Source organism: Bifidobacterium samirii (genome assembly GCF_003952945.1).
Taxonomy (GTDB): Bacteria; Actinomycetota; Actinomycetes; order Actinomycetales; family Bifidobacteriaceae; genus Bifidobacterium; species Bifidobacterium samirii.
Map to the genome: position 1 here is coordinate 1 of NZ_QXGK01000011.1, position 57103 is coordinate 57103.

The following is a 57103-nucleotide window of genomic DNA, read 5'->3' on the forward strand; positions in this document are numbered from 1 at the left end:
CTGCCGCTTCGTCGCCATGCTGATCCTGTCTTCCATAAGACAAGCCAAACAGGACCGATACCGTTCGCGCTCATTCCCGATGAGGCACCACCACACCCTACGCGCTCAAAAAACGTGAGGCACGTCGCTGCACGACTCGACGCGGAACATGGACTAGACTGAATCTGAGTTTCGACCTTTCGAAAGGAGGCCTCGTGTCCGACGTGTTCGAATCGTCCGCGCAAAAGATGCGCGACAACGGCATGAGCGAGCTGTCCATCTCCCAGTTCCGGCATCTGTACGACGTGTGGCGCACCGAACAGGCCAGCAGCTGGATCCGCGAAGACGCAGTGGAGCCGCTGACCGGCGTGCCGAGCTTCCACGACGTCTACGAGACGATCGACCACGACGAGGCCGTGGACGCGTTCGCCAAGACCGCGTTCCTGAAGCTCAACGGCGGTCTCGGCACGTCGATGGGCCTCGAATGCGCCAAGTCGCTGCTGCCGGTTCGCCGTCACAAGGCCAAGCAGATGCGCTTCATCGACATCATCGTCGGCCAGGTGCTCACCGCGCGCACACGACTGGGCGTGCCGCTGCCGCTGACGCTGATGAATTCGTTCCGCACGTCGGCCGATACGATGCGCGTGCTGGAACGCAACCGCAAGTTCCATCAGGAGGGCATCCCGGTGGAGATCGTGCAGCATCAGGAGCCCAAGATCGACGCGGCGACGGGGGAGCCGGTCTCCTGGCCGGCCGATCCGAGTCTCGAATGGTGTCCTCCGGGCCACGGCGACCTGTACTCCACGATTTGGGAGTCCGGCCTGCTGGACCGGCTGCAGGAGCGCGGCTTCGAATACCTGTTCATCTCCAACTCGGACAATCTGGGCGCGCGCCCGTCGCGCACCCTCGCCCAGCATTTCGAGAACACGGGCGCGCCGTTCATGATCGAGGTGGCCACGCGCACCGAGGCCGACCGTAAGGGCGGTCATATCGTGCGAGACAAGGCCACGGGCCGTCTGATGCTGCGCGAGATGAGCCAGGTGCACCCCGACGACAAGTCGGCCGCGCAGGACATCGCCAAGCACCCGTACTTCAACACGAACAGCATCTGGATCCGCATCGACGCGCTCAAGGAGAAACTGGTCGAATACGACGGCGTGCTGCCGCTGCCGGTCATCCGCAACCACAAGACCGTCGATCCGACCGACCCGGATTCGACGCCGGTGATCCAGCTGGAGACGGCGATGGGCGCCGCGATCGGCCTGTTCGAGGGCGCGATCTGCGTGCAGGTCGACCGCATGCGGTTCCTGCCGGTCAAGACCACCGACGACCTGTTCATCATGCGATCCGACCGTTTCCACCTGACGGATTCGTACGAGATGGAGGACGGCAACTACATCTTCCCGAACGTGTCGCTCGACCCGCGCTACTACAAGAACATCGCCGACTTCGACGAGCGCTTCCCGTACAACGTGCCGTCGCTGGCGGCCGCCAACTCGGTGACCATCGAAGGCGACTGGACGTTCGGCCGCGACGTGATCATGTTCGCCGACGCGCATCTGGAGGACCACGACGAACCGAGCTACGTGCCCAACGGCGAATACGTGGGGCCGCAGGGCATCGAACCCGACGACTGGGTGTGATCATGGGGGAGCGGGGCCTGCGGGCGCATCACGCGAAACGCGAAAAAATGGACGTTTTTCGCAAAATGCGCCCCAACCCCGCAAAATGCCTTTAATATAGAATGAGGTGTCCGACGGATACCGACACTTATAACGAAACCTTAACGATACGTGAGGACTAATGGCAGAGGGAACCAACGGAAGGCGGCGTTTTTCCGACAAGTGGGGCAAGCACGAGCTCGATGTACTGGCCGTGCTGTCGTCCGCGTTCCCGCAATGGCTCACCTCCCGGCAGATCGCGCAGCGCGTCAAGGCGTATGCGGATTCCTACGGGGAGCTCGCCGATCAGGCGGCCAAGGCGGCGTTCGCCAAGCAGTTCCAGCGGGACCGCGCCAAACTGGCGGCGATGGGGATCGCCATCGAGTCGCGGCAGCCTGAATACTCGTCCAAATCCGAAGGTCAGGACTTCGCCTCGTACCGCCTGCAACTGGGCGACGAGCCGAGGGTGAGGCTGCACTTCGAGCCCGAGGACCTTCCGGTGCTGGCCGCCGCGAACTATCTGGCGCGCTCCATCTCGATGTCGTCCACGTCGAACCAGCCGCAGCCGCAGCATACGTCGCGCACCACGCCGCGCGTGCCGCAGACCCCGATTCCGGGACTCGGCCTCGATTCGATCGCACCGGGGCTCGGCACGCAGACGATTCCCGAGACGCTGGTCAAGGTGATCGACTCGCGCCGCTTCGCCGCCACCGTGGACGTGGACGGCGAACACATCAACGTCGCGTACACCGACTCCGACGATCTGGCCATGTTCGTGCTCGAGCATCCCGGCGCCTACGTGGTCAGTCCGCAGGAGGCCGTCGACGCGTACAACCGTCGCCTCAACGCGGCCGCCGCGTTCACGCTCGCCGACGAATCCTCCGGCGACAACGGCGCGACCGTCGTGACGTCGGCGATCAGCAGCCACCACGCCCACGACGGCGAGGACGATCCGGAACAGGTCAAGACGCCGCAGAAGAAGGGCGCGTCGTTCCAGACCGGCAGCGAAGTGGACCGCCGTCTGCGCCTCATGCTGTTCCTGTCGGCGCATCTGGGCGAGGAGTATTCGCTCGCCGAACTGGCCGAACGCTTCATCGGGCGCGCCAAGAGTGAGGACGAGCTCAAGAAGTTCGTGAACGTGATCCACAAGGACATCAACACGCTCACCACCGTCTCCGACGACGGTGAGATGGCCGGCAGCCAGTTCTTCGACATCGACTGGTCCCTGCTGGACGCCGAAGGCATCGTCTCGGCGACCAACTCGCTCGGCCTCGAACGTCTCGCCGGCATCTCGCCCCAGTACCTGAGCCTGCTGACCGCGTCCGTGAGCTATCTGGCGCACTCGCCGCTGCTGCCCGAGGAGAGCCGCGATCAGGCGCGCTCCCTGTACTCCCGGCTCCGCGCCCATGTGACGCCGGGGGAGACCCCCTGGCTGAGCCTGACCGGCTACGAGCTCGAACCGCGCAGCTTCTCCGTGGTCAAGCGCGCCATCTCCAAGGACATGCTCCTCGACATGGAGTACACGGACGGTGCCGGCCGCACCCGCCGACGCCTCGTCGCGCCCTCGAAGATCTTCGTGGACGAAGGCGTGTACTACGCGGCCGTGTGGACCGACGTCGCCGACGTCGCCCCCGCCGACAAGGCGCATCTCGTGCACAAGGACACGCGACCCAACAAGGCCAACGGGCAGCCGCGCATCTGGCAGGTGCTGCGCCTCGCCCGCATCGAGAAGGCGGAGCTGGTCGAACCGGTCGGCAAGGTCGACATCCCGGACGTGCCGGTCAACGAGCTGCGCAAGTGGAGCTTCGACAACGGCACCGCGGCGGTGTTCATCACCGACGAGAACGACCTGTCGTTCCCCAAGACGCTCTCCGGCGCCACCGTCGAACCGTACGGCGACGGCCAGAAGGTGCATCTGACCGTCTCGTCCGACTCGTGGTTCGTCGCCTTCTGCATCGCCCACGCCCGCCACATCACCGCGGTCGCGCCCGAGACGCTGCGCACGATGATCGTCGCGCGCGCCCAGCGCGAGCTCAGCGTCGGCCAGCCCGATGCGGCCGCCCACGAGGACTGACGGACCGGGAGGAACACGATGCCCTGGTGGATATGGCTCTGTCTGGCGCTGTTCATGATCGTCATGATCGTTGCGGGAGCGGCGTACGCCGTCCTGCACGGCATCCGCGGCGTGCGTCGGGTCGGTGAGACCGGCGCACGCATCAGCGGCATCCTCGCGACGATGTCCGACGCCGATGCGGCGCCCGCGCCAACGCCGGGATTCACCCGTCCCCTTACGAGCGTCGCCGACGCCTATACGGACACGCAACAGGTGAAGGCCTCCCGCGATCAGGAGAAGCGTGAACGGCACGCACGCGTCTGGTCCCGCTGGAACAGGGTCTGACGGCGCGGCACGACGCGAATCATCGACGAAACACCCCAGAATACGGAAAGCAAGGCATGCCCCGCCATCGTAAGACCAACCACGACCGATCCACGGCGCTCTCGCCGGCGCAACGCTACGCATCGTTCCGCAAGTCGCAGGAACGCGCCAGGTCGATCGCATCCCGATTCGCCGCGTCGCTGCCGTTCGACATCGACGACTTCCAGAGCGAGGCGAACGAAGCGCTCGAATCGGGCCGCAACGTGCTCGTCGCCGCGCCCACCGGCGCCGGCAAGACCGTCGTAGCCGACTTCGCCATGTACCTCGCTCAGGAGCGCAACGTCAAGGCGTTCTACACCACGCCGATCAAGGCGCTGAGCAACCAGAAGTACCACGATCTCGTCGCCCGCTACGGCGTCGACCGGGTCGGACTGCTCACCGGCGACACGTCGATCAACTCCGAGGCCGACATCGTCGTGATGACCACCGAAGTGCTGCGCAACATGCTCTACGAGCGGTCGACCACGCTCAATGCGCTCGGCTACGTGATCCTCGACGAAGTGCACTATCTCGCCGACCGGTTCCGCGGCCCCGTGTGGGAGGAGGTCATCATCCACCTGCCGCGCACCGTGCGCATCATCGGCCTGTCTGCCACGGTGTCGAACGTCGAGGACTTCTCCCGCTGGATCACGTCGGTGCGCGGCGAGACGACGCTGATCGTATCCGAACACCGGCCGGTGCCGCTCGAACAGCATGTGCTCGTACAGGCCGACGAACGCACCGAACCCGAACTGCTCGACCTGTACCGCCATGATGCGGAAGGGGAGCAGACCACGTCGCTCAACGCCGAACTCGTGTCGCGACTCGACCAGCTCGACCGCAGGGCGGCACGACGTCAGGGCGAGGAACGCCCATACAAGCGCGGTGGCAGAGGCGGATCGCCGAGGGGCCGCAAACCGGAACGGCATACGCCGCGCCGATGGGCCGTCGTCGACGAACTCGACTATCTGCGCATGCTGCCCGGCATCTACTTCATCTTCTCGCGCAACGGCTGCGACCAGGCCGTCGAACAGTGTCTCAACGCCGGACTGGAGCTCACCACCGAGGCCGAGATGCTCCGGATCCGCCGCATCGTCGACGAGATGGTCGACGGTCAGCTCAGCCGCGACGACCTCAAGGCGTTGGGCTTCGCCAAGTTCCGCTTCGCGCTCGAAGAGGGATTCGCCTCGCATCACGCCGGCATGATCGCCCTGTTCCGAGAGATCGTCGAACGCCTCTTCGAGGAGGGGCTGATCAAGGTCGTGTTCGCGACCGAGACGCTCGCCCTGGGCATCAACATGCCGGCCCGATGCGTCGTCGTCGAGAAGCTCGAGAAGTTCGACGGCACCGGACACGTCCAGTTGACGCCGGGGGAGTTCACCCAGCTGACCGGGCGCGCCGGCCGACGCGGCATCGACCCGATCGGACACGCGGTCGTCGTCGACCATCACGGCTTCCTGCCCGCCACCGCCGCCGCGCTGTCCAGCAAGCGCGTCTACCCGCTGCATTCGAGCTTCCGCCCCACGTTCAACATGGCGGTCAACCTGCTCAACTCCAGCGACTACAGGACGGCCCGCACCACGCTCGACCATTCGTTCGCCCAATGGGAGGCCAACGCGTCCGCATGGCAGCTCGAGGCGCAGATGGGCACGCTCGAGCAGGCCATCGCCGGATACGAGGACGCGTTCACCTGCGACCACGGCGACTTCCGCGACTTCATGACGATCCGCATGCGGTTGGCCGACCTGGAGAAGAACGAACGCCGCAGGCTCAAGCAGACATCGTTCCGTTCCGACAAGGACCGCTCGCGCGCGTTCCGCGACCTCGACCGTCACATCGCGGAGCTGCGCGAAGCGGAACGCGACCATGCATGCCGCTCCTGCCCGGACCTGCAGCGGCACCTCAAATGGGGGCACCGCTGGGTTCGTGAAGTGCGTGAGCTGGAACGGGTGCGTCACCGCTACGATTCGCGCACCGGCTCCGTGGCACGCCAGTTCGACCGCATCTGCACGATCCTGTCGACGCTCGGATACCTCGACGACATGGACGGGGGAGACGGCTACACGCTGACCGACAAGGGACAGCTGCTGCGCCGCCTATACAGCGAACAGGATCTGGTGCTCGCCCAGGCCATCTGTGCCGGCACGTTCGACATGCTGCCCGCCCAGTGCCTCGCGTCCGTGATCTCGTCACTCGTCTACGAGGCCCGACGCGGCAGCGGGGGAGAACCGCGCTACTATCCCGGAGGCATTCAGGGGCCGGTCGCATGGGCCGCCCAGGAACTCAAGGGCATCCACGGCGAAGTCCGCATGCGATGCGAGGACGAGGGTCTCGACGCACCGTCCCAGCCGGACTTCGGCATCGTCGACATCATGTACGAATGGGCCGCCGGCGCCGACCTCGCCAAGGTGCTGCGCGGCACCGACATGACCGGCGGCGACTTCGTGCGCAACGCCAAGCGTCTGGCCGACGTGCTCCAGCAGATCGCCACCGCGGCGCCGCTGATGGGCGAATCGGGAGAACGCCTGGCGCAGACGGCGCGTGAGGCGGCCGACCTGGTCAGCCGCGGCGTCGTCGCCTACACCGGCGTCGACTGACGCCGGGAACGACGATGCCGCCGACTTGCGTGGGAATGCGCGGGAATAACGGTGTCGTCGCAACTGTTCGATAGCGTAGTAGGAAACGACCAAGGAGGAGAACCATGGCGGAACGCAGCCTCAGAGGCATGAGCATCGGCGCGAAGTCGCTGGAATCCGACGACAACGTCGATTTCGCGGCCCGTTCGGAGATCGCCTACGTGTGCCCGAAGGGACACCGGACGATCCTTCCGTTCGCCGACGGCGCGGAGATCCCCAACGAATGGGAGTGCCGTTGCGGCTCGCCGGCACATCGCGAAGGCGACGAGGACCATAACGGCGACGAGATCGCCAAGCCCACCCGTACGCACTGGGATATGCTGCTCGAACGCCGCAGCATCGAGGAGCTGTCCACGCTGCTCGACAAGCGTCTGCAGATGCATCGCGAAGGCTGGATCCCGGACTACGAGTGATCGGGATCGCCCGTCGACGATGATGGCGAATGCCCGGCTGGGAATGGTCTCGGCCGGGCATTCGCATGTCGGCGCCGGCGGAACAGTCATACACGATTCATCACCCAGAAGAAGAACCATAGGAAGACAGGGGAGAGCCATGTCCGAACACCAGCCCAAGCGCGTCGTCCTGCTCGATCTGGACGGCACGCTTACCCAATCCCATTTCGGCATCATCGCATGCGTGACGAAGGTCTTCGAAGCGCTCGGCCGACCGGTTCCCGACGACGCCGAACTGCATCGTTTCATCGGACCAGCCATCAGCGAATCGCTGCGCCGCAACGGCGTCCCGGACGACCAGATCGACCGCGCCGTGGAGATCTACCGCGACTACTACGGCAGCCAGGCCATCTTCGACGACCCGAACCATGACGGAGCCAAGGTGCCCGGCTGTCTGTACAACCGCGTGTACGACGGCATCCCGGAGCAGCTCGCCGCACTACGCGACGCCGGTTATATCCTGGCCGTCGCCACCTGCAAGCCGGAATACCAGGCGGTGCCGGTATGCGATCACTTCGGCCTGACCGGGATGGTCGACGCGGTGTACGGCGCCAGTCGCGACAACTCGCGCATCGACAAGGACCAGGTCATCCGATACGCGTTCGACGGGCTTGGATTCGACGCCGCCGCCGGCGACCGTGCGCTGATGGTCGGCGACCGCTGGACCGACGCCGACGGCGCCGCCGCCTGCGGCATCGATTGCCTCGGCTGCGGCTGGGGTTACGCCGAGGACGGCGAACTCGCCGCGCACGGATGCTACCGTACGATCGACACGACCGATGAACTCGCCGATGCGGTCGAGGCGTACTTCGCCTGACGTCATACTGAACATACGGAATCTCGGTCGGTTCGTCGGCACGGACATGCGCGTGACGGGCCGACCGTGATTGCATCATTACGACGGACAATCACAATGTCATTAAGTTAGTGGTTGGGCCGGCGTGCTCGCGCGTGGATTGCGGGATAATCGTGTCGTCGGGCCCGTGGTGAGCCCCGGCCGGACCGACCGTCCGCGACGGGGCGCGACGTGCCGCGGGCGCGGGAACGGGAGGTCGTGATACCCCGCACGGAGACGTTGGTGGAACGGGACCTCGCCCTGATCGGTGCCCCCGAGTTCGCGTCCGGTTGCGCGCTGGAGCGCAGGTGGGTTCACCCGCGGGCGCACGTTGACGTGCGACAGGCTGGTGCGGGAGCTGTTGTGCAGGAGGGGGTTGTTCATGGACTTGACATGAGGCTGTTCGCCGCTCAGGCCGGGGCCGTTCGCGTGAGCGCATCTGCCATGTGCCAGGCGCGCATGAAGCTCGACCCGCGCGCCGTGGCCGCGCTCAACGACCACCACGTCGCATGGCTTCTACTCCATGCCGGACCGGGAGCCCGGCATCCGGCTACTCGCGGGGCCGGGTCGTGCTGGGCGTGGATGGGTCGAGCGTGATCGTGCCGTCCACACCCAGCCACGCTCGACGCGTTCGGCACCTGCTCGTCGCACGGCAGGGCGACCGCCGAGGCGGGGGATCTCGTGCATGTACGACCTGCTCAACGACTACGTGGTCGACCTGAGCGTGCACCGGTGCAAGTTCAACGAGCAGAACGCCGCGATCGCGCATCTGGAACGGCTCGACCTGCTCGCGGGACGTCCCTGCGTGCTCGTCATGGACCGCGGCTACGGCGGGCTGCCCCTGATGATCTCGCTCGAGCGGGCCGGCGTCGGGTTCGCGATTCGCATGAGGAGCACCAATTTCAAGGCCGAGCGGGCCCTGATCGGCGGACCCGACGGATGGGCGGACGTGCGCTGCGACCTCAAGGCGCGTCTCGCCCCGTGGAGGGGCGCGCCAGAACACGGGCTCATGGAGTCCGCGGGGTCGATGCGCCTGCGGTCAACCGGGCCTACGCAATCGGCGTCATGAAGCAGAAGCTCGTCCGGCTGCTGACCGAACCGAATCTTGGACGGCGCATACGTCTGTTCGAGGGCATATGCGAGGAGATACGTTCCCATGTGTGTCCCGTCCGTCCGGACCGCAGCTACGTCAGGAACCGCGATCCCAGAGCAGGGCGCTATCACAACACCCATAAGCGTTGCTACTGAGCCCGGAAACGGCTGGAGCAGCCGGGCTATCCGTTAACTTAATGACATTGTGGAACGCCGGACTATCCGCCCCGCACAAGCGGGGATGTACCCAACCTTCCTCCGTAACCGCAAAACGTTGAAACATCCGCCCCGCGCATGCGGGGATATGTTGCCGATGGCAGGCTGATCACAGGCGTAAACGACTGCGATCAGGATTGGCTTCCCCGGATTGTCGGACAGCGTGTTACCAGCATTCATGCAGTGAATGGTCGGCTTGTTCGGCCACCGAATACTCCATATGGCAGTTTGGGCAGCATTCGGTTTCCCGTTCGGGGGCGGAACATGCGCACCATCCGCATTCCGGACATCGAGGCCGTTCGCATCGGGGGCATGAACCATATTCCCGATCCGGGTTGAACTCGTAGCGGCACGACTCGCAGATGTAATTGTATCTGGACCATTCCCTCATATGGGGCGAATGCAAGTCCCTGACGAGCACGAAAAACCGGTCATGCCGACCATCCTGCACTTCATGGACTTCTGCTTCCAAGCTACGGCGCCTTGTCCTCGACTCATATTCCACGCCGTCCTTCAAGTGAACACGCGTGGTGTTGCCGCCCGTGACGGGAAGGTGGGTCAGGGACGATTGGCGTGTCCGTTTGTTCGGGGGGAGGATCGAAGATGTTTTCGGCGCGCCGCAGGCCAATACGGTTCCGCAATCGTCGATCAGCATGATCGCGTAGTCCCCGGGCAAATCTTCGCAGATCCTTCGGATGATTGTCGTGGGCGAGGACACCGAATCGGAGAGTAGTCCGGCGGCAAGACCCGTTATGTCATTCCGTCCGGAGCTTATCCGCTGTTCGGGAATCAGCAGCATCGATGCGAAAAGATCCGCCGTACGTTCCGCAAAGCGCTCTGGCCCGTTTTCTCCGGGTGCCAGGTGAATCGCATCCTGCCAGACATCGGATCCCGCCTGGAGATGATGCGCTATTTCATGGGCGAACGTGAAATTGTCCCTCGAGGAATTGCCGCTTCGGAACACGTGAATGGTTTCGGTCCGCTCGTCGTACCGTCCGAAATCGTCGCCCGCATCATGTTCTTGCCGGGGATTGGCGCAATAGTCAAGACGAACGCCAAGCTGGTCCGCCATCGCCTTCCAATCCGGCTGATTCGCAAAATCCAGGCTGGTGAGGCCGTATTCCCGACGTGCCAGATCCACCAGCCAGAGCGCCGCTTCTTTCTCCCTGTCATATTTGATCAGCTCGTTAATCGATGCCATGTTCCATCTCCAGCAGAATGTTCCTCAACTGATTGCCGATGTTCCCCTCCGCTCGGTGAGCGGACAGCTGGCGTTCAACGGCATCATGACGCACCGATTCCTCATCCTCGTTCCGTGAACCCAACACGGCCTTCACGTTTATCTTGAGATCGGGCAGGCACAGGCGGGAAACCGCCCTTGGCGGCTGATCCGGCAATACGTCATTGGCGTCGTTCAGTTGAAAATAGTTCAGGACGGTTTGAATCTGGTTCCGGTCCGGAAGCAGACGCCCGTTGTACAATGCGCCCGACTGATGGGGTCTCATGTCGGGGAATGCGGAGCGGAAATCGGAGACGTGAATGTTTCTCCTCGACAGTTTTTCCGGGTCGAAGGGGAGGAAGCCGATCCCTCCGGCGCAGGCGGTGTTATGGCTGTTATGCTCCCATGATTCCGCCAGAATCATTTCCCGCCGGTCGTCCCGATCCAGTTTCGAAATCTCGAAGCCGTCCAAAGATCCCTCTTTGATCTGGTTTCTGACACAACGCACCCAGCGGGGTGATGCTTTCTGCCCGGCGTCACCGTCCACGAGATGCTTGCCCATAGGCATCTCATAGGACGGCCAAACCCACAGTTTCTCCGCGAACGGGAGTCTGACCGCGCCGAACCAGTTGCAGTCGCCGGAGGTCACCGGGCACATGAAGACCATGTCGCCGTTGAATCCCGAGACCAGTCCCCATCCGACGGTTTCCCCGTCCCATGTCAGACGGCACAGGTCTCCCACGGTCATGAGATTGTCCCGTCCGAATGGTGTGACCGCTTCCTCCGGCAGTCGGAGCAGTGAATCATTAGTCATATTCGCTCTTCTTCTCCTGTTCCTGTCGCTCGTCGGGTTGATGATACTTCCACATGCGTTGCACCTGATCGTATTCGGTCTTGGCCAGTTTGCCGCAATCCCTGAAGCTGTCCGCGGTCTGCGGCGAGTCGATCCAATGGATGCTGGCGGCGTATTTAACGATCCAATAACCGTCCTTGCTGAATTCTCGAAGAGAACTCCTGCTGCTGGGCACGTAATAGCAGCCGCCGGGCAGGATGTATTCGTCTTTCCAGGATGCCGTTCGGGGGATGCCCGTCCAATGGCGAAACGCGTCTGGATGGCTGACGCAGACGTAAAAGCGATTGTCCGTGTGGTCCGTGTGTTCAGGGTTGGCGATCGGGTATTGGTCCCTTGCTGTCCTGCGTACCGTGTACACGTTTCCCTCCAGTGCTTCGGGAGGATTCTCTCGCTCGCTCATGGGACTCATCGTCGCACAGGTCGGGGACCGGATTCGCGGATTCGACACGCGGGAAGCCTTTTCGTTTGCCGGGGATTTCCCGAGGATCCGCAGCAGTGGGTTTTCCATGCTTTACCGTCGATGCCGCTCGCGCATGAATCCTCCGTTTCTTCTGAATGATTCAACCGGACATTTTTGCTTATGCGTCCGACGGATTGTTTTTTTCTTCTTGCGTTTGTTTGCGCATAGTGCGCGCGTGGAATCAGTTTCGGATTCCGCTCTTGCAAGGAGTTAAATTATGGGAAAAACAGGATCAGCGCCACGCCTTTGGCGCCGGGTGACCGCCGCGGCCGCGGCGGGAGCCTGCGTTTTGGGCCTGTTCGCCGTGTCCGCCTCACCCGCCTTGGCGAAAGCGAGAGCCAAAACGGAGTCGAAGTACGACGTGAGCGAGCAGCCGGGCATCAAGTGGCCGAAGGACGGTTGGAGCCCGTGGAAGAAGACATACACGAACAGCAGCGGTTCCCGTGTCGAATCGAAGCGTCCAAGCGCAAGGGCAATAAGGCGCAGGGCAAGGAAACGCTGATGGCGTTCGACCCAGCGCAATAGGCCCCACAGGAGGAGGGTCAGGGCGGGGAGGGTGAGCGTGTCGTTGTTGACGCCGACGCTGGTTTGGATGAGCGTGGGTACGCCGGTGAGGAGGATCGGCACACCACAGGTGGGTGAGCCATTCGACCTGTTTGGGCGCGTATTCGGCGAGGGTGGGCGTTTGCGGTTGCGTTTGCCGAGTTTGGTTCTGGCCTGGTTCAGGGCTTCGGTTTTGGTTCATCCGGTGGCGGAGACGCGTTTGCCGTCGTCGGACTGGAGGTAGGCACGGTAGCGTCCGTTGTCTAGCCGGGTGATGGATCCGGTGCCGTAAAACACGCGAATCTGCCAAGCCGATAATGTACGTTATGTCAGATAATCTAGAAAACCCACTCCCCAAGCAATCCCGAACCTCACTACCTAATCCACTCGGGACACCCCAGCACCAATCATCCCACATTCGGCTATCCCGCCGATCGCACATCCGTGCCGACGTGCCGCAGGTTCCGACCATCGTCCATGACGCCCGGATGCAGCGCACATGATATACGACACGAATGCATGCATATGCACGACATATAATGCGATGATTACCGTATATACAAACCATCACTGAATATATAAACCAAAATATGCCGATATGCCATGCATATGTCATGCATATGCACCATCGTCGCCGCATATGCATGGCGATCGTTCAGATTGTCCCGCCGTTGGCGTCGAACGTCCCATGACGGCGTTTCAGCACCTGGTCGGCCTGGGTGCGTTCGGCACGCTTGGCCTGGAGGAACATCATCACCCATGCGAGAACGGCCAGCACCAGGACGATGCCGACGCCGATCCACAGATACCGTTCGTAGAACGCCCGCATCGGCGCGGACACCTTTTCCTGAATCAGGACGAAGACCATGAACGGCAGTGCGATGAACAGCGTCGACAGCGCCTGCGCAGCGACGACGTTCCACGAGACGGTCGGCACCTCGGGGCGGTGCTCCCCCGTCAGCAATCTGCCGCGCGCCGCGCAGATCGCGCCGACGGCAACCGTCCATGCCACGGCGAACAGCCATAGGATCATGGGAAGATAATCAGCCAACCGTTCGCTCCTTCTCCTGTCAGTCCGACTGACGGTCGAACCTGTCGACATCATCGGCATCATACGCCAGATCCACATGGTCCTCGGCCTCCAGCGCATGCTCGATCTGATGCCAGAGCGATCCGACCGACACGGCGAACATGGCCTTGCCGCTTTCCAGCAGTTCGAGCAGCTGATCGCTGGTCGTGCATTCGTGCACGTGCGCCCCGTCGCACATGATCGTCACGTGCTCGAGCTGCGCCGTGCTGCGATGGGACAGGAACATGACCGCGGCAGTCACGTTCTGCAGGTTCACGCCGGCGTCGAGCAGTCGTTTCGACACGGCGAGCATGACGACGTCCTTGAACGAGTAGAGCCGTCGTGAGCCGGATCCGCGCGATGGCGTGATCGACGGCTCCAGGATCTTCCGTCGGGCCCAATAGTCGAGCTGCCGGTAGGTGATGCCGGCGACCTTCGAGGCGACGCTCCCCCGGTATCCGCGCCGTGGCGCATGCATGTCGTCGGAGACGAACAGTTCGCCCTGAACGGCGTATGGGACGTCGACGAATCCGCCGGCGTCCTGCGCGTCTCCGCTCATATGCTTCGCTTTCCGTCGATGACGGCGGTGCCGCTTAGGCGATGACCGCCGACTTGGTGAAGAACACCAGACGGAACTTGCCTACCATGATCTCGTCGCCGTTGCGCAGCACGGCACGGTCGACCCTGCGTCGGTTGACGTACGTGCCGTTGAGGCTGCCGGCGTCGATGACCTCGAACGATCCGGCGGTACGGCGGAACACCGCGTGCGAGCGGGAGACGGTCGAGTCGTCGAGCAGGATGTCGGCGCGCGGGTCGCGGCCCACGGTCGTCTCGTCCTCGTCGAGCAGGTAGCGGGAGCCGGACACCGCGCCTCGGGTGGAGATCAGCAGCGCCGTGCCTTCGGACAGGCGCGTGATGGTGTCGAGGTCCTCCTGGGTGAGCGGACGGTCGCCCGTGGTGGTGATCGGAATGGTGATGGCGGGCAGACCGATGATGGTCGTTTCGCCCGCGCTTGGAATCGGTTCAGTCATAATATCCTCATTGTACAGCGTTATTCCACGGTCTTGGCGTAATCGTACCGCTGTGCCTCGCGCACCTCGTCGATACGCACCTCGTCCTTGGTCGACACCGCGACGTCGGCGCCGAACTTGACCTTGAGACGGGAGCCGACTCCCCCGGCGATGTTGACCGCGTTCGACAGCGTCTGCGGGTCCCCGATCGCCTTGACCGTGTAGGGCGGGTCGAGATTCACGCCGTCGCATACGAGACCGTCCTTCGTGTCGGCGATGTACGTGGAGGTGATCACGCGCACGGTGTTGACGGCGATGACCTCGGCGCCGGCGTTGCGGAGCTCCTCGAGGAGCGTGAACATCGTCGAGGCGTCCACGTCGGCCTTGGCGCCGCCGCTGATCGTGATGACCACGCCTTCGCCCTTGGCCGGCAGGCGTCCCGACAGGATGCCGTTGGTCTCCTCGTTCTGCCGCGCGATCTCCTCGGCGGCGGCCTGCTTGTCGGCGGTCGCCTTGAGCGAGTCGATCTGGTCGGCCAGTTCGTTGCGTCGCTCCTCGAGGTTCTGCACCTGCGTGCCGGTCTCGTTGATGAGACGCACCAGTTCGTCCTCGCTCATCGTCTCGTAGGTCGACGTCGTGTTGTTGATCTGGATCATGTAGCCGAAGGCGAGCAGCGCGCACATGACGACGATGAGCAGGCTGCTGACGAGGCGCATGCGCGTCGCGTTCGCGTTGAGCGAACGCAGCTTCGTCTTGCGTCGCACGACCGGGAACGATCCGGTCTCGGTATGGTCGTTGGCCTTGTCCTGTATACGCTGGTCGTGCATTCTGCTGAGCACGTCGCGCGGGATCCTGTTCCGTCCGGCCATGTCAGCCCCGGAAGATGAAGCGCCGGATGGACGACACGTTGGAGAAGATGCGGATGCCCAGCACGACGATGACGGCGGTCTGCAGCTGGGAGCCGACGCCCAGCTGGTTGCCGAGGAACACGAGCAGCGTGGCCGTGATGACGTTGGTGATGAACGACACGACGAACACGCGGTCGGAGAAGCTGCGTTCGAAGTACGCGCGTGCGGCGCCCAGTAGCGAGTCGAGCGCGGCGACCACCATGATCGGCAGGTACGGCTGGAGTACGACCGGAATGTCCGGTTTGACGAAAAGACCGACGACGACGCCGATGATCAGGCCGAGGATAGCGGCCATGGCTAGTCTCCCTTCCTTGCATACGTCAGTGAGCCCGATGCCGCCGCGTCGAGCGTGAGCGACTTCGACTTCGAGACCTGCGGATAGATGCCGGCCTCCTGGAACGCCTCGTACAGCAGCGGCTGGGCGTCGGAGCCGACCGCCCTCGCCAGACGGTCGCGGTCGCCGATCGCCTCGATGCGGTACGGGCTCTGCACCGGGTTGACGCCCACCATGATCGTCTGCCCGGCGGTGCGGATCGACGTGCGCACGCCGATCCGGTATCCGTTGACGGCGATGGCTTCGGCGCCTGATTGCCATAACAGCATGACGAACGACTGCAGGTCGGCATCGGTGACGACGCGGATCGTCGTGCCGGCGTTCTCCCTGGGCAGCGAGCCGTCCGTCGAATCGGTTCCCGCGGACAGCGGGTCGGCGATCGTCAGCGTGATGCCCTCCCCCGTGACGGCCAGCATGCCGTTGGTCATCTCGTCGTCGAGCGTGGTCGTGTCGTCGCCGTCCGCATTCAGGTCCTTGGCTCGTTTGGATACCTCGGCCTGCAGGCCGGAGACCTCCTTGGCCAGGGTGTCGGCCTTGGCGTTGAGGTCACGCAGTTCGCTCGCCCAGTTCTGCCGCACGGATTTGCGCGGGTCGGTGTGCAGCTGCTGGATGAACAGCGACCCGAAGAATCCGACCGCCACGCAGATGACGAACACGATGATGCGGGTCGACCACAATCCGAACGCCGTCGTGGGACGCTGCGTGAGCCGGGCGTCGGAGAACAGCGGGTCCATCGGACGGTTGGTGAGGTCGTCGATGAGACGCAGCGAATCGTCATGGGCGCGTCGCCGACGCACGCGGGAGGAACCGCCGGCCGAGGCCGGCGTCGCGTGATGGGATTCCAACCCGGACGCCTCCCGGGAGAAGACCGAGCGTCGGCGCACCGACGCGGTCTCCTCGGGAACCGGGAACGACGGCGTATCGGAAGACGTGCCGGACGACGTGCTCACCTGAGGATCACCTGACCTCGCGGATCAGGGCGAAGCCCTGACGCAGGTAGATGTATCCGGCGACCCAGTACAGGCCGATGCCCCAGATGCCGGCGGCCAGCGCCGCCAGATGCAGCAGGTCGACCATCGGGTTGGTCCAGATGTCGCAGAAGATCAGCGCGGTGATCGACATCATGAGCATGGCGGTGGCCGACTTGCCGACGAAGTTGACCGGCAGCGGGCCGTAGTCGTACTGGGCGAGCACGAGCACCTCGATGGCCATGAGCAGGTCGCGCAGTCCGACGATGAACAGCATCCACCACGGGATGATGCCGGCGACGCCCAGCGCGACGATGCTGCAGAAGATGAGCAGCCGGTCGGCGATCGGGTCGAGGATCTGCCCGATCTTGCTGACCTGGTTGAGCATGCGCGCCAGGATGCCGTCCACCCCGTCCGACACCGCGGAGATGGCGAGCACGATGAGCGCCTCGACCATCTGATGGCGCGACACCAGATACGAGATGAACGGGATCGACGCGATGCGCAGCAGGCTGATCAGGTTCGGCACGGTGAGGAAGACGTCCCTCGCCTCCGGGCTGTACGCCTTGCTGAATTTCTCCTTGATGATGTTGGTCATATACGCGGCTACATTCTGGAGGCCTGCAGCGCGGTGACGATGATGCCGCGCGCGCCGACCTCGTAGAGTTCGTCCATCAGCTGGTTGACCTTCGCCTTGGGCACCATGACACGCACGGCCGCCCACTGCTTGTCGTGCAGCGGCGAGATGGTGGGGCTTTCGAAGCCGGGGGTGACGGCCACGGCGGCCGACACCTTGTCGACGGGGATGTCGAAGTCCATGAGCACGTAGCGCTGCGCGGTGAGCACGCCCTGCAGGCGGCGTGACAGGCGCACCAGACGCTCGTCGTGCTCGTCGAGGCGCGGCGAGCGGATCAGCACGGCCTGGGAGCGCACGATCGGGTCTCCGAACACGCGCAGTCCGGCGTTGCGCAGCGTGGTGCCGGTGGACACGACGTCGGCGATCAGGTCGGCGACGCCCAGCTGGACGGACGATTCGACGGCGCCGTCGAGGTGGATGGTCTCGGCGTCGATGCCGTGCTCGACCAGATAGTCGTGCACGAGCTTGTCGAACGACGTGGCGACGCGCTTGCCGTCGATGTCGGCCAGCGACGAGATCGGGGAGTCGTTCGGCGCGGCGAAGCGGAACGTGGATTCGCCGAAGCCGAGCTCCATGTGCTCGACCGCCTCGGTGCCCGAGTTGAGCAGCAGGTCGTGCCCGGTGATGCCCACGTCGATGGTGCCGCGGCCCACGTACACCGCGATGTCGAGCGGCCGCAGGTAGAACAGTTCCACGTCGTTGTCGGGGTCCTCGACCACGAGTTGGCGCAGGTTCGAGCGCAGACGGTAGCCGGCCTCGGCCAGCAGCGTCCACGCGGGTTCGGAGAGCATGCCCTTGTTGGGCACAGCGATTCTCAGCATGTCGTGTCCTTCCGGATTCCTGTCACAGGTGCTTGTAGACGTCCTCGAGGGTGATGCCGCGGTTGATCATCATCACCTGCAGATGGTAGATCAGCTGGCTCATCTCCTCGGCGGTGCGGTCCGCGCCCTCGTATTCAGCTGCGATCCACGTCTCGGAGGCCTCCTCGACGATCTTCTTGCCGATGAAATGGGCGCCCTTGTCCAGCTCCTCCACCGTCAGGGATCCGGCCGGACGGGTGGCGGCCTTCTCGCTGAGCTCCGCGAACAGGGATTCGAATGTCTTCATGCTGGGTACCGTCCTTGCATTGTGTCGGTTACGCCGCGGCCGGGGCGCGAGGCCCCGGCCGCGGTCGGGAAAATCATTGGTTAGGCGCGGAAGGCGACCTGCGCCTTGTCGCGGATGTCGTCGATGGCCTGGGCCGGGCTCTCGGCGCCGTACACGGCGGAGCCGGCCACGAGCACGTCGGCGCCGGCCTCGGCCACGATGTGCGCGGTGGACGGGCTGACGCCGCCGTCGACCTGGATCTTGACGTCGAGGCCGCGGCGGGTGATCTCGTCGCGCAGGCGACGGACCTTGGCCATCTGGTTGCCGAGGAACTTCTGGCCGCCGAAGCCGGGCTCGACGGTCATGATGAGGATCATGTCGAACTCGTCGAGGATGTCGAAGATCGGCTCGACCGGTTCGGCCGGGCGCACGGCGAAGCAGGCCTTGACGCCCATCTCGCGCAGCTGGCGGGCCAGACGCACCGGGGCGTGGGTGGCGCCCATGTGGAAGGTGACGGAGTAGGCGCCGCACTTGGCGAACTCGGGGGCCCAGCGGTCCGGGTCCTCGATCATCAGGTGCACGTCGACCTTGAGGTCGGTGACCTCGCAGATGCGCTTGACGATCGGCTCGCCGAGGGTCAGGTTCGGGACGAAGTGGTGGTCCATCACGTCCACGTGGACGAGATCGGCGTTGGAGATGGCCTTGAGGTCGCGCTCGAGATTGCAGAAGTCGGCGGACAGGATGCTGGGGGCGATTTCGATAGTGCTCATGAGGTTCCATTCTAGGCAGTCTGAACGACGAGACGCGCACGATGCGGGAATCCCGCCGTCCATACCGCCTGTCGTCTTCCGGTTATGTGCGGTGCGTCGGTCAGCGCGCGGCCTTGGCGGCCTTCGCCGCCGCGGCGCGCTCCTCCTCGGCCTTGGCCCGTTCGAGCTCGTCGGCGGTCACGTCGGTGAGCCGGTCGACGAGCGGTCCGCGGTCGGAGCCGTAGCGCCACAGGGCGGCGAACAGCGCGCATCCGAGCGCGAAGCACAGGATCGCGGTCCACACGTTGATCCGCAGGCCCAGCACGATCGTGGAGTAGTTGATGCGGATCGACTCGATCCACGTGCGGCCCAGTCCGTACCACATGAGGTACATGGCGAACTGCTGGCCGGCCTTGAGCGTGGACGCGAGCCGGTGGCCGATCCATACGATCAGCGCGGCGCCGATCAGGTTCCAGATCATCTCGTACAGGAACGTCGGGTGGAACAGCGTGTCGGTGGGGCACGCCTGTCCGTCGTAGCACACCTCGGTCTTGCCGATCGCGTCCGCGTCGTTGAGCTTGAGACCCCACGGCAGGGTCGTCGGGCTGCCGTACAGCTCCTGGTTGAACCAGTTGCCGAGCCGGCCGATCGCCTGGGCGACCATGAGGGCCGGAGCGATCGCGTCGGCGAGTAGCGCGAACGGGTAGCGGCGGTGCCGGCACCACAGGAACGCGGCCAGCGTGCCCACGGAGATGCCTCCGAAGATCGCCATGCCGCCCTCCCACACCTTGAGGATGTTGGTCAGGTCGCCGCTGGGCGGGAAGTACTGGCCGGGTGTGGTGATGCAGTGGTACAGGCGGGCGCCGACCAGGCCGCAGGGCACGGCGACGAGCGTCGTGTCGAGGACCTGGTCGAATGTGCCGCCGCAGCGCTTCCACCGTTTGGTGAGGATCGCCACGGCGACGCAGATGCCGATGAGGATGCAGATCGCGTACATGCGGATGGTCAGCGGGCCAACCTTGAAGTACGAGAACGTGGGCGAGGGGATGTAAGCCAGATTCATACCGTCAGATTAACGCGCGTTGTGGATGCCGTCGGCCAGCGCCTCGGCCTTGGCGGCCAGGTCGCGCAGTCCGTCGGCCCTGTCTCGCACTCCCCTGCCGTCGTCCGACAGCAGCGTGTGCACGAGCGCCGATCCGACGATCACGCCGTCCGCGTAGCGGCCGACTTGCGCGCCCTGCTCCGGCGTCGACACGCCGATGCCGACGCACACATTGGCCGCGCCGGCCGCACGGGTGCGTGCGACGAGCGTCTCCGGGGACGTGCCGAGCGTGTCGCGTTCGCCGGTGACGCCCATGCGGGACGCCGCGTACACGAAGCCGCGCGCGTTGTCCGCCACGACGGCGAGACGCTTGTCGGACGAGTCGGGCGAGACGAGGAACACACGGTCGAGGCCGTGCCGGTCGGACGCCTCGATCCACTCCCCCGCCTCGTCGGGAATCAGGTCGGGGGTGATCAGTCCGGCGCCGCCGGCGTTCTCGAAGTCGCGGGCGAAGCGCTCGACGCCGTAGTGGTAGATGAGGTTCCAGTAGCTCATGACCAGCGGCACGCCGCCGGCTTCGGCGACCGTCTCGACCGCGTGAAACACGCCGGCGATGCGTTCGCCGTTGTCGAGCGCGATCTGGCTGGCGGCCTGGATGACCGGGCCGTCCATCACCGGATCGGAGTACGGCAGGCCGATCTCGACCGCGTCGACGCCGTGTTCGACCATCGTGCGCAGCGCGTCGAGCGACGTGTCGGGATCGGGGAATCCGTACGGCAGGTAGCCGATGAACGCCGGCTGGTTGCGCGCCTTGAACCGGGCGAACATCGCCTCGGTGGGGCTTTCGCGGTGGCTGATGCCCAGCGGCTGGCCGGAGGGCGTGATGGTTGCGTTGTCCGTCATGTCCGTGTCTCCTCTTCCTCTCACGCGTTGTCGCCGTGCGCGCCGGTCACGTCGAGCGCCTTGGCCTGGTCCTCGGTCAGGTAGCCGAACCACTTGCCTGCGGTGGCCATGTCCTTGTCGCCGCGGCCGGAGATGTTGACGATCATCACGGCCTTGTCGTAGCCCTTCGCCTTGAGGTCGGCGGCGGCCTTGTAGGCGCCGGCGACCGCGTGCGAGCTTTCGATGGCGGGGATGATGCCTTCGGTGCGGCTCAGGTCGCGGAACGCGTCCATCGCCTCGGCGTCGGTGGCCCACGAGTAGTTGACGCGGCCGAGCTCCTTGAGCCATGCGTGCTCGGGGCCGACGGACGCGTAGTCGAGTCCGGCGGAGATGGAGTACGTGTCGAGGGTCTGGCCCTCCTCGTTCTCCAGCAGGTAGCTCATCGCGCCCTGGAACATGCCGAGCTGTCCGGTGCCGGGGGCGAATCGGATGGCGTGGCGGCCCGATTCGGGGCCGTTGCCGCCGGCCTCGTAGCCGTACAGGTTGACGCGGTCGTCGTCGAGGAACGCGTTCATCACGCCGATCGCGTTGGAGCCGCCGCCCACGCATGCGCACACCGCATCCGGATGGTCGATGCCGTACCAGTCGCGCAGCTGCTCCTTGGCCTCCTCGCCGATGATCTTCTGGAAGTCGCGCACCATCGCCGGGAACGGGTGCGGTCCGGCGACCGTGCCGAGCAGGTAGTGCGTGTCGGCCACGTTGGTGACCCAGTCGCGCAGCGCCTCGTTGATCGCGTCCTTGAGGATGCGGTCGCCCAGCGTCACCTCCACGACCTCGGCGCCGAGCATGCGCATGCGGGCCACGTTGAGCGCCTGGCGGCGCGCGTCAATCTGGCCCATGTACACGCGACACTTGAGGCCCAGCATCGCGCACACCGTGGCGGTGGCCACGCCGTGCTGGCCGGCTCCGGTCTCGGCGATCACGCGCGTCTTGCCCATGCGCTTGACGAGCAGCGCCTGGCCGAGCGCGTTGTTGATCTTGTGCGCGCCCGTATGGTTGAGGTCCTCGCGCTTGAGGAAGATGCGCGCGTCCAGTCCGGTGCGTTCCCTGACGAGGGAGGCGAAGCGCGGCGCCTCGGTCAGCGGGCTCTGGCGTCCCACGTAACGCTGCTGCAGTTCCATGAACTCGCGGTGGAACTCCGGGTCGGCCTTCGCCTCGGCGTAGACGCGTTCCAGTTCATCCAATGCGGTGATCAGCGCCTCCGGCACGTACCGGCCGCCGAATCGTCCGAAATACGGTCCCTCATGCTCGCTCAGAGGGGTGCTTTCCGATGCCTTCACTCTCGTTCCTGCCTTTACCAGTCGTTCCACCGCAAGTCGGTGGTCGTCGGCGGTGGCCACGCCCTCGCCGACCAGCACCGCGTCGGCTCCGGCGCGGGCGTAGTCCTCCAGTTCCACGGCGCCGAACACGCCCGATTCCGCCACGCGGATCACGTCGTCCGGCAGGTCGGCCGCCAGTTCGGCGTACCGGGTCACGTCCACGCGCAGGTCCTTGAGATTGCGCGCGTTGATGCCGATGATGCGCGCACCGGCCGCGACCGCCCGAGCGATCTCCTCGCGCGTGTGCGTCTCGACCAACACGCGCATGCCCAGTTCGTGAGCCAGATCCAGCAGCGACTTCAGCCGCGCGTCGTCCAATGCGGTGACGATGAGCAGGATGAGGTCGGCGCCGTGGGCGCGCGCCTCGTACACCTGGTAGTCGGTGACGATGAAGTCCTTGCGCAGCACCGGGACGTCGACGGCGGCACGCACCGCGTCCAGATCGGTCAGACTGCCGAGGAAGCGGCGGCCTTCGGTGAGCACCGATATCGCGGCGGCACCGCCCTGCGCGTATTCGCGGGCCAGTGCGCCCGGATCGTCGATGTCGGTCAGATGGCCTTTGGACGGGGACGCGCGCTTGATCTCGGCGATCACGGGGATGCCGTCTGCGCGCCTGAGCCATCGCGTCGCGTCGATCGGGGCCGGGGCCGCCAGCGCGGCCTTCCTGACGTCATCGAGTGACACGGTGCGTTCGCGGGCCTGCTGGTCCTCCAGCGCGCCCGCGACCAGTTCGTCCAATACCGACATGATCCTCCCTTTCGTTGGTCGATCATGCGACACTGTAGGCCATTTCGTCACATTCCGACCAGGGCCGTCCTACATTCCGGGCACTCCGCGGATATGAGCCAGTTGCGTCGGATCGAAATGCCGGTCGGATTTCCGCACATAGAAGCGCACGGAGTTGTAGCATCGACGTTCGAACGAGTATTCCGACCGATCGGAGATGCGATGAGCGAAACCATCGAGACTGAGCGTCTGCTGCTGCGCCCGTGGAGGGCCGACGACCGGGCCGAGGCAGAGTCGCTGTTCGGGTATGCTTCGGATCAGCGGATCGGGCCGTTGTGCGGCTGGCCGCCGCATGGGGATGTGGAGGAGAGCATGGGGGTCATCCGGAACGTGTTCTCGGTCGAGAACAATTGGGCCGTCACCATCCGGGACGCCGCGTCGGCGGGTGTCGGCGTCAGCGAGCCGGTTGGGTGCATCGATCTGAAGCCGATGCGTCACTTTGACGGGAATGGCGAACCGGGTTCCATGATCGATGAACGGTATGTCCGCTATGCCGATGGGAATGTGCTGGAGGTCGGCTACTGGGTCGGCTGCCCGTTCTGGGGCAAGGGATACATGCCCGAGGCGCTGCGTGCCGTGTTCGGCTACGCGTTCGACGTGCTGCATGTGGACGCCGTGTGGGGCGCCCACTACGTCGAGAACACGCAGTCCGGCCGTGTGATGGAGAAGTGCGGCATGACGGTCGCCGGCCAGTTGAAGCATCATCGGTTCCCGTTGATCGGCGAATACCATGACGAGACGCTCCGCATCATCACCGCCGACGAATGGAAGGCGACGCGATCGGCCGCATCGGCCGTCCGATGATCGTGGCGACCGTGCCGGCGGACCGGATATGCGAATGAGCCCGGTGCGACTCTCCAGAGGAGGGCTGCACCGGGCTCATTCATACGGCGTATGCCGGCGAGACGCTACAGTGCGCGCAGCTGGGCGGCGATCTTCACCGCCTCGACGCTGGCCGCGGCCTTGTTGCGGGTCTCGGTCCATTCGGTCTCGGGCACGGAGTCGAGCACGATGCCGGCGCCGGCCTGCACGCTCGCCTCATGGTCGCGGATGAATGCGGTGCGGATCGCGATGGCCATGTCGAGGTTGCCGGACAGGTCGAAGTAGCCGACGGTGCCGCCGTAGATGCCGCGGTCGGCCGGTTCCAGCTCGTCGATGATCTCGACCGCGCGCGGTTTGGGCGCGCCGGACAGCGTGCCGGCCGGGAACGCGGACGTGAACACGTCGAACGCGCTCATATCCGCGTTCACGCGTCCGGTGACGGTCGAGCAGATGTGCATGATGTGGCTGAACCGTTTGATGTCCATGAGCGAGACGACCTCCACGCTGGTCGGGTCGCACACGCGGCTCAGGTCGTTGCGGGCGAGGTCGACGAGCATGATGTGCTCGCTGCGCTCCTTGGGATCGGCGAGCAGCTCCTTCGCGAGGCGCGCGTCCTCCTCCGGCGTGGCGCCGCGAGGGCGGGAGCCGGCGATCGGGAACGTCATCGCATGCCCGCGGTCGACCTTGATGAGCGTCTCGGGGCTGGAGCCGATCACGGTGAAGTCACGGCCCTCGGCGTCGGTGAGCGCCATGAAGTACATGTACGGGCTGGGGTTGAGCGTGCGCAGCACGCGGTACACGTCGAACGGGTCGGCCGGCGAGTTGATGTCGAGCCGCTGGGAGATGACGACCTGGAAGACGTCGCCGTCGACGATATGCCGTTTCGCCGATTCAACGGCCTGCTCGTAACGGTCCTTCTCGGTGCGGAAGCGCAGTTCGGGCTGGGCGACGGACTGGTCGAGCACGTTGACGCGCGCCTCGCCGTCGGTCGGCGTGGCCGCGTCGCGCTGCATGCGGTCGAGCCGGGCGACGGCCTCGTCGTAGGCGGCGTCGGCGCGGGTGGGACGGTCGTCGACGTTGACCGCGTTCGCGATGAGCCACACCGAGCCGGACACGTGGTCGACGACGGCGATGTCGGTCGCCAGGGCGAGCACGGTCTCCGGCTGTCCGGTCTCGTCGGGCGCTTCGGCGCGCAGCGTCGGCTCCCAATGCCGGATCGCGTCCCAGCCGACCGTGCCGACCAGTCCGCTGGTCAGGTTCGGCAGGCCGTCGACATGCGGCGCCTTGAGGATGTCGAGCGTCGCGCGTGCGACGTCGATCACGTCGCCGTGCTCGGGCACGCCGGCCGGCACGGCGCCCAGCCAGTCGGCCCGGCCGCCGTTGGAGCGCAGCTGCGCCATCGCGTGCACGCCGATGAAGCTGTAGCGGCTCCACGTGCCGCCGTATTCGGCCGATTCGAGGATGAACGTGCCGCTCCGGCCGCCGGCCAGCCGCTCGTAGAAGCCGACCGGGGTGAGCGAGTCGGCGAGCAGCCGGCGCACGATCGGGATGACCCGGTAGCCTTCGTCGGCCAGTTCGTGGAACAGTTCACGGCTCGGCCAGGTCGCTCCCCAGGTCAGTCGTTCGACGCTGCATTCGCTCATGCCCGATCCTCCTTGCCCGAATCGTCCGAGACATCCGATGCATCCGCTGTCGCCCCTTGCCCGTCGGGGCGGCGGCCTTCGGCGCACGGCAGCGATCCGCCTTCCAGGAAGCAGGTGCGTTTGCCGGTGTGGCAGGCGGCGCCGACCTGGTCGACCTCGACGAGCAGCGCGTCGCCGTCGCAGTCGAGCGACACGGACTTCACGTACTGGGCGTGGCCGGACGTGTCGCCCTTGCGCCAGTATTCGCGGCGGGACCGCGACCAGAACACGACGCGTCCGCCGGTCAGGGTGCGTCGCAGCGCCTCATCGTCCATGTAGCCGACCATGAGCACCTCGCGCGTGTCGTGCTGCTGGACGACGGCCGCGACCAGTCCGCTCGCGTCGCGCTTGAGCCGCGCCGCGATGCGCGGGTCGAGCGTCGTCGCATTGTCGTATCCGTCGGCCGTCGCGCCGATGCCGTTCACCGTAGTCATGTCGTTCACTTCGTTCCTGTAGTCCGTTTGTGTCGTATCGTCCGTATTCCGTGCCGTCGCGCCGGTCAGCGCACCGTGTATCCGGCCGCGCGCAGCTCGTCCTTGACTTCGCCGATGGTCACCTTGCCGTAGTGGAAGATCGACGCGGCGAGCACCGCGTCGGCGCCGGCGTCGATGGCCGGCGGGAAGTCGGAGGCCTTGCCGGCGCCGCCCGATGCGATGATCGGGATCTTCACCTCGCGGCGTACGGCGCGGATCATCTCCAGGTCGAATCCCTGCTGCGTGCCGTCGGCGTCCATCGAGTTGAGGAGGATCTCGCCGGCGCCCAGCTCCTCGGCGCGGCGCGCCCACCATACGGCGTCGATGCCGGTCGACTTGCGGCCGCCCATCGTCGTGACCTCGAATCCGGATTCGGTGTGCCGTTCGCCGCGTTCGCGCCGCGCGTCGACCGACAGGACCAGCACCTGGTTGCCGAAACGTTCGGCGACGCGGCTGATGAGCGTCGGGTCGTTGATCGCGGCCGTGTTCACGCCGACCTTGTCGGCGCCGCAGCGCAGCAGCGAATCCACGTTCTCCGGCGTGCGCACGCCGCCGCCGACGGTCAGCGGGATGAACACCTGCTCGGCGGTCCTGGCCACGACGTCCACCATCGTGGCGCGATGCGAACTGGATGCGGTCACGTCGAGGAAGGTGAGCTCGTCGGCTCCCTGACGGTAGTATTCGGCGGCGAGCTCGACCGGATCGCCGGCGTCGCGCAGGTTCTCGAAATGCACGCCCTTGACCACGCGTCCGGCGTCGACGTCCAGACACGGAATGACTCGCACTGCCAGCGACATATCCACTCCCCTGTTCGGGCGGCCTGCCCGCATTCCGGGGCGGCCGGTTCGGTCGTTACCGTTGTACAGGGTAACGGCGTCGGGCCCGGCTGCGCGGCGGCCGTTCCGTTTGGTGGAACGGCCGCCACGCAGCCGGGCCCGATCGCACGCCGGCGCCGATGGACGTACGACGCATATCCGTCAGCGACTCGCGTGCCGTCGCATCGTCGCGACGGTCAGCGCGGATCCACCGCCGGCCTGTCCAGCAGCCGGCTCTCGATCCACTGCGCGACGCCGTCCTCGTCGTTCGACGGGCAGACCTCGTCGGCGGCGGCCAGCGCGTCCGGATTCGCGTTGGCGACGGCGACGCCGATGCCGGCGGCGCGCAGCATCGCCACGTCGATGACGTCGTCGCCGAACGCGACGGTCTGCTCGGGGCGCACGCCCAGCCGCTCGCACACGATGGACAGCGCGTGCTCCTTGTTGGATTCGGGGCTCATCAGCATCCACATGACGCCTTCGGAGACGTGCACGTCGAAGTCGTCGGGGACGAGCGCGGCGAGCCGGTCGGTCTGCTCGGGGCGCGGGAAGACGATGAGCTTGTCGGCGATGCCGTCGGGGACGTCGGTGAAGTCCGTGTAGCGCCAGGTCTGCGTCTTCCAGTAGACGCTCACGTCGAAGTTCGTGTACCGCACGTCGTCCATGACGATGCCCAGCTGCAGGTCGGGCATCTCGGCGAGCATCATGCGGCACACGTCGCACGCGCGGCCCGACGGGAAGCCGATCTTCACCAGATGGCCGGGTTCGGCCGGACGCGCGCCGGTGAGCAGCGCGTAGTCGGAGCGTTCCGGTTTGAAGTCGATGAGCGCGCCGTTGAGGTAGACGACCGCGTCGGCCGGCAGGCGTTCGGCGAACGCGAGCCCGGTGCTCACCGGGCGCGCGGTGGCGATGGCGAACAGGTAGCCGGCGTCGTGCAGCCGTTCGATCGCGTCGACGGACCGCTGCGTGATGAAGCGGCCTTCGAACGTGTCGGCCCCGTGCAGGAGCGTGCCGTCGAGGTCGGCGACGACGAGCCTCACCGAATCGTGTGCGGCGCCGCTCACAGCAGCCCCTCGCAGTGCGAGCGGACGAGGTCGGCGGAACGGTGGAGGCGCGCCATCTCCTCGTCGGTCAGGTCGAGTTCGACGATCTCGTTGGCGCCGTTGGCACGCAGCTCGGTCGGCACGCCGAGGAACACGTCGTGTTCGCCGTATTCGCCGTCGAGCAGCGTGGACACCGGCACGATGCGGCGTTCATCCCACAGGATCGTCTGCACGATGCCGGCGACCGTCGAGGCGATGCCGTAGTTGGTGCCGCCCTTGGCCTTGACGATGTCGTCGCCGCGGCGGCGGGTCTTGGCCTCGACCTCGGCCGGCGACACGGACGCGAAGCGGTCCCGGTTGTCGGCGAGGAAGCGGTCGAACGGCTTGCCGCCGAGCGACACGGTCGACCATGCGGCGAACTGGGAGTCGCCGTGCTCGCCCATCACGAAGCCGCCCACGTTGCGCGGGTCGAGTCCGGTCTCCTCGCCGATGATCGTCTTGAGACGGGACGTGTCGAGCGCGGTGCCGGTGCCGATCACCTGCGTGCGGGGCAGGCCGCTGCGCTTCCACGCATACCAGGCCATCACGTCGACCGGGTTGGAGACCATGATGATCACGCCGTCGAATCCGGACGCCATGACCCTGTCGACCACGTCGCCGACGAGGCCGACGGTGAAGCCGAGTTCGGCGAGACGGTTCGAGTCGGCCGGCGGCTTGCGGCCGACGGTGATGACGACGATGTCGGCGTCGGCGCAGTCGTCGTAGTCGCCGACGCGCACGCGCACGTGACGGTCCTGGAATTCGCTGCCGTCGTCGAGGTCGCGGGCCTCGCCGAGCGCCTTGGCGCCGATGTGGTCGATGAGGACGAGCTCGTTGCACAGGCCGTGCGTGACGATGGAGAAGGCGGCCGTCGCGCCCACCTGGCCGGTGCCGACGATGACGACCTTGTTGCGGCTTACGCTGCTCATGATTGGCTCCTTACATGGAAAATGAGCCATGATCGTCGTCGGTCATGGCTCATTGACGGTGTTTGTGCGGTATGCTGCGGTGCGGCCGCGGGTGCGTCAGATCAGGCTGAACTTGGCCATCAGGCCCAGGGCGATGATGATCGCGGCCCACAGCAGCGCGATGATCACGGTCCAGCGGTTCAGGTTCTTCTCCGCGACGCCCGACGAACCGGCGTTCTGGGTCAGGCCGCCGCCGAACATGTCGGACAGGCCGCCGCCCTTGCCCTTGTGCATGAGGATGAGCAGGGTGAGCAGCAGGCTGAAGACGACGAGAATGATCTGCAGCACAAGCTTGACAATGGCCATAGCGGACACGGGCGAACCTCCAATTCGTGAATACTGCGTCCGATGATAGCGCAGGGCGTTGAAAAAATCGTGCGGGACTCGGCTAGCGGACCGTTTTCGCCGTCAGCCGGGCGATCAGGGACAGTTCGTCCGGGTCGAGCGCGGCGCCGCCGATGAGGAATCCGTCCACGTCCGGCTCGCCGATCAGCTCGACGGCGTTCTTCGACGTGACGGAGCCGCCGTAGAGGATGCGCACGCGTTCGGCGACGTCCTCATCGAACGTGGCGGCCAGGTCGGCGCGGATCGCCTGGGCGGCCTCCTGGGCGGACTGCGGGGTGGCGACCATGCCGGTGCCGATGGCCCACACGGGTTCGTAGGCGATGACGAGTTCGGCGGCCTGGTCGCTCGACAGGTCGCGGGTGACGTCGTGGACCTGGCCGACGGCGAAGTCGAGCTCGATGCCCTGACGGCGCTCCTCGAAGCTCTCCCCCACGCACAGGATCGGCTTCATGCCGGCGGCGAGCACGGCGCGCACCTGGTCGACGATGTTGGCGTCGTCCTCGGGATGGTATTTGCGGCGTTCGGAATGGCCGACGATCACGTACGTGCATCCGAGCGCGGCGAGCATGTCGGCGGACACGTCGCCGGTGAACGCGCCCTGGGTGGTGACGGACACGGCCTGCGCGCCGTAGCGGATCTTCAGCCGGTCGGCCTCGACGAGCACCTGCACGCTGCGCAGCGAGGTGAAGGACGGCATCAGGGCCACCTCGCAGGCGTGGTAGTCGAAGCGCGCGTCGCGCAGGAGCCATGCGAGCTTCTGCACGAAGTACGTGGCCTCGCGGTGGTCGAAGTTCATCTTCCAGTTGCCGGCCACCAGCGGAATGCGTGATGCCAAGGGCGTGTCCTTTCGTCATCGGTGTCGTCCGGCGTTCCGGATGGTTTTCGGAACGGATGCGACCATGGCGCCCCTCCGAGGAGGGGCGCCATGGTCGCTATCGCGTCAGCGATAGCCGGGGACGCATCAGTCGAGCACGGTCAGGCCCGGGAGCTGCTTGCCCTCGAGGAATTCGAGGGAGGCGCCGCCACCGGTGGAGATGTGCGAGAAGCCGTCCTCCGGGAAGCCGAGGTTGCGCACCGCGGAGGCGGAGTCGCCGCCGCCGACGATGGTGAACGCACCGGCCGCGGTCGCGTCGACGAGGCCCTGGGCCACGGCGCGGGTGCCGTCGGCGAAGGCGTCGATCTCGAACACGCCCATCGGGCCGTTCCACACCACGGTCTTGGAGTCCACGATCTTGTCGTGGAACAGCTTCTGGGAGTCCGGACCGATGTCCAGGCCCATCTTGTCGGCCGGGATGGCGTCGGCGGCCACGACCTCCGGGGCGACCGGGGTCTCGCCGGCCGGGAAGCCCGGGTTCACGACGATGTCGGTCGGCAGGACCAGCTCGACGCCGTTCTTCTCGGCGGTGGCGATGTAGCCCTGGACCTTCTCGATCTGGTCCTCTTCGAGCAGGGAGGTGCCGACCTCGAGGCCCTTGGCCTTGAGGAAGGTGAACACCATGCCGCCGCCGATGACCAGACGGTCGGCCTTGTCGAGCAGGTTCTCGATGACGCCGAGCTTGTCGGAGACCTTGGAGCCGCCGAGGACGACGGTCAGCGGACGCTCCGCGTCGACGGTCGCCTTGGACAGGGCGGTGACTTCCTTCTCGACGAGCAGGCCGGCTGCGGCCGGCAGGTCGGCGGCGACGTCGTAGTTGGAGCCCTGGGCGCGGTGGACCACGCCGAAGCCGTCGGACACGAAGGCCTCGCCGAGGGCGGCGATCTTCTTGGCGTAGGCGGCGCGCTCGTCGGCGTCCTTGGAGGTCTCCTCCGGGTTGAAGCGCACGTTCTCGAGCAGGACGACGTCGCCGTCGTTCATCGCGGCGACCTTGGCCTGGGCGTCCTCGCCGTAGGTGTCGGCGGCCAGCGGAACCTCGATGCCGAGCAGCTCGCTGAGGCGGGCGGCGACCGGGGCGAGGGAGTAGTCGGCGATGACCTGGCCCTTCGGGCGGCCCAGGTGGGCCATCAGGATGACCTTGGCGCCTTCCTCGCGCAGGGCGGTGATGGTCGGCAGGGCGGCGCGGATGCGGCCGTCGTCGGTGATCACGCCGTCCTTGAGCGGGACGTTGAAATCGGCGCGGACGAGGACGCGCTTGCCCTTGAGGTCTCCGAGATCCTTGAGTGTCTTCATGAATATCCTTTCCTGTAACGACGCGGATATACGCCATAAGCGATGATACAGGGTTTGACGAACAAAAACCGCCTTTCGCGGTGCGAAAAGGCGGTTTTTGCGGATGGGCACTGCCGTGCCCGGACCTGTCCGGCTCCGGGCGCCGGGCACCGGGGCCGGACGGCGTCAGAATTCGATGCCGCGGGCCTTGGCTGTCTTGGACGCGAGCTGCAGCAGGCGGCGGATGCGGCCGGCGATCGCGTCCTTGGTGATCGGCGGCTCGGCGAGACGGCCCAGCTCCTCGAGGCTGGCGTCGCCGTGGTCGAGGCGCAGCTGGCCGGCGGCCTTGAGGTTGTCGGGGATGTCGTCGCCCAGAATCTCGAACGCCTGACGGACCTTCTCGCTGGCCTCGGCGGCGGCCTTGGCGCTGCGGCGCATGTTCGCGTCGTCGAAGTTGGCCAGTCGGTTCGCCTTGCCGCGGGCCTCGCCATCGGAGCGCTTGCCGGTCCATTCGCGGGCGGAGCGGGGCGCGCCGATCAGGTTGAGCATGCGCTCGATCGCGTCCGGGTCCTTGAGGGTGACGCGCTCGGAGCTGCGCAGCTGGCGCGGCTTGGCGCTGATGCCCAGACGGCGGGCGGCGCCCACCAGCGCGAGGGCGGCCTCGTTGCACGGGCAGGTGATCTCCAGATAGCTGGCCTTGCCCGGGTCAGACAGGCCGCCGTGCGCGAGGAACGCGCCTCGCCATGCGGCCTTCACCTGGGCGATGTTGCCGTTGACGATCTCGGCGGGCAGGCCGCGCACCAGCTGCTTGCGCCGGTCGAGCAGACCGGTCTGCAGGGCGAGTGCGGCGCCGCCGCGGTCGACGTGGATGAGGTAGCGCTGCACCACGCCGTTGGGGGTCTGGCGGGACACCTGGGTGAGGGCCGCCTCGTGACCGTACAGCTCCTTGATGTTCTCCTGCAGCCACTTCGCCGCGTCGAGGGAGTCGAACTGGGCCTGCACGATGATCTGGCGCTGGACGAGCCGCAGTCCGCCGCCGAAGCGGATCATCGCGGTGGCCTGCGCCTTCCGGGCGGCGGGAAGCTCATTGTCGATCGCAGCGAGTTCGCTTTTGACGTCATCCAGAAGAGCCAAGAGCCAACCTCCTCAATTTCCTGTTCTTCTCAATGCTTTCGGCCGTATGGCGGGCGGTCGCTCCACGCCGCCGACGGCTTACTGTGATACCGAATCACTTGGACAACTCAACCGCATCCGCCCACTTCGCGGGCCTGTGTTTCTCGCCATGTGGGCAGGTGCGGTCAGTGGCGTTGGTGTCGCCGCTGCAGCTCGCGCGCGGAGACGCTCACCTCGAGCCCGTGGGCGCGCAGCCGGGCGGCCAGTGCCTCGCTCATCGCGACCGACCGGTGCTGTCCGCCGGTGCATCCGACGGCGATGGTCACGAAGTGCTTGTCCTCCTGGGCGTAGCCGCGGATGGCGGTGAGCATGGCCTTCTCGTACGCGTCGAGGAAGTCGGACGCCCCCTCGCTCGACAGCACGTAGTCCGAGACCGGGGCGTCCAGTCCGGTCAGATCGCGCAGGCCGGGCACCCAGAACGGGTTGGGCAGGAACCGCACGTCGGCCACGAAGTCGGCGTCGAGCGGCACCCCGTATTTGAATCCGAAGCTGAAGATGTGCACGGCGACGGTCTGCGGCCCGGAGCCGAGCATCGCCTCGTACAGCTTGGTCGACAGTTGGTGGATGCTCAGCGCCGACGTGTCGATGACCATGTCGGCCCGCCCCTTGAGATGCGCCAGCAGGGCGCGCTCGTCGTGGATGCCGTCGATCAGACGGCCGCCCGACTGCAGCGGGTGCGGACGGCGCACCGATTCGTAGCGGCGGATGAGCACGTCGTCGCTGGCGTCGAGGAACAGGATGCGCGTGCGTACGCCAAGGTCGTCCAGATGGCCGATGACGGCCGACAGGTCGTCGAAGTAGTCGCGGGAGCGCACGTCGATGACGGCGGCCAGCCGGTGCACGCCCGCCGACGCGCCGCCGGCGTTGGTCATCATGTCGACCAGCGGCACGAGCAGCTTCGGCGGCATGTTGTCGACGACGTACCAGCCCATGTCCTCCACGCTGTCGGCCGCATGCGAGCGGCCCGCGCCGGACATGCCGGTGATGAGCAGCACCTCGAACCCGTCCGCCGGCGAGGTGATTCGCGTATCGGTCACAGCGCCTCCTCCAATGCGCGGCGCATCGCGGTCTCGAGCATGCTCCATCGCGGTTCGGCCTGCATGTCGTCGCAGTCGGGGTCGGTCATGAGCACCACCTGGGCGATGGCCTGGTACAGCAGCATCTCCTCGCCGCCGATCGCCAGCCCTCCCCTGCCGCGCCACGCCTTGATGAGCGCGCTGGGGCGCGGGTCGTACACGACGTCGAGCAGGACGCCGTGCGGACGGAACCCGTCGTCGGCGAGGATCGCGGCGGCGACGGCGTCCGCGGCATGGCCGGGGATCGTGCTGACGGCCAGGTCGGCGTCGCGCAGCGCGTCGACGGAGTCGGCGATGGTCGTCTCGTCGTAGCGCGCGCATCCGCCGAGCGCGGCGACGCGCGCCGGGTCGGGGTTCCTGCCGGGACGACGCGCGACTACGGTCATGCGCGCATCGTCGTGGCCGGCGATCATCGAGACGAGCGCGGCGACCGCGGACGATGCGGTGTTGCCGTTGCCGATGACGACGGCCGACGAGGCCGCGTCGAGGTCGCCGGAGCGGCCGGCGCACGCCATCGCATGGCCGATGGCCATGACGATGCCCGGCACGTCGGTGTTGTGCAGGCGCACCGCGGGCAGACCGTCCACGTGGCGGTGCTCCCAGTCGAAGACGGCGGTGTTGGCGACGCCGAGCCGTTCTGCCCACACGTCGGAGGGCGTGCCGTACGGCTGAATGGTCTTCTTGAGCGGCATCGTCAGGCTCAGGCCCCGCCATGTGGGGTCGAGCCCGCGCAGGAACGCGTCGAGGTCCTCCTCCCCCACATCGTGTCTGTCGTACGCCCAGTCGTCGAGTCCGAGCGCACGGTAGGCGGCCCGGTGCAGCACCGGCGACAGGGAGTGGGCGATCGGCCGTCCGAGCACGGCGCAACGGTGGTTGACCTCGGTCATGTCCTCTGCTCCTTCGTTCACGTCACATATGGTAGCGCACCGCATTCCGCTGCGAGGCCCCTGCCGACCCTACGGGCCGCATCGGGCTATCGGTCCGCGGGGGCCGCGTTGCCCGGACGGTTCGGATGATCCGGATGATCCGGATGATCCGCATTGCCAGCGTCGCCCGCGTCGGCCGGCGACGGATGCAGCGCGGCGTGGATCGCATCGGCCTTCGCCCGTCCAACGCCCTGAACGGCCATCAGGTCCTCGACGCCCGCCTCGCGCATCGCACGCACCGATCCGAAATGCGCGAGCAGACGCTTGCGATAGGCGGGACCGACTCCGGGGATGTCGTCGAGCGCGGAGTGCAGCGCGCCCTTGCGGCGCATGCGCCGATGGTAGTCGATGGCGAACCGGTGCGATTCGTCGCGCACCCGCTGCAGCAGGTACATGCCTTCGGACTGGCGTTTGAGGATGATCGGATAGTCGTCGTCCGGCACCCACACCTCCTCGAGCCGTTTGGCCAGGCCGCACAGCGCCACGTCGTCGACGCCGCAGTCGGCCAGCGCGCGTGCGGCGGCCATGACCTGCGGGCGGCCGCCGTCCACGACGATGAGATTCGGCTTGTAGGCGAACCGTCGGCGCTCGGCGGTCCGGACGGCCGCCGCCGTCCCGCCGGACTCCGCCTGTCCGTCGGCGACGCCCGGAGGAGTCTTCGCGTCAGCGTCCATCGTCTCGCCGGAGTCGCCGGCGATGTTGCCGTGGCGGAACCGCCTCGTCAGCGTCTCGTACAGGGCGCTCAGGTCGTCGACTGCGCCGGCGCCGTTCTCGCCGCGGATGGCGAAGCGCCGGTATTCGGACTTGCGTGCGATCGCGTCCTCGAACACGACCATGGAGGCGACCTGATAGGCGCCGCCGACCGTGTTGGAGATGTCGTAGCATTCGATGCGCAGCGGCGCCTGTGGCAGGCCGAGCGCCTCGGCGACCTCGTTCATCGCCTCGGAGCGCGCCCCCATGTCGCTGATGCGGCTCGCCTTGCTGCGTTGGAGCGCCTGGTCGGCGTTCTGCGACGCCCGGTCCATCAGCGCCTTCTTGTCGCCGCGCATGGCGGTGCGGATCGACACCGCCGATCCGCGCAGTCCGGTGAGCCACGTTTCGAGCCCGTCGCGCCGCGCCGGTTCGACGGGCACGATGATCTCGCGCGGCACGGGCGCGATGGGGGCGAGCAGGTCGACGCGGCCGGTGTGGTCCTGCCGGTCGCGCCGCTCCCTGGATGCCTGCGCGCGCGAGGCGGCGTCGGCGGCCGTCATCGACTGCGTCGCGCCGATCGCGTCGCGGGTCGTGGAGACGCGGGTGCCGGACGCGGCCGCCGCATCGGCTTCGCCGTACACCTGTTCGATCAGGTCGGCGATGAGTTCGGCGTCGGTCACGTCCTCGACGCGTTCGACGCTCCAGTTGCGTTCGCCGCGGATCGCGCCGTCGCGCACGTAGAACGCGTGGACGGACGCTTCGAGCTCGTCGGAGGCGAGGCCGAACACGTCGGCGTCGGTATGTCCGTCGAGCGCGACCGCGTTGCGCTGCGCCACGGCCTCCAGCGCCTTGATCTCGTCGCGCAGGCGTGCGGCCTTCTCGAATTCGAGCGCGGCGCTGGCCTCCTTCATCTCACGCGTCAGCCTGGCGATATGCGTGCGCCCGTGCCGGCCGGTGACGGTGGCGATGAGTTGTTCGCAGAGTCGTCGGTGCTGGGCCGGGGTGATGTGTCCGGTGCAGGGGGCGGAGCATTTGCCGATGGAGGCGAGGAGGCAGGGGCGGTTGTTGTTGTGGGCTTTGTTGAAGGTGGTGGTGGTGCAGGTGCGTATGGGGTAGGTGTGTTGGAGCTGGTCGAGGGTTTGTTTGAGTTGCCAGGGTTTGGCGTATGGACCGTAGTAGCGCGCGTGGGGGTGGTTGCGGGTGCGGGTGATCCATATGCGTGGGTAGGTTTCGTCGGTGGTGATGGCGAGGTATGGGTAGGTTTTGTCGTCGCGGAACTGGATGTTGAATCGTGGGTTGAATTCTTTGATCCAGAGGTATTCGAGGGTGAGCGCCTCGAGTTCGGTGGTGACGGTGGTCCATTCGAGGCTGTGCGCGGTGAGGACCATGGTTTGGGTGCGCGGGTGGAGTTGGTCGAGGGGTTGGAAGTAGGTGGCGAGTCGGTTGCGTAGGTTTTTGGCTTTGCCTACGTAGATGACTTGTCCTTGGCCGTCGCGCCATTTGTAGACGCCGGGTGAGGTGGGGATGTCGGTGGTTTTGGGGCGGAATCGGTCGCGGCTGTCGCCGAGGAGTGGTGCGCCGTTGGGGTTGGTGTGGGTGGTGTCGGTCGGTGTGGCGTGGGTTTGGGTGTAGGTGTGGCGGAGTTGGTTGGCGGTGGTGCGCCAGGTGTCGGGTGCGTGGCGTTCGATGTCGGCGGTCATGCGTGGTGCTCCAGGAGGGGTTTGAGGTATTGGCCGGTCCATGATTGGGGTTGCGCGGCGATGTGTTCGGGGGTTCCCTGGGCGATGATGGTGCCGCCGTTGTCGCCGCCTTCGGGGCCGAGGTCGATGATCCAGTCGGCGGTTTTGATGACGTCGAGGTTGTGTTCGATGACGATGACGGTGTTGCCTTTGTCGACGAGTCCGTGGAGGACTTGGAGGAGTTTGCGCACGTCTTCGAAGTGGAGGCCGGTGGTGGGTTCGTCGAGGATGTAGACGGTGCGGCCGGTGGAGCGGCGTTGGAGTTCGGTGGCGAGTTTGACTCGTTGCGATTCGCCGCCGGAGAGGGTGGGTGCGCTTTGTCCGAGTCTGATGTACCCGAGGCCGACTTGGGTGAGGGTGTCGAGGTAGCGGGAGATGGCGGGGTGGGGTTTGAAGAAGCGGGCGGCTTCTTCGATGGGCATGTCGAGGATGTCGGCGACGTTTTTGCCGTTGTAGGTGACTTCGAGGGTTTCGCGGTTGTAGCGTTTGCCGTGGCAGGTTTCGCATTCGACGTAGACGTCGGGGAGGAAGTTCATTTCGATTTTGAGGGTGCCGTCGCCGTGGCATGCTTCGCAGCGGCCGCCTTTGACGTTGAAGGAGAATCGTCCGGGGCCGTAGCCGCGTACCTGGGCTTCGGGGGTTTTGGCGAGGAGGGTGCGGATCTTGTCCCAGACGCCGGTGTAGGTGGCGGGGTTGGATCGGGGGGTGCGGCCGATGGGGTTCTGGTCGACGTGGATGACCTTGTCGCATTGGTCGATGCCTTCGACGCGGGTGTGTTTGCCGGGTACGATGCGCGCGCCGTTGAGTCTGTTGGCGAGGGCCGGGTAGAGGATCTGGTTGATGAGGGTGGATTTGCCGGATCCGGAGACGCCGGTGATGCAGGTGAGGATGCCGAGGGGGATGTCGGCGGTGATGTTGCGGAGGTTGTTCTCGCGTGCTCCGATGATGCGCAGGCTGCCGTTGCGGGGTTGGCGTCGGGTGGAGGGGGTGTCGATGGTGCGGCGGCCGGCGATGTAGTCGGCGGTGATGGACCGGGTGGCCTGGGTGAGTTTGGCGGCGGGGCCGGAGTAGGTGATGTGGCCGCCGTGTTCGCCGGCGCCGGGGCCGATGTCGACGAGCCAGTCGGCCTGTTCGATGGTGTCCTGGTCGTGTTCGACGACGATGAGGGTGTTGCCGAGGTCGCGCAGGTGGTGGAGGGTGCGGATGAGGCGGTCGTTGTCGCGCTGGTGGAGGCCGATGGAGGGTTCGTCGAGGACGTACATGACGCCGACGAGTCCGGAGCCGATCTGGGTGGCGAGGCGGATGCGCTGGGCTTCGCCGCCGGAGAGGGTCTTGGCGGCTCGCGAGAGGGTCAGGTAGTTGAGGCCGACGTCGTTGAGGAAGCCGAGCCGGGCGCGGATCTCCTTGAGGATCTCGCCGGCGATGTGGGCCTTGGCGCCTTCGAGGTCGAGGGTGTTGGCCCAGGTGAGGGCGTGTGCGGCGCTCATGTCGCAGACGTCGGCGATGGACCGGCCGTCGATGGTGACGGCGAGCACTTCGGGGCGCAGGCGCCGCCCGTGGCAGGCCTGGCAGGGGACTTCGCGCATGTACGACTCGTAGTACTGCTTCATCTGGTCGGAGTCGGTCTCGTCGTGGCGGCGCATGAGGGTGCGCACGACGCCTTCGAATCCGGTGGAGTATTCGCGCATGCGCCCCCACCGGTTGCGGTAGGAGACGTTGACCTTGAAGTCCTTGCCGTACATGATGCTGTGGCGCACGTCGGCGCTCAGGTCCTGCCAGGGGGTGTCGAGGTCGAAGCCCATGTCGTGGCCGAGGCCTTCGAGGACGTGCCGGTAGTAGTCGCCGGTGCCCTTGGTCAGACCCCAGGGTTCGATGGCGCCCTCGTTGAGGGTCTTGGACGGGTCGGGGATGACGAGTTCGGGGTCGATCTCCAGCGAGTAGCCGATGCCGGTGCAGTCGGGGCAGGCGCCGTAGGGGGCATTGAACGAGAAGGTGCGCGGCTCGATCTCGTCGAGTTCGAGCTGGTGGCCTTCGGGGCAGGCGCGGTGTTCGCTGAACGGTCGGCGACGGTCGGGGTCGTCGGGGTCAAGGTCGACGTAGTCGGCGACCATGACGCCTTTGGCGAGCCGCAGCGCGGTCTCGACGGAGTCGGTGAGGCGCTGGCGGATGCCGTCCTTGACGACGAGACGGTCGATGACGACCTCGATGGTGTGCTTCTTCTGCTTGGCGAGCGTGATGTCGTCGCTCAATTGGACCATGCTCCCGTCGATGAGGGCGCGCGCGTACCCGTCGGAGCGCAGCAGGTCGATGAGGTCCGCGAACTCGCCCTTGCGACCGCGCACGACGGGCGCGAGGATCTGGAAGCGGGTGCGCTCCGGCGCGTCCAGGAGCGCGTCGACCATCTGCTGCGGGGTCTGGGCGGCGACGGGTCGTCCGCATTCGGGGCAGTGGGGTTCGCCGATGCGCGCGTACAGGAGACGCAGATAGTCGTAGATCTCGGTGATGGTGCCGACGGTGGAGCGCGGATTGCGGTTCGTGGTCTTCTGGTCGATCGACACGGCCGGGCTCAGGCCCTCGATGAAGTCGACGTCGGGCTTGTCCATCTGGCCGAGGAACTGGCGCGCGTACGCGGACAGGGATTCGACGTAGCGGCGCTGGCCCTCGGCGAACAGCGTGTCGAACGCGAGCGACGACTTGCCCGATCCGGACAGGCCGGTGAACACGACCATCCGGTTGCGCGGGATCTGCAGGTCCACGTTCTGCAGATTGTGTTCGCGCGCACCCTGGACGGTGATCTTCAGGTCGTTGGGGATGCGTGAGATGTCGGCGACGAGCGCGCCGTCGGGCGTGTGGCGCAGGGGCGCTCTGCGGATCTCGCGTTCGAGGTAGGCGTCGCCGCCCATGATGCGTTCGACGACGGGCGCGCCCGCGTCGTGCCCCGTGCCGGTCCGTCCCGTCCGCTTCGTCGTGCCCATGCCGTGTCCGTCCTTCCGGGGCGTGCGCCCTGTCGTCGTCGTGATGGGTTCCACGGTAGCGCGTCCCGTCGTCATCGGTTCGAACGTTTGTTCGATGCCGGAGCGCGGTGCGGCATGCGGCCGGCGCGACACGCGCACGGCGTGTTCGCGGCGCGCGTCTACACTGTCCGGTGACCTTTTTGCCTTCAGAGAAGTTGGGAGTCATATGTCGTTTGCAGGTAGGAGCCGCGCGCAGGCCGAGGACATGCGCCATTACGCGGGGCTGGCGGTGTTCTCGTCGGCCGTGGGGCACGCGCTGGACGGATTGGACCTGATGATCCTCGGGTTCGCGATGTCGGGCATCATGGCGAGCTTCGGCGTGGACCGCACGACCGCGGGCACGCTGACCACGGTCACGCTGGCCGGCGCGTTCCTGGGCGGTCTGGCGTTCGGCCGCATGGCCGACCGGTACGGCCGCATCCGCGTGCTGACGTATTCGGTCGTGTTCTTCGGCGTGTTCACGCTGCTGTCGGCGTTCGCACCGAACTTCGCGACGATGGCCCTGTTCCGCTTCCTCGCGGGCGTGGGCATCGGCGCCGAGTTCGGTATCGGCATGGCGATCGCGTCGGAGGCGTCCAGTCCGGAGAACCGTGCGAAGGCGACCAGCGGCGTAGGCCTGGGCTTCCAGGTGGGCGTGCTGGCCGCGTCGCTGATGAGCGCGCCGATCATCACCGCGTTCGGCTGGAGAGGCCTGTTCGCCGTGGGCATCGTGCCCGCGGTCGTGGCGATCGCGATCCGCGCGTTCGTGCCCGAACCGCCCTTGTACGTGCGGTCGCGCGAATCGCAGGAGGAGCGCGGTTCGCTGCGCGGCCTGTTCGCGACGCCGGAGCGCACGCGCCATTCGATCGCGATCATCATCCTGTGCGCGGTGCAGAACTGCGGCTACTTCGGCATCATGACGTGGCTGCCGAGCTATCTGAACACCGAACTGGACCTGTCGCTCACGTCGACTGGCCTGTGGACCGCGGTCACGGTGCTGGGCATGATGCTGGGCATCTCCGTGTTCGGCTTCCTCGCGGACCATCTGGGTCGCCGTCCCGCGTTCTGGATCTTCCAGGTCGGCGCCGCCGTCATGGTCGTCGCCTACAGTCTGCTGTCCGATCCGACGATGCTGCTCGTGGGCGGTTTCTTCATGGGCATGTTCGCCAACGGCATGATCGGCGGCTACGGCGCGCTTATCTCGGAACTGTATCCGACGAGCCTGCGCGCCACCGCGCAGACCGCCCTGTACAACACGGGCCGGTTCATCGGCGGCGGCCTGGGTCCGGTCGCGATCGCCGCGATCGCCGACGGGCACGGGTTCGCGACCGCGATCGGCGCGATCTCGCTGATCTACGCGGTCGCGTTCGTCACGATGTTCCTCGTGCCCGAACGCAAGGGCGCCGCCCTCGAATAAGGCTCCGCTCCCCCCATGGGACGCCTCTGATGCCGGCCCGGCGGAACACCGTTTCCGCCGGGCCGGCATCGTCGTTTCCGGAGGATGCGCGCCGACGGCGGACGAGCGCGTATCATGGCGTGCATGAGCAACACCTTCATTCTGCGCACGCTCGCCAACGACGCCGGCACGGCCATGGTGAGCGACCACGGCGCGCATCTGACACTCTGGAAGCCCGCATCCCAGTCCACGCCCGTCGTCTGGCAGCCCAAGTCGATCTATCTGGGCGAGGAGACGGCGATCCGCGGCGGCATCCCCGTGATCTTCCCCTGGTTCAACGGCGGCTACGCGCACGGCGAGCCTACCGCCAAGAAGCCCAAGCACGGGTTCGCGCGCGTCTCTGCATGGACGCTCGACGAGGACACCCTCACCGACGCGCACGCCCGGTACACGCTCGACTCCTCGACCATCGCGCAGGAGCTGCTCGACCGGTTCATCTCCGGCCCCGACCCACATTTCTACGCCGAACTCGACATCCACGCCGCGGACACGCTCGGCGTGACCCTGCGCGTGGAGAACACCGGTGACACGCCGATCGAATACGAGGCCGCGCTGCACACCTACTTCCAGGTCAGCGACGTGACCCGCACGCGCGTCGCCGGACTCGAGCACGCCACCTACCTGGACGGCACCAAGCCGGACTTCCCCGTCTGCCAGCAGGGCGACGATCCGGTCGCGTTCGACGGGACCGTGCTCGACCGCATCTACTACTCCGAGGACGAGCTGCGCATCGAGGACGAGGCGCTCGGCCGCACCATCGTCGTCGGCAAGACCGGCTCCCCGCAGACCGTGGTCTGGAACCCCGGCCAGGAGGGCGGCGACAGGATGGCCGACATGCGCGCGGGCGAATGGCGCGACTTCGTGTGCGTCGAGGCCGCCGCCAACCGCGACCGTCCGATCGTGCTCGCCCCGGGCGAATCGCACACGATCGGCCAGAGCGTGCGCGTCGCATGAGCGGGTTCGTCTCCCGCTGGCTCGTGCTGACCATCGCCGCGGGCGTCATGGTCGCGATCCTGCCCGGCATGCACGCGGTCGGCGACCCGCCCATCCTGGGCGTCGCCGCGTTCGCCCTGTTCATGGCGTTGATCAACGCGTCGATCAAACCCGTCGTCCACCTGCTCGCCCTGCCGTTGTCGATCATGTCGCTGGGGCTGTTCGCGCTGGTCGTCAACTGGATGTTCATGGAACTGGCGTCATGGCTCGCCCTGACCCTGTTCGACGTGGGCGTCGTCATCCACGGGTTCTGGTGGTCCGTGATCGGCTCGCTCGTCATGGCCGTCGTCTCCGGCATCGTCGGCTCCGTCATCGGCGAATAGCCGGTTTCGCCGCCACCGGAGCAGTCGGCGGCACCGAAGAAGGCCGTCGTTATGCTGATGGGCCGCTTTCGGGATCATTCCCCGAAAGCGGCCCATCAGCATATCCACGACCGTGATTCCGACCGCATGCCGGAGGACCGCACATCCGGTCAGGCCTGCATGGCCTTGGCGGCCTCGCCGATGCAGCGGATCGCGTTGAGCGTGCGCGGATAGCCGAGGTACGGCATGCACTGGGAGACGACCGCGATCAGGAACGCGCGGTCGTTGCCGACGCGCATGTTGCCCATCGCATGGCTGGTCAGCTGCGGCTCGCACCCGCCCTGCGCGGCCAGGAAGCACAGGGTGATCATCTCGCGCCGGCGATGGTCGAGGCCGGTGCGCGTGTAGTAGTCGCCGAAGCAGTTGCCTGACAGCCACCGGTTGATATGACGCGTCTCCTCCGGTCCGGACTGCGCGAACCCGCGCATATGGTCGCCGAAGATCGCGACCTGCGCGTCCTCGCCGGCCTGCACGCGCGTGGCCGGCGAGGTCGTCGCCTGACCGGCCAGCGGCAGTGCGACGCCGCGTTCCTTGAGGATTTCGTTCGTGCGAGTCACGAACGGCAGCACGCGGCCCACGCCCAGGTACGCGGTCGCCTGGTAGACGATCTCCTTGGCCTCGACCGGCGTGACGCCCGCGTCCAGCGCCTCGCCCAGCTCATGCGCGTACGCGTCGAGGCCCTGGCATCCGATCAGCGCGGACAGCACCGCCATCGCGCGCGTGCGCTCATCCAGGTCCGGATGGTTCGCACCGGGTTCATTGCGCACCTCGCCGCGCATGAACGCGGCCAGGAACCCCGCATACTCCGGGTCCGAGGCCGCCAGACCGTACAGGCCGCCGTCCTCGACGGGCATGCTCTCATCGCACATCGTGAATCCTCGATTCTCCACGCGCCGCCCCATGCGGCGCACCCGGCTCCCACTGTAGGAACCTCAAGCGCTCGAAGTACAATCCCGGCACGCTCCGTGAGTCGCCTGTCTTCCATGTGGCAGACAGGCGACACCGTCATACTCAGCCCGCACCTAAATCGGACTCGTAGGACCGGATTGGGCGTCACTCGTCGGCGGGCCACCAGATGCGCGTGAGCGGCAAAAGTGCCCTCGTGCCCGGCTCCATCCTGTCATATGCTTCGGTATACAGACGTGCGAAATCGTCTAGGTTCACCAGACGGACGGGAATATTCGCTCGATCCGCTTCATAGCGGGCCTCTCGACTGAATCCTCCGGTGCTCACGTACAATCCACGGTCACCGTCACGGAGTCCGGCCACAAATGCGCGCACCTCCTGAGCACCCATCGAATGCTGCCGATGTTTGACCTCAACGATGATACGGGGAGGTTCCATTCCCAGCGGGTCGGGGCCGGCGATGATGTCACGGCCGCCATCAGCTCCCTTTGGAGTGACGGACGCATGATAGCCGAGCGCCCTGAGAAGTCCCGCGGTCAATAGCTCCATATCGGCCCATCCGAGCTCGCGTATCCGGTCCTTGATACGTTCAATGCCGTCATCGTATGACGCAAATATGGCGTCCGTCATCGCTTCGTCCGAGTCATCTCCGTCTCGGGATTCGGAATCCGCGACCGGTTGCTCCGATTCGAGCTCCTTGAGCACTTCGTCTTTGACTTTGAATATCGTGGTAATGGACCCTAAGGAGTTCTTCGCACTGCCGGACAAATCGTCCCGGTTTTTGTCCGATGTCCACTTGACGGTTCTGACATAGCTTGCGGAGTCGTCGTCCTCGACGGGAACGCAGTCACCCGTTACTTCGCCGATGTGGTATTTACGTTCGGCTGGATCGTACAGCACGATAGTGCTGCCTTCCTTCATATCCTGGGCGAAATGCCAAGACTGGCCAACGGCCGCCCCCACTTGGTTCGAGCTCGCCGACGGCTGCATCTCACGATACGTGTCCTTGAGCTCGTCCCGGGTCATACGGGTTATGTCCTGCCCCTTGTAATCCCATCCGATGCCGATCAGTCCACGGTCCACCCAGTCGGCGGCGTACACGCCGCCCCTTCCGGCCCGAATCATCCAAGCAGTCATCGTCTTGTCCTTTCGTCCTCATCGACCATATCGAATGACTTTGTTTTTCATCATAGAGAACCGCCATTCCCACAGTGCCGGCTCTCGCAATCTGATAATACTCCTTCCTGGTCGTCAATCACTGGAGCGCTTCTGAAGTAGCTTGGTTTTGTTCCATCTCTGCTATGAGACGGAACAAAACCAGGTCACATCAGATTGCCTGCGAATAAATCACCAATCACAAATTGGACGCAGCCTCACGAGACAATGTCTCCAAGTGCGTACCTACGATAGATTCATGACCCATTCAGCGTGGTAACAGGTCACTGCCCCCACGCGCGCAGCACGTCGGCGGGGATACGGGACGCGTCGAACCGGTACCGGCCGGTGACGGTCATGTGGGTATGGAACGCCAGATAGTCGTTCTCGCGATGCTTCTGCCCCATGTTGTGGATGATGTACGGCAGGCCGTCCTCGTCGCGCCGGTCGGACACGACGCCGATGTGCCTCGTATGCTCGAACACGACGATGTCTCCGCCGTTCCAGTCACCCAGATCGGCCGGATCGACCGACGTGGACAACGAGACCGCGTACCGGGAGAGGAACACGTCGAGCACGCCGGTGCGCCGGAAGTCGATGTTCGGATCGGGCGACGACACGACCTGCGCGTACGCGTCCGGATGGGCGGCGATGTCCGAGTCGACCATCGCCTTGAGATCGTATCCGGCGTCGCGCATCGCACGCCACACCACGTCGGTGCACGCACCCCGGTCGTCCGGCGGATACCAGCCCTCGTAGTAGCCGCCGTCGTACGCGGGCATGGTCTGCGCATCCTTGCGAGCGCCGTCGAGGATGTCCGTGTAGTCGTCTACGCCGTCCCCGTCGAAATCGACCGGCGAGACGACCGACGGATACCGTTCGGACGCCTCGTTTTGCGGCATCGTCTCCCCCGCCGGGCGCAGCATCGTCTCGATATGGCCCGCCGCGGCACCCGCGAGCGCCCCGGGTCGCATGCCGTGCGTGTGTTCCCATAGGAGTGTGCCGCCTGCGGCCGTGCCTAGGACGAGGATGGTGGCGGTCAGTGCGGCGACGGCGCGGGTGCGTCGGCGTTGCCGTCGTTGTGCGAGCGCCGTGTGTTGGCTGATGTGTTGTGCCATGTCCGCCTACCCCTCCCGAGGCCTGTCTCATATGTGTGCAGACCTTCTTCTAGACCGCGTTCCATTATGGTCTCGTGTCATGCGCGTCTTCATGAGCGGGGACAATGAGCGCGGTTCCTTCACGCAGATGATGATTTGGGATGATTCTCAAGAATGGGGGTAGGAAACCATTTACGAGCGTTGCCGCTTGCTCTCGTTCTCCTGAGGGTCCAAGAGTTGCCTCGGGTTCGACACAGCAGAAGACAGTCAGTCAAACAGTACTGCTTCGATCCCGCTGTCCGTCATGTCATGCGCGGCCTTTTCCATTGCCTCCCGCTCGGGGTCGGGCCACGCGTCGGCGTCAAACCGGCACGTGTACAATTCCCAATGCGTGCAGATGCGAACGAGGAGGATGCGCATTCCGACCACGCGATATACCAACAGCACGTCGTCTTCCACATGGCATTCCATGTACCCGGTAAGGCATCCGTTGCCGTGGGACAGACGGTGTGGCTCGCATTCATCGGGTACGCCGCCATACTCTGCGAGATGGTTGTCGATCAGGTCTACGACGGAATCGAACAGGTAGGTACGATAACGACGCAACCGCTCCAGGTCCGCGTAGAACCAATCCGTGCCGGCGAACTCAAACACGAGCCGACGCCTTTTCCGCATCCACCTTGTCCGCAACGGCGCGAATCGACGCCATGAAATCGGCTTTCGACCGGTATACGCGGATACCCGTGGGCAGGTCCGTGCCAAGATTGGCCGCTTCGGACAGCTGTGCCACCTTACGAAGACGTGCCGATGCCAGACGCCGTGCCCTACGCTCCATGACGAGTGTCGTCATAACCACCACCTCCTAAACGATTATGTTCAGAGTATCCCATCCTGCTCGGGATACACCACCGTCTCACCTTCGTGAGGACGATCGCGAGTTCAGTAACGTCTCCCACGGCCGGGAGACAGGACCACACACAAGGTGTGGCCATACGACCTTCGCGATAGGTCACGCGTCCGCGTCCATATCGTCCGCGTGACCGCCTTCGGGTTCTAACAGTTTCCTCGGGTTCGACACATGAAGTGCATCGCAGAATTTCAACGCCGTAGCTAAGGACATGCCGTCGATCGCTCGATGACCGCCCTCGTAAGCGGCGATGCGTCCCCGACTCATGCCGGGGATTTTTTTCGCTAGCTGATCCTGTGTCAGACCACGTTTCAATCGAAGTTCCCTAAGGCTCATTAGCCCACCTCCGTAATCTCTTTGCAGGTGGGTTCGATTCTACTCGACGGGTGGGTTCGCAGCCCAGTGAATAAGTGCGGCATCGGCGGGGAGTATTCGGCCGGCCAGTATTCATCTGTTCAGGCCAGTGGGAATCCGAGTGATCGTAGATGGTCGGCTGCGGTTTCGGCGGGTATGCGTTCCTGTTCGAGGCGTGGGTGGCCTCCGTCGGCGCCGGTGCAGAGGAACGTGTAGAGGGCCCGTTCGGCGTCGGTCAGGGAGGTCAGTGGCTTGGGTTCTCTGGGATGGATCGGGTTGCCGTGTTCGTCGACGTCGGTGCCGTAGACGGCGTATGCGTCGTAGGTGGCCCGGTCCATGAGCATGCTGGCGCAGTCGAGGCCGGCGTCGCGCAGCGAGGCGAGGATCTCGAAGCCGCGTGCGTCCAGGTCTCCCCAGTAGACGACGCTGATGGACGGGGCGGCCAGCCATGGCAGGAGCTGAGGGACGAGGACGGCCGCGTTCCCGGAGCCGAACACGCAGATGCCGTGACGGATGGGAGGCATCATCTTCCGGTAGGTGTCCTTGTTTTCCACGATGACCGCGTAGCGGATGCCCGTTGTCGGGTCGTACGACGATGGTTCGACCACCGTCTGGTCTGGTCTTCCGGCCATGGCCGGGTCGAGGAACCGGTAGCGCAGTTCCGCGGGACGTTCCTCCAGTCCCAGATCATCCTTGCCGGTGAGGATCCGTATGGCGTCGAGGCGTGATTTGCGCATGTCGAGCCATTTGGCGCTGAATCCGGGAAGCGGCACCATCCTCGTGGTCCGGCCGGTCGTGTCATGTGCGGCGAAGTAGGCTGCGGCGGTCATCAGCCGGTCGAAGTCCGCGTCGTTCTCGTTCCTGACCATCCGTGCGACACGCGCCGCGACGTCGGCCGGGACGCCGCTCTCGGCCTGGAGCCGGGCGATGCGCGAGCGAGCCGTCCGGTACGCGTCGGCCGTGGCGCGTGGCGCGGCGCGCAGGGCGGCCCGTTCGTCGGGGACGGTGACATGGCCGACGAATTCGACCGGGCAGCCGCCGATGATACGCCTCGTCGCTTGCGCGTCGAGTCCGCAGCGTCCTGCCCACCGGCGGGTGTCCTCGTCGATGTCGAGGAAGCGCGGCGCGTCCGATTCGAGTTCGTCCCGTCGGGGCAGGTTGACGGCGAACGTGCGCGGCCAGCCGGGTTCTACACGGAACATGTCGTATTCCAGCCGTTTGCCGATGAGCGCGGCGAGATCGTGGCGGGTCTTCATCGTCGTCGGAACCTTTCTGCGAGCGCCGCCGGCCGGTGATGATCGGGTCGGCGGCGCTCGCGGTCGTCTATGCGGTGGCGTCCGGCTGGTCCGGCTTGTCCGGGGCGGGCGGCTCCGAGGACGGGATCGGCGGGTTCGGCGCGCCTGTCGCCTCTGCCGTCGGATCGTCGGTCGGCAGGTCCGTCTCGTCCGTCTCGTCGGGTTCGTCGGCGGAGGCGAGTTCGGCTTCGCGGAGGCTGGTGCGGCCGGTGTCGGGGTTCTTCCAGGTGACGTAGGCCTTGGTGGAGATGGCGAGGATTTCGCCGGTCTTGCTTTCGGGGGCGGAGACGATGACCTGGAAGCCGAGTCGGGGCAGGACGCTCAGGGCGCGTTGCGTGTAGCGGCCGTCGGCCTTGATGAGCGCCTCGTCGAGGAACAGGGTGGTGTACGAGGGGCGCAGGCGGCGTTCCATGCCGCCGCCGAGCAGGTAGATGAGGGCGGCGCCGTAGACGAACGAGGTGAGTTCCTGGAGGGCGCCGCCGGAGCGGCCGCCTGTGGAGGTGATGCGTTCGTCGGGCCCGTCCTGGTGGTGGACGGTCGCGTGGAACGTGGATCGGCAGCGTGGGTCGAGGTCGTGTGCGCCGTAGTCGCGGATGCCGCCGGTGTCGCGGATCCGGGCGAGCTGGTCGCGCAGCAGTCCGATCATGGTCGCGCAGGCGGCGAACGTGCGTTTCGACTCCTGCGGGTCGTCCTTGGCGCCGCCGGTGCGCCATGCGGTCAGCCGGTCGACGGCGCGTTGCAGCTGGGTGGCGAACGTGCGGTCGGGGCGTCGGATGTCGGCGTGGATGGACAGGGTGCCGTGGCGGGGGCCGAAGCTCTGGCCGACGAGCATGTGGTTGATGCGTTCCAGCTGGTCGCCGATGCGTCGCGCGTCCTGGTCGATGGCGCGTTTGAGGGTGAGGAATCCTCGGTAGAGGCTGTCGAGGCAGCGCCGGTATTCGCCTGGTCCGGAGGCGACGGCGGTCAGTTGGGTGAGCTGGGCGAGCTCGTCCATGTAGTAGCGGTGGTCGGCGACGCTGGCGGCGAGCGAGTCGTCGTCGGGCGCGTACCGGTCGATGTATTCGCCCATGGCGGTCTCGACGGTGCGTCGCGTCGCGTCGCGGTCCTTGGCGAGCTGGCTGATGCGCGACGTCATGTCGCGGCGCATGCCGTCGATGACGCGCTCCATGAACGGGGTCGCGCCGGGCTGGTCTCCTGCGCCGACGATCATGCGGGCGCGCATGTCGTCGGCGAGCGCCGTGAATCCGTGTTCGTAGGATTCGTCGAGGATGCGGATGATGTCCTCGCCGGGTGCCGGGTCGTCGTGGCCGGGTTCGGTTTGGGGGTGGTCGGTGAGCCATTGGTTGATGGCGGCGATGGTTCTGGCGGCCTGTTCCGTGTCGCGGGAGGCGTCGTAGCGGTCGCGTTGGGCCTGGTCGCGTTCGTGTTCGAGCCGGTCGCGCAGGGTTTCGAGTTCGGCGATCTGCGGGTTGTCGCGGATCTGGTCGATGTCGTGTTCGAGCGTGGCGATGGTCTGTTGCGCGCCGGTTTCGTCGATGTCGGTCCAGTCGGTGTAGGCGATTTCGCGGGCGAGCGCGTCCTGGGCGTCGAGTCGTTCGATGGCGCGTTTCGTCTCGTCGAACGCGGCGAGGGCGTTCTCGTCCGCGGTGCGGGCCTCGCCGATGCGTTCGCGCAGTCCGGCGAGGTAGGTTTCGGTGACGAAGCCGATGATCTGGCGGCGGTCCTTGACGCCGTGTTCGCCGCGACGGTCGGATTTGATCTGTCCGTCGGGCTGCACCTGGCGGTGCGCGTGGTCGGCGTCGTCGATGCGGTCGACGCACAATGCGTCGAGTCGGGGCGTGCGGGTCTGGGCGCGTAGCCATGGGGTGAACGGGGAGTCGTCGCGGAAGCGCAGTTTGGACGACATCCATGTGCCGTCCGCGTCGTCGTGCGCGCCCGTGGCGTCCGTCGCATCCGCCGGGTCGGCGGTGCCTGCGGTGCCTGCGGTGCCTGCGGTGTCGTCGGATACGTCGACGAACCGCCAGGTGCGGCGGGCCATGAGATGCGGGTCGATGCTGCTGACCTTGGCGGCGAAGCCGGGTTCGTGGCGGCGGTCGACGAGGATCGTCTGGGCGATGGGCGCGTAGGCGACGTTCATGGCGAGCCGCCAGCGTTCCTCGCCGTCGCGCACGTCCATGAGCTCGGCCACGTACGGCAGGTCGGCCGCGTCCAGGCCGGTGGCGTGGCAGAGCATCGTGCGCGTCTCGTCCATCTGGCCGGTGATGCGCGTGCGCGCCTCGCGTTGGAGCGCGTAGTCGCGTTCCAACGAGTCGAGGGCGCGTTTCGTGTCCGCGCGATGGGCGGCGGCCTCGTCGCGGCGCGAGTCCAGATCGTCGCGCAGACGCCGGTGGTCGAGCCGGGACTGGACCGCGTCGATGCGCGCCTGCTCCCACGCCTGCGCGTCCCCGGGCATGGGACGGCCGGCCGCCTCATACAGGTCGCGCAGGCGGCCGGCGCGGGAGCGTATGTCGTCCAGGCTGCGGCGGGCCGCGGCGAGGCGTTCGTCGAGGCGTTCCAGACCGGTGTCGAGGCCGCGGATGCGGTCGCGCACGCCGTCGATGCGCGTCTGCAGCGTCTCGCAGCGCAGGGCCGCCCGGCGTTCGTCGGCGGCGCGCCGCTCCTGTTCGCGCCGTTCCTCGGGCAGGCGGCGTTCGACCTCGCCGCGCATGAGCCGCAGCGCGTGCCGGCGGATCGCCCGCATGCCCGCGTCGTCGGCCGGGTCGGCCGGTTCGAGCGTGCGCGCGGCGGCGAGCGCGGTCGCGTACGCGTCGTACGCGTCGCGGATCGTCTCGAGCCGGCCGATGCGGCGCATCTTGTCGTCGATGCTGCGGAAGTTCTCGTCGTAGCGTTCGTAGTCGGCGACGAGGTCGCGGGCCTTGCCGATCGCGTCGGGCACGCCGAGCACGCCCTGTTTGAAGATGTCGTCGAGCCGTGAGGGCGCGTCGGCGGACTGGATGCGGGCCAGGAGCCTACAGGCGTCGGCGCCCAGCCCCATCTCGGCCCAGATGTGCTCGTGGAACGCGTCCGCGTTGGGGAACGTCGTGCACCCGGGGTAGACGGTGCGGATCTGGCCGGGCGTGAACGGCGTATCGCGCAGCGCGTCCATGAGACGCGGGTCGATGGGCCGGTCCCATGCGGCGTACTGGCGGCGCACGTCGCCGCGCCCGTCGCCGGCCATCAGGTACAGGAACTTGGCGCACGACAGGCGACGCCCGTCGGTGTGGTTGACGTACGTGTCGACGATCGCGCCCCACACCGGCTGGGGCGTGCCGTCCGCGCCGCGGCCGCGCAGGTAGATCGGCTCGTCGCCGTCGCCCGTGTCGCCCACGCCGGTCATGCCGCGCAGGTACGTGTAGTCGCTGCGTTCGCTGCGCCCCGAGTTCGACGCCTTGTTGAACGGGGTGCCGGTCGGGTAGAGCAGGGAGATCTGCGCGTCGACGAGCGTGGACTTGCCCGATTCGCTGGCGCCGGCCAGCAGGGTGACGGGCATCGCGCCGTCCATGGACGGGCGGAACTCGTGGTAGCCGTCGTAGGATCCCCAGTTGACCAGACGGCGGCTCTCCAGCATCCACCGGTCGGCGATCATGGTCATGTCGTCGCGTCCCATCAGCGCTCCTCCCCGTATCCCGTGGCGTCGGCGTCCGGCGTCGGGCCGGCCGGACCGTCCGCATCGTCGACGGCGACGCCGTCGGTCCCGTCATCGTCGGCCGCGGCGGCGGCCGTGGCCGTGTCGAGCCATTCGTCGGCCAGCGCGCGGTCGAGCACGACGGGCACGAGCGGCGTGATGCGGTACGTCGTCGCGTCGTCGCCCATGCGCTCCAGATACCCGTACGTCGTCATCGCGGACACGAGCGCGCCGATCTGGCGCGTCGCGCCCTCCTCGTCGTTGCGCGACGCGAGGAACCCGGCGCCGCCGGCCAGCGCGGCGCGGATCTCGTCGAACCCGACGATCCACTCGTCGCGCGCGGCGCGCACGTTCTCGTATTCGAGGACGCGGATGCGCAGGAACGCGAGCAGCGCCGCCTCCTCGCGGCGCAGGCTGGACCGGGTCTTGAGCGCGCGCGACGTGACGTCGGGGCCCGTGGCGGGCGCGGCGACCATGATCCGGTAGCGTTCGTCGACGACCAGGTCGAGCAGGTCGTTGTTGAGCGAACGCGTCACCGCCGTCAGATTGTCCATGGCCAGGTCGTACAGGTCGCCCTCGATGTAGCGTTCGCGTTTGAGCGCGATCGCGGCGATGCGCGCGTCGGCGCCCATGTCGCCCAGATCACCCTCGAACAGCGCATACGGGTTGACGGGCCGCTCCCCCGTCTCCTCCGACGCGCCATCGACGGTATCGCCGGTCTCCCCGATGCCGTCGATGGTTTCGACGCGTTCGCTGCCGGCGTCCGCCCCGTACGGGCCGCCCGTGCCGTTGGTGTCGTCGTCCATGTCACTCCTCCCGTAGGATCGCATCCAGTTCGTCCCGCGTCGCCGTCACGGGCATCGTCAGCCACACGCGCTCCGCACCGTCCTGCGACACGCACCGCCATGCGACGCGCGCACCGTCCTCCCCCACGCCGCCCAGGGCGCCCAGGAAGCCGACCAGTTCGCTCTCGCGGCGCTCGCGCGCCGGCAGCCGGTTGAATCCGGCGGCGATGTCGACCGTCCCGTCCCCGGCCGTCAGCGGGTCGCGGGCGATCAGGGCGATCATGCGGCGCAGCCGCGGGCCGCCGCCCTCGACCAGCGCATGCAGGTCCGGCATGGGCGCCGCGTCGGCCGTCACATCGGCGAGCGCCGGCGGGCTGGTGCGGGTCATGGGGCGTGCGGGCCGGGTGGGCAGGGGCGCCAGCCGCACGTCGCCGGTGCCGGTCGCGTAGGGGCGGTCCGGGTCGCCCGGGTGGCGTCGCGCGTCGTCGCCGAGCGCGGCGTACAGGCGGTTGAGGCGGGTGAGCATCGTGCGGTAGCGGGTGTCGGTCCGTTGGCGTACGAGGCGGCTGACGGCTTCGTCGGATACGCGGATCTGGTCGCGGACCGCTTCGATGCCTTCGTAGATGCGGTCGAGTTCGGCGCGGATCTGGTCGAGCAGCGTGGCCGCCTGCCCGTCCTCGCCGGACAGGTAGGGGGTGCGGGCGATGTCGTGCAGGGCGTCGTCGATCTGGCGTCGGCCTTCGTCGGTGACGATCACCTGGAACGCGTCCTCGAAGCGGCGTCCGCCGTCGGAGCGGGTGAAGGAGCGGTGGTGGTCGTCGAGGTAGGAGGCGAGGATGCGGTCGACGTCCATGTCGGCGGATTGCATGCGGCGGCGCAGCATGTCGCCGTTGTCGCGTTCGGTCAGGACGAGTTCGTGCAGGTCGACGGGGATGCCGCGCAGCGTGTTGTGGATGACGGCGATCACGTCGCCGACCTGGCCGGCGTCGAGCATCGTGTCGGATTCGCCGTCGAGGATGCGGCGGATCTCGTGGCGTCGTTCCTTGATCTCCCGGTTGAGGAGGCGGATGCGTTCGCGCGGGTCGACGGTCAGGCGCATGCGCGCGTGTTCGATCTCCATGATGATGGAGTTGGCCTGGGCGCCCGAGAGGGTCATGGTCTCGTCCTCGAGGCGGTCGAGCGCGTCGATGGCGCGGTGGGCGCGCGTGGTGAGCCGGTACAGGTAGCGGTGGCTGGTCTCGTCGTGCGTGTTGGCGAGCCACGCGTAGTCGCCTTCGCCTTCCCGGGTCAGTTCGGTCACGATCCGGTGGGCGGCCTCCAGGTGGGTTTCGCCGTCGCGCGGCGTGTGGTCGCCGGCAGCGGTGAGGCGTTCGAGGGATCGGGCGAAGCGCTCCTCGAGGGTCTCGCGGGGCATCTGGCCGGTGAGCGGGTCGAACGCGGCGCGCAGCAATGCCACGTACAGGCGTGCGTTGGGTCGTGTCAGCAGGCGCAGCGAGCCGGTCTCGTACACCGGTCGCAGCCGTTCCATCTCGCGGATGACATCGCCCATCGTGTTCCTCGCTTTCCGCATCCAAGGCTAGCAGACGGGCGGGGCCGTGTCGGACGTCACGCCGTGCGTTCCAGCTCCTCGAGGACGAGCCCGTCGTCGTGCAGGCGGGCGGCGAGGTCGGCGCCCACGTACCGGTAGTGGCGGGGGCTCTCGTCCATGCCGGTGAGCTGCTCGCGGCCGTGCGGGTAGCGTTGCGTGAACCCGTGCTCCCAGGCGTGGGCGGCGAGCCATTCGGCGACGCCCTGGCGTGCCTGGGCATCCGTGCCGCGGGCGGTGACATCGACGGCCAGTCCCAGCTCGTGCTCGTTCATGCCGGGCGCGCCGACGGCCCGTTCGGCGGCCTGGAGCGCCTGCTCCTCCTCCATGCCCTGGTTCTCGTTGAGGAACGTGCGGTCGCGTACGATCCGCTCCTGGTCGGCGCGCGTGCGGTAGCCGGCGGTGACCGTCGGGTCGAGGCCGGCCGCGCGCATCGCGTCGAGCATGCGGTTCAGGTCGGGTGCGATGCGCTCGTCGACCCGGATGCCGCCGTCGAGGTCCGTCAGGGCGGGTTCGGGATAGTCGTCGGGGATGCGGTTCCACCGGTTCACCACGATCGCCTCCCATTGGTCGGGCCGGTAGTCGGCCTGCGGCGTGCCGGTCGAGAACGGGCCGATGTCGGCGATGCGGCCCAATGCGAACAGGCCGCCGGCGCCGGCGAGCGCCAGTACGGTCAGGACGGCCAGGAGGATGCGCGCGGCGCGCCATGATGAGCGGACGGTGCGCTCGCGCCGGTAGTCGTCGAAGTTGCCCGTGGTCATGATGCCCTCCTGTGCCGTGTGGGGACGATGACCTGGATCGTGGCAGTCTCGTTCCCTCCCGTGGTTCCAGCGTATGCCCGTCGTGGGCGGCGGGCCATCGGCCGTGGGGATGAGCGGCCCGGCGCGCACCGGTCCGTAGGATGAGCGGCCCGCGGCGGGCCCGTGTCCGGCGTTCCCGTCGGGGTGCGCGTCGGTGTCGCCGCTATTCGCCGCGCAGCGCCTCGACGGGGGTGAGCCGGCAGGCGCGGGCGGCCGGGTAGAGTCCGGCGAGCACGCCCACGAGCATGGACGCGCCCCATGCGGCGGGCAGTCCGGCCCAGTCGAGGGCGGGCGTCTGCCCGGCGTGCACGGCGGCGCCGACGGCGACGAGCGCGCCGGCGAGGATGCCGCCCGTGGCACCCAGGGCGGACAGGAGCGCCGATTCGACGACGAACTGCATGCGGATCGTGCCGGGCGTGGCGCCCAGGGCGCGGCGCAGGCCGATCTCGCCGCGGCGTTCCATGACGGTGACGACCATCATGTTGGCGATGCTCATGCCGCCCACGGCCAGGGCGATCGCGCCGATCGCCAGGCCGAGCGTGGTGAGCGACCCGTCCGCTTCGGCGCGCGCCTTCGACAGGTCGGCGGACACGCCGACGGCGACGGGCCCGCCGGCCGGGTCGGCGGCATGGGCGAGCATGCGCCGCATCGTCTCGGCGTCGCCGGACTCGGTGCGCACGTAGATCGCCGCGATGCGCGAGATGCGCGCCGTCTGGTCGGGATACCGGGCGAGCGTCCACGCGTCGGGGATGATGACGCTCGTGTCGAGCGTGGGCGCCTGCGGGACCGGGTCGAGGATGCCGACGACCCCGTACCAGGTGCCGTCGATGACGATCCGGTCGCCCTCCCGGGTGACGCCCAGCCGCCATGCGGTCTCGGAACCGAGCACGGCCAATGGCAGTCCGGCGTCCGCCTCGCCGGTCCCGTGCCCGTGCGCGTAGGTGACGTCGAGCGCGTCGAGCGCGCCGGGACGGGCGACCATCACGCCAATCGCGTTGCCGTTGGACGCGGGCACCAGATCGTTGCGGAACGTCTGCAGCTTCTCGGGCGCGGTGAGGAACACGCCGACGCGCTCCACCTGGTCCTGGCGCGCGATCGTGTCGGGAGCGGCGTCGGGCAGGGGCACGCTGTTGCCGGCCGCGTCCCGGCCGGGCGTGACGACCTGCAGGTTCGCGCCCAACGCGTCCAATCGGTCCAGGAGCGCCGTCTGGTTCGACGCGGCGATGCCCGACAGGGCCACATAGGCGGCCACGCCCAGGGCGATGCCCAGGGCGGCGAGCACGGTGCGCGACGGCCTGCCCGTCACACCGGTCCACGCCGCGCGCATCAGGTCGGCCGCGCGCATGCGCAGCGGCTTGCGCTCCCCCATCATCCCCTCCCCTCGTCCATGCCGGCGCCGACGCCGACGGGCGCGTCGGACAGGTCGCACACGACCCCGTCGCGGATGTGCAGGCGGCGCGGGAAGCGGGCGGCCACGTTCGGATCGTGCGTGACGACCACCAGGGCCGTATCCTCGCCGGCCGCGTCCATGAGCAGCCCGAGGACCGCCCGGCCCGTATCGGTGTCGAGCGCGCCGGTCGGCTCGTCGGCGAAGATCAC

General features: G+C 66.7%; 54 protein-coding genes (1 of these 54 cut by a window edge). 11 read left to right on the plus strand and 43 right to left on the minus strand.

The window, feature by feature from the left end:
- The first annotated feature begins 227 nt into the window (after positions 1 to 227).
- The 7 genes from D2E24_RS06210 (at position 228) to D2E24_RS06240 (ending at position 9048) form a co-directional block, all read left to right on the plus strand.
- Positions 228 to 1622, plus strand: a complete 1395-nt coding sequence (locus D2E24_RS06210; RefSeq protein WP_125968546.1) for a UTP--glucose-1-phosphate uridylyltransferase — start codon at positions 228 to 230, stop codon at positions 1620 to 1622.
- A gap of 160 nt (positions 1623 to 1782) precedes the next feature.
- Positions 1783 to 3714 (plus strand): helix-turn-helix transcriptional regulator, encoded by a 1932-nt coding sequence (locus D2E24_RS06215; protein ID WP_125968463.1) that lies wholly within the window; start codon positions 1783 to 1785, stop codon positions 3712 to 3714.
- 18 nt (positions 3715 to 3732) lie between these two features.
- Positions 3733 to 4038 carry a hypothetical protein gene (locus D2E24_RS06220; RefSeq protein ID WP_125968465.1) on the plus strand — a complete coding sequence of 102 codons (306 nt, stop codon included), beginning with the start codon at positions 3733 to 3735 and terminating at the stop codon, positions 4036 to 4038.
- A gap of 56 nt (positions 4039 to 4094) precedes the next feature.
- Entirely contained in the window at positions 4095 to 6653 is a 2559-nt protein-coding gene (locus D2E24_RS06225) for a DEAD/DEAH box helicase (RefSeq protein WP_125968467.1), read from the plus strand.
- 104 nt (positions 6654 to 6757) lie between these two features.
- The gene (locus D2E24_RS06230) at positions 6758 to 7105 is read left to right on the plus strand and encodes an RNA polymerase-binding protein RbpA (protein WP_125968469.1); all 348 of its coding nucleotides are present in this window, start codon (positions 6758 to 6760) and stop codon (positions 7103 to 7105) included.
- Positions 7106 to 7244: 139 nt separating this feature from the next.
- Positions 7245 to 7961, plus strand: a complete 717-nt coding sequence (locus tag D2E24_RS06235) for an HAD hydrolase-like protein (RefSeq protein ID WP_125968470.1) — start codon at positions 7245 to 7247, stop codon at positions 7959 to 7961.
- A 703-nt stretch (positions 7962 to 8664) separates the two neighbouring features.
- Positions 8665 to 9048: a transposase gene (locus D2E24_RS06240; protein WP_164521038.1), complete on the plus strand. Its 384-nt coding sequence runs from the start codon at positions 8665 to 8667 to the stop codon at positions 9046 to 9048.
- A 405-nt stretch (positions 9049 to 9453) separates the two neighbouring features.
- Here D2E24_RS06240 and D2E24_RS06245 read toward each other — a convergent pair whose 3' ends face one another.
- From D2E24_RS06245 to D2E24_RS06325, 17 genes are all read right to left on the minus strand, one after another.
- Entirely contained in the window at positions 9454 to 10488 is a 1035-nt protein-coding gene (locus tag D2E24_RS06245; protein WP_125968473.1) for an ImmA/IrrE family metallo-endopeptidase, read from the minus strand.
- Positions 10475 to 11320: a hypothetical protein gene (locus D2E24_RS06250; protein WP_125968475.1), complete on the minus strand. Its 846-nt coding sequence runs from the start codon at positions 11318 to 11320 to the stop codon at positions 10475 to 10477. The genes D2E24_RS06245 and D2E24_RS06250 overlap by 14 nt, the downstream gene beginning before the upstream one ends.
- Positions 11313 to 11759, minus strand: a complete 447-nt coding sequence (locus D2E24_RS06255; protein ID WP_125968476.1) for a hypothetical protein — start codon at positions 11757 to 11759, stop codon at positions 11313 to 11315. The genes D2E24_RS06250 and D2E24_RS06255 overlap by 8 nt, the downstream gene beginning before the upstream one ends.
- 270 nt (positions 11760 to 12029) lie before the next feature.
- Entirely contained in the window at positions 12030 to 12446 is a 417-nt protein-coding gene (locus D2E24_RS06260) for a hypothetical protein (RefSeq protein WP_125968477.1), read from the minus strand.
- A gap of 571 nt (positions 12447 to 13017) precedes the next feature.
- Positions 13018 to 13413: a C4-dicarboxylate ABC transporter gene (locus D2E24_RS06265; RefSeq protein WP_164521039.1), complete on the minus strand. Its 396-nt coding sequence runs from the start codon at positions 13411 to 13413 to the stop codon at positions 13018 to 13020.
- Between the two features lie 19 nt (positions 13414 to 13432).
- Positions 13433 to 13990 (minus strand): MerR family transcriptional regulator, encoded by a 558-nt coding sequence (locus D2E24_RS06270; RefSeq protein ID WP_125968480.1) that lies wholly within the window; start codon positions 13988 to 13990, stop codon positions 13433 to 13435.
- Between the two features lie 34 nt (positions 13991 to 14024).
- A complete protein-coding gene (locus D2E24_RS06275; RefSeq protein WP_125968481.1) occupies positions 14025 to 14462 on the minus strand; it encodes an FHA domain-containing protein in 438 nt (145 codons plus the stop codon).
- 20 nt (positions 14463 to 14482) lie between these two features.
- Positions 14483 to 15310 (minus strand): DUF881 domain-containing protein, encoded by an 828-nt coding sequence (locus tag D2E24_RS06280; protein WP_125968482.1) that lies wholly within the window; start codon positions 15308 to 15310, stop codon positions 14483 to 14485.
- A 1-nt stretch (position 15311) separates the two neighbouring features.
- Positions 15312 to 15644, minus strand: a complete 333-nt coding sequence (locus tag D2E24_RS06285) for a small basic family protein (RefSeq protein ID WP_125968484.1) — start codon at positions 15642 to 15644, stop codon at positions 15312 to 15314.
- A 2-nt stretch (positions 15645 to 15646) separates the two neighbouring features.
- A complete protein-coding gene (locus D2E24_RS06290; RefSeq protein ID WP_125968485.1) occupies positions 15647 to 16633 on the minus strand; it encodes a DUF881 domain-containing protein in 987 nt (328 codons plus the stop codon).
- Between the two features lie 7 nt (positions 16634 to 16640).
- Positions 16641 to 17249 carry a CDP-alcohol phosphatidyltransferase family protein gene (locus D2E24_RS06295; RefSeq protein WP_125968487.1) on the minus strand — a complete coding sequence of 203 codons (609 nt, stop codon included), beginning with the start codon at positions 17247 to 17249 and terminating at the stop codon, positions 16641 to 16643.
- A gap of 8 nt (positions 17250 to 17257) precedes the next feature.
- Entirely contained in the window at positions 17258 to 18109 is an 852-nt protein-coding gene (gene hisG / locus D2E24_RS06300; RefSeq protein ID WP_125968488.1) for an ATP phosphoribosyltransferase, read from the minus strand.
- A 22-nt stretch (positions 18110 to 18131) separates the two neighbouring features.
- On the minus strand, positions 18132 to 18395 hold the full coding sequence (locus tag D2E24_RS06305; protein WP_125968490.1) for a phosphoribosyl-ATP diphosphatase: 264 nt from the start codon (positions 18393 to 18395) through the stop codon (positions 18132 to 18134).
- An 80-nt stretch (positions 18396 to 18475) separates the two neighbouring features.
- Positions 18476 to 19144 (minus strand): ribulose-phosphate 3-epimerase, encoded by a 669-nt coding sequence (gene rpe, locus D2E24_RS06310; protein WP_125968491.1) that lies wholly within the window; start codon positions 19142 to 19144, stop codon positions 18476 to 18478.
- Between the two features lie 100 nt (positions 19145 to 19244).
- Entirely contained in the window at positions 19245 to 20186 is a 942-nt protein-coding gene (lgt, locus tag D2E24_RS06315; protein ID WP_125968493.1) for a prolipoprotein diacylglyceryl transferase, read from the minus strand.
- A 9-nt stretch (positions 20187 to 20195) separates the two neighbouring features.
- On the minus strand, positions 20196 to 21068 hold the full coding sequence (gene trpA / locus D2E24_RS06320) for a tryptophan synthase subunit alpha (protein ID WP_125968494.1): 873 nt from the start codon (positions 21066 to 21068) through the stop codon (positions 20196 to 20198).
- 20 nt (positions 21069 to 21088) lie between these two features.
- A complete protein-coding gene (locus D2E24_RS06325; protein ID WP_125968495.1) occupies positions 21089 to 23173 on the minus strand; it encodes a bifunctional indole-3-glycerol phosphate synthase/tryptophan synthase subunit beta in 2085 nt (694 codons plus the stop codon).
- Positions 23174 to 23374: 201 nt separating this feature from the next.
- On the opposite strand from D2E24_RS06325, the gene D2E24_RS06330 reads away from it, so the two are divergent.
- The gene (locus tag D2E24_RS06330) at positions 23375 to 24016 is read left to right on the plus strand and encodes a GNAT family N-acetyltransferase (RefSeq protein ID WP_125968496.1); all 642 of its coding nucleotides are present in this window, start codon (positions 23375 to 23377) and stop codon (positions 24014 to 24016) included.
- A 104-nt stretch (positions 24017 to 24120) separates the two neighbouring features.
- Here the strand turns inward: D2E24_RS06330 and trpE are convergent, their stop codons facing one another.
- The 13 genes from trpE to uvrA all read right to left on the minus strand — a co-directional run bounded on the left by trpE (position 24121) and on the right by uvrA (position 40127).
- A complete protein-coding gene (trpE, locus tag D2E24_RS06335) occupies positions 24121 to 25677 on the minus strand; it encodes an anthranilate synthase component I (RefSeq protein ID WP_125968497.1) in 1557 nt (518 codons plus the stop codon).
- Positions 25674 to 26150, minus strand: a complete 477-nt coding sequence (gene hisI, locus D2E24_RS06340) for a phosphoribosyl-AMP cyclohydrolase (protein ID WP_125968499.1) — start codon at positions 26148 to 26150, stop codon at positions 25674 to 25676. Before hisI ends, trpE begins: the two co-directional genes overlap by 4 nt.
- A 65-nt stretch (positions 26151 to 26215) precedes the next feature.
- Entirely contained in the window at positions 26216 to 26986 is a 771-nt protein-coding gene (gene hisF / locus D2E24_RS06345; RefSeq protein WP_125968501.1) for an imidazole glycerol phosphate synthase subunit HisF, read from the minus strand.
- A gap of 215 nt (positions 26987 to 27201) precedes the next feature.
- The gene (locus D2E24_RS06350) at positions 27202 to 28068 is read right to left on the minus strand and encodes an HAD family hydrolase (protein ID WP_125968503.1); all 867 of its coding nucleotides are present in this window, start codon (positions 28066 to 28068) and stop codon (positions 27202 to 27204) included.
- Positions 28065 to 29015: an L-lactate dehydrogenase gene (locus D2E24_RS06355; RefSeq protein ID WP_125968505.1), complete on the minus strand. Its 951-nt coding sequence runs from the start codon at positions 29013 to 29015 to the stop codon at positions 28065 to 28067. The genes D2E24_RS06350 and D2E24_RS06355 overlap by 4 nt, the downstream gene beginning before the upstream one ends.
- Positions 29016 to 29111: 96 nt before the next feature.
- Positions 29112 to 29360, minus strand: a complete 249-nt coding sequence (gene secG / locus D2E24_RS06360) for a preprotein translocase subunit SecG (protein WP_125968507.1) — start codon at positions 29358 to 29360, stop codon at positions 29112 to 29114.
- An 82-nt stretch (positions 29361 to 29442) separates the two neighbouring features.
- A complete protein-coding gene (gene tpiA / locus D2E24_RS06365; RefSeq protein ID WP_125968509.1) occupies positions 29443 to 30234 on the minus strand; it encodes a triose-phosphate isomerase in 792 nt (263 codons plus the stop codon).
- A gap of 126 nt (positions 30235 to 30360) precedes the next feature.
- Complete coding sequence (locus tag D2E24_RS06370) at positions 30361 to 31566, minus strand: phosphoglycerate kinase (RefSeq protein WP_125968510.1); 1206 nt, start codon at positions 31564 to 31566, stop codon at positions 30361 to 30363.
- Positions 31567 to 31731: 165 nt separating this feature from the next.
- On the minus strand, positions 31732 to 32679 hold the full coding sequence (gene whiA / locus D2E24_RS06375) for a DNA-binding protein WhiA (RefSeq protein WP_125968511.1): 948 nt from the start codon (positions 32677 to 32679) through the stop codon (positions 31732 to 31734).
- A 164-nt stretch (positions 32680 to 32843) separates the two neighbouring features.
- The gene (rapZ, locus tag D2E24_RS06380; RefSeq protein WP_241222892.1) at positions 32844 to 33755 is read right to left on the minus strand and encodes an RNase adapter RapZ; all 912 of its coding nucleotides are present in this window, start codon (positions 33753 to 33755) and stop codon (positions 32844 to 32846) included.
- Entirely contained in the window at positions 33752 to 34681 is a 930-nt protein-coding gene (locus tag D2E24_RS06385) for a shikimate dehydrogenase family protein (RefSeq protein WP_125968547.1), read from the minus strand. Before D2E24_RS06385 ends, rapZ begins: the two co-directional genes overlap by 4 nt.
- Before the next feature lie 86 nt (positions 34682 to 34767).
- Positions 34768 to 37113, minus strand: a complete 2346-nt coding sequence (uvrC, locus tag D2E24_RS06390; protein WP_125968513.1) for an excinuclease ABC subunit UvrC — start codon at positions 37111 to 37113, stop codon at positions 34768 to 34770.
- Entirely contained in the window at positions 37110 to 40127 is a 3018-nt protein-coding gene (gene uvrA, locus D2E24_RS06395; RefSeq protein ID WP_125968514.1) for an excinuclease ABC subunit UvrA, read from the minus strand. Before uvrA ends, uvrC begins: the two co-directional genes overlap by 4 nt.
- Positions 40128 to 40332: 205 nt before the next feature.
- On the opposite strand from uvrA, the gene D2E24_RS06400 reads away from it, so the two are divergent.
- The 3 genes from D2E24_RS06400 to D2E24_RS06410 all read left to right on the plus strand — a co-directional run bounded on the left by D2E24_RS06400 (position 40333) and on the right by D2E24_RS06410 (position 42917).
- Positions 40333 to 41562 (plus strand): MFS transporter, encoded by a 1230-nt coding sequence (locus D2E24_RS06400; protein ID WP_125968515.1) that lies wholly within the window; start codon positions 40333 to 40335, stop codon positions 41560 to 41562.
- Between the two features lie 123 nt (positions 41563 to 41685).
- Positions 41686 to 42555: a D-hexose-6-phosphate mutarotase gene (locus D2E24_RS06405; protein WP_125968516.1), complete on the plus strand. Its 870-nt coding sequence runs from the start codon at positions 41686 to 41688 to the stop codon at positions 42553 to 42555.
- A complete protein-coding gene (locus D2E24_RS06410; RefSeq protein WP_125968517.1) occupies positions 42552 to 42917 on the plus strand; it encodes a phage holin family protein in 366 nt (121 codons plus the stop codon). The genes D2E24_RS06405 and D2E24_RS06410 overlap by 4 nt, the downstream gene beginning before the upstream one ends.
- A gap of 149 nt (positions 42918 to 43066) precedes the next feature.
- On the opposite strand, the gene D2E24_RS06415 is transcribed toward D2E24_RS06410, so the two are convergent.
- The 13 genes from D2E24_RS06415 to D2E24_RS06475 form a co-directional block, all read right to left on the minus strand.
- Complete coding sequence (locus tag D2E24_RS06415; protein ID WP_125968518.1) at positions 43067 to 43825, minus strand: carboxymuconolactone decarboxylase family protein; 759 nt, start codon at positions 43823 to 43825, stop codon at positions 43067 to 43069.
- 184 nt (positions 43826 to 44009) lie between these two features.
- On the minus strand, positions 44010 to 44999 hold the full coding sequence (locus tag D2E24_RS06420) for a restriction endonuclease (RefSeq protein WP_241222893.1): 990 nt from the start codon (positions 44997 to 44999) through the stop codon (positions 44010 to 44012).
- Positions 45000 to 45301: 302 nt separating this feature from the next.
- Entirely contained in the window at positions 45302 to 46135 is an 834-nt protein-coding gene (locus tag D2E24_RS06425; RefSeq protein ID WP_125968519.1) for a DUF1287 domain-containing protein, read from the minus strand.
- A gap of 246 nt (positions 46136 to 46381) precedes the next feature.
- Positions 46382 to 46768 carry a type II toxin-antitoxin system mRNA interferase toxin, RelE/StbE family gene (locus D2E24_RS06430; protein WP_164521040.1) on the minus strand — a complete coding sequence of 129 codons (387 nt, stop codon included), beginning with the start codon at positions 46766 to 46768 and terminating at the stop codon, positions 46382 to 46384.
- Positions 46761 to 46964 carry a hypothetical protein gene (locus D2E24_RS06435; RefSeq protein ID WP_125968521.1) on the minus strand — a complete coding sequence of 68 codons (204 nt, stop codon included), beginning with the start codon at positions 46962 to 46964 and terminating at the stop codon, positions 46761 to 46763. The genes D2E24_RS06430 and D2E24_RS06435 overlap by 8 nt, the downstream gene beginning before the upstream one ends.
- A 159-nt stretch (positions 46965 to 47123) precedes the next feature.
- Entirely contained in the window at positions 47124 to 47357 is a 234-nt protein-coding gene (locus D2E24_RS06440) for a helix-turn-helix domain-containing protein (protein ID WP_125968522.1), read from the minus strand.
- Between the two features lie 119 nt (positions 47358 to 47476).
- Positions 47477 to 48631, minus strand: a complete 1155-nt coding sequence (locus D2E24_RS06445) for a DUF3322 and DUF2220 domain-containing protein (RefSeq protein WP_125968523.1) — start codon at positions 48629 to 48631, stop codon at positions 47477 to 47479.
- A gap of 67 nt (positions 48632 to 48698) precedes the next feature.
- Entirely contained in the window at positions 48699 to 52316 is a 3618-nt protein-coding gene (locus D2E24_RS06450) for an ATP-binding protein (RefSeq protein WP_125968524.1), read from the minus strand.
- Positions 52316 to 53140: a DUF4194 domain-containing protein gene (locus tag D2E24_RS06455; protein WP_164521041.1), complete on the minus strand. Its 825-nt coding sequence runs from the start codon at positions 53138 to 53140 to the stop codon at positions 52316 to 52318. Before D2E24_RS06455 ends, D2E24_RS06450 begins: the two co-directional genes overlap by 1 nt.
- A 1-nt stretch (position 53141) precedes the next feature.
- Positions 53142 to 54668: a DUF3375 family protein gene (locus D2E24_RS06460; protein ID WP_125968526.1), complete on the minus strand. Its 1527-nt coding sequence runs from the start codon at positions 54666 to 54668 to the stop codon at positions 53142 to 53144.
- A 56-nt stretch (positions 54669 to 54724) separates the two neighbouring features.
- Complete coding sequence (locus D2E24_RS06465; protein ID WP_125968527.1) at positions 54725 to 55465, minus strand: M15 family metallopeptidase; 741 nt, start codon at positions 55463 to 55465, stop codon at positions 54725 to 54727.
- Between the two features lie 202 nt (positions 55466 to 55667).
- Entirely contained in the window at positions 55668 to 56876 is a 1209-nt protein-coding gene (locus D2E24_RS06470) for an ABC transporter permease (RefSeq protein WP_125968528.1), read from the minus strand.
- A protein-coding gene (locus D2E24_RS06475) for an ABC transporter ATP-binding protein (protein ID WP_164521042.1) crosses the window boundary here: on the minus strand, positions 56873 to 57103 show its 3' portion. Its footprint extends 498 nt past the window's final position; the window shows 231 of its 729 coding nt (coding positions 499-729); its start codon lies off the right edge, out of view; it ends in the stop codon at positions 56873 to 56875. Before D2E24_RS06475 ends, D2E24_RS06470 begins: the two co-directional genes overlap by 4 nt.

Excerpts from the sequence above, each read along its gene's own strand:
- D2E24_RS06210 (WP_125968546.1), top strand. The coding sequence starts at position 228 with ATGCGCGACAACGGCATGAGCGAGCTGTCCATCTCCCAGTTCCGGCAT.
- D2E24_RS06215 (WP_125968463.1), top strand. The coding sequence starts at position 1,783 with ATGGCAGAGGGAACCAACGGAAGGCGGCGTTTTTCCGACAAGTGGGGC.
- D2E24_RS06220 (WP_125968465.1), top strand. The coding sequence starts at position 3,733 with ATGCCCTGGTGGATATGGCTCTGTCTGGCGCTGTTCATGATCGTCATG.
- D2E24_RS06225 (WP_125968467.1), top strand. The coding sequence starts at position 4,095 with ATGCCCCGCCATCGTAAGACCAACCACGACCGATCCACGGCGCTCTCG.
- D2E24_RS06230 (WP_125968469.1), top strand. The coding sequence starts at position 6,758 with ATGGCGGAACGCAGCCTCAGAGGCATGAGCATCGGCGCGAAGTCGCTG.
- D2E24_RS06235 (WP_125968470.1), top strand. The coding sequence starts at position 7,245 with ATGTCCGAACACCAGCCCAAGCGCGTCGTCCTGCTCGATCTGGACGGC.
- D2E24_RS06240 (WP_164521038.1), top strand. The coding sequence starts at position 8,665 with ATGTACGACCTGCTCAACGACTACGTGGTCGACCTGAGCGTGCACCGG.
- D2E24_RS06245 (WP_125968473.1), bottom strand. The coding sequence starts at position 10,488 with ATGGCATCGATTAACGAGCTGATCAAATATGACAGGGAGAAAGAAGCG.
- D2E24_RS06250 (WP_125968475.1), bottom strand. The coding sequence starts at position 11,320 with ATGACTAATGATTCACTGCTCCGACTGCCGGAGGAAGCGGTCACACCA.
- D2E24_RS06255 (WP_125968476.1), bottom strand. The coding sequence starts at position 11,759 with ATGAGCGAGCGAGAGAATCCTCCCGAAGCACTGGAGGGAAACGTGTAC.
- D2E24_RS06270 (WP_125968480.1), bottom strand. The coding sequence starts at position 13,990 with ATGAGCGGAGACGCGCAGGACGCCGGCGGATTCGTCGACGTCCCATAC.
- D2E24_RS06275 (WP_125968481.1), bottom strand. The coding sequence starts at position 14,462 with ATGACTGAACCGATTCCAAGCGCGGGCGAAACGACCATCATCGGTCTG.
- D2E24_RS06280 (WP_125968482.1), bottom strand. The coding sequence starts at position 15,310 with ATGGCCGGACGGAACAGGATCCCGCGCGACGTGCTCAGCAGAATGCAC.
- D2E24_RS06285 (WP_125968484.1), bottom strand. The coding sequence starts at position 15,644 with ATGGCCGCTATCCTCGGCCTGATCATCGGCGTCGTCGTCGGTCTTTTC.
- D2E24_RS06295 (WP_125968487.1), bottom strand. The coding sequence starts at position 17,249 with ATGACCAACATCATCAAGGAGAAATTCAGCAAGGCGTACAGCCCGGAG.
- hisG (WP_125968488.1), bottom strand. The coding sequence starts at position 18,109 with ATGCTGAGAATCGCTGTGCCCAACAAGGGCATGCTCTCCGAACCCGCG.
- D2E24_RS06305 (WP_125968490.1), bottom strand. The coding sequence starts at position 18,395 with ATGAAGACATTCGAATCCCTGTTCGCGGAGCTCAGCGAGAAGGCCGCC.
- rpe (WP_125968491.1), bottom strand. The coding sequence starts at position 19,144 with ATGAGCACTATCGAAATCGCCCCCAGCATCCTGTCCGCCGACTTCTGC.
- lgt (WP_125968493.1), bottom strand. The coding sequence starts at position 20,186 with ATGAATCTGGCTTACATCCCCTCGCCCACGTTCTCGTACTTCAAGGTT.
- trpA (WP_125968494.1), bottom strand. The coding sequence starts at position 21,068 with ATGACGGACAACGCAACCATCACGCCCTCCGGCCAGCCGCTGGGCATC.
- D2E24_RS06325 (WP_125968495.1), bottom strand. The coding sequence starts at position 23,173 with ATGTCGGTATTGGACGAACTGGTCGCGGGCGCGCTGGAGGACCAGCAG.
- D2E24_RS06330 (WP_125968496.1), top strand. The coding sequence starts at position 23,375 with ATGAGCGAAACCATCGAGACTGAGCGTCTGCTGCTGCGCCCGTGGAGG.
- trpE (WP_125968497.1), bottom strand. The coding sequence starts at position 25,677 with ATGAGCGAATGCAGCGTCGAACGACTGACCTGGGGAGCGACCTGGCCG.
- hisI (WP_125968499.1), bottom strand. The coding sequence starts at position 26,150 with ATGACTACGGTGAACGGCATCGGCGCGACGGCCGACGGATACGACAAT.
- hisF (WP_125968501.1), bottom strand. The coding sequence starts at position 26,986 with ATGTCGCTGGCAGTGCGAGTCATTCCGTGTCTGGACGTCGACGCCGGA.
- D2E24_RS06355 (WP_125968505.1), bottom strand. The coding sequence starts at position 29,015 with ATGAGCAGCGTAAGCCGCAACAAGGTCGTCATCGTCGGCACCGGCCAG.
- secG (WP_125968507.1), bottom strand. The coding sequence starts at position 29,360 with ATGGCCATTGTCAAGCTTGTGCTGCAGATCATTCTCGTCGTCTTCAGC.
- D2E24_RS06370 (WP_125968510.1), bottom strand. The coding sequence starts at position 31,566 with ATGAAGACACTCAAGGATCTCGGAGACCTCAAGGGCAAGCGCGTCCTC.
- D2E24_RS06385 (WP_125968547.1), bottom strand. The coding sequence starts at position 34,681 with ATGACCGAGGTCAACCACCGTTGCGCCGTGCTCGGACGGCCGATCGCC.
- uvrC (WP_125968513.1), bottom strand. The coding sequence starts at position 37,113 with ATGACCGCCGACATCGAACGCCACGCACCCGACACCTGGCGCACCACC.
- uvrA (WP_125968514.1), bottom strand. The coding sequence starts at position 40,127 with ATGGGCACGACGAAGCGGACGGGACGGACCGGCACGGGGCACGACGCG.
- D2E24_RS06400 (WP_125968515.1), top strand. The coding sequence starts at position 40,333 with ATGTCGTTTGCAGGTAGGAGCCGCGCGCAGGCCGAGGACATGCGCCAT.
- D2E24_RS06405 (WP_125968516.1), top strand. The coding sequence starts at position 41,686 with ATGAGCAACACCTTCATTCTGCGCACGCTCGCCAACGACGCCGGCACG.
- D2E24_RS06410 (WP_125968517.1), top strand. The coding sequence starts at position 42,552 with ATGAGCGGGTTCGTCTCCCGCTGGCTCGTGCTGACCATCGCCGCGGGC.
- D2E24_RS06415 (WP_125968518.1), bottom strand. The coding sequence starts at position 43,825 with ATGTGCGATGAGAGCATGCCCGTCGAGGACGGCGGCCTGTACGGTCTG.
- D2E24_RS06420 (WP_241222893.1), bottom strand. The coding sequence starts at position 44,999 with ATGACTGCTTGGATGATTCGGGCCGGAAGGGGCGGCGTGTACGCCGCC.
- D2E24_RS06425 (WP_125968519.1), bottom strand. The coding sequence starts at position 46,135 with ATGGCACAACACATCAGCCAACACACGGCGCTCGCACAACGACGGCAA.
- D2E24_RS06435 (WP_125968521.1), bottom strand. The coding sequence starts at position 46,964 with ATGACGACACTCGTCATGGAGCGTAGGGCACGGCGTCTGGCATCGGCA.
- D2E24_RS06440 (WP_125968522.1), bottom strand. The coding sequence starts at position 47,357 with ATGAGCCTTAGGGAACTTCGATTGAAACGTGGTCTGACACAGGATCAG.
- D2E24_RS06445 (WP_125968523.1), bottom strand. The coding sequence starts at position 48,631 with ATGAAGACCCGCCACGATCTCGCCGCGCTCATCGGCAAACGGCTGGAA.
- D2E24_RS06450 (WP_125968524.1), bottom strand. The coding sequence starts at position 52,316 with ATGGGACGCGACGACATGACCATGATCGCCGACCGGTGGATGCTGGAG.
- D2E24_RS06455 (WP_164521041.1), bottom strand. The coding sequence starts at position 53,140 with ATGGACGACGACACCAACGGCACGGGCGGCCCGTACGGGGCGGACGCC.
- D2E24_RS06460 (WP_125968526.1), bottom strand. The coding sequence starts at position 54,668 with ATGGGCGATGTCATCCGCGAGATGGAACGGCTGCGACCGGTGTACGAG.
- D2E24_RS06465 (WP_125968527.1), bottom strand. The coding sequence starts at position 55,465 with ATGACCACGGGCAACTTCGACGACTACCGGCGCGAGCGCACCGTCCGC.
- D2E24_RS06470 (WP_125968528.1), bottom strand. The coding sequence starts at position 56,876 with ATGATGGGGGAGCGCAAGCCGCTGCGCATGCGCGCGGCCGACCTGATG.